Raw genomic sequence first — 56574 nt, forward strand, 5'->3', positions numbered from 1 at the left:
TGGCGCGCAACCTGCTGGGGACGCTGCGTAACCGGGAACTGGCGCAGGCCGCCAAGGACATTACCGCCGAAACCGGCCTGGCACATCGCCCCACGGCCGATGGCCAGCGTGTGGCAGGCATCTATCGCCGCAATGTCATGCTCGCCAGTGGGCGCTACGCGATGCTGGACGACGGCACGGGGTTCAGCCTGGTGCCGTGGAAGCCAGTGATTGAGCAGCGGCTGGGGCAACCGCTTGCCGCGACTGTGCGTGGTGGTGGGGTGGCTTGGGAGATTGGGCGACAGCGGGGGCCGTCAGTGGTATAGATCAGCGGTCATCCACCACAGCATAAGTGCATGGCTGATATGCATCTGTAGCTATATGTAGATGCCGCGCCAATCTTCACACTTCGTTCTGAGTTGAAGAACTCAGCTAACCCCTCTGCCATCACCTTCTGTCGCGGACATGAGAGTGGCCTGTTTATACCGAGGATGAAACCATGAGCATGATTTCTCGAACCCATGGGTGCCTGTGCCTGCCTGCCTTGGCACTGGGCGCGCTGATCGCATTGCCCGCGCTGGCGGCCGGTGACGAGGATGCGGTTGCCGCCAAACTGGAGGAGTTCCGCAGTGCGCAGATGGCAGCCAATGCCGGCACCCTGACTGAGCTGACGGCGCCGGAACTCAGCTACAGCCATTCCGATGCGCGCGTGGAGGACCGAGCAACCTTCGTGGCCAACACAACGTCGGGGAAAAAGCCTTTTCTGTCGCTGGAATACCGCGAGCCGACAATTCGCGTTGTTGGCAGCAACGCCATCGTGCGCTTTCATTGGATGGGTGAGCAGCAGGCAGTGGCCGATGGCAAGAAAACCGCCACCAATCTGCATATCCTGATGGTGTGGCAAAAGCAGGGCGGCGACTGGAGGCTGCTGGCAAGAAGCGCAACAAAGCCTTAATCAATCAAGCCAAGCGCGCGCCTATCCACGCTCCCGACGTGACGAGGCCGCGCACTTCCTTGCGCACGGTTTGCGTGATTTCAAAGAGTTCGGGTATGGCGGGCCGATTGCGCGCTATGGCCAGCGAGATCTTGCGGGTCACCACCGGCTCGACCAGCTGTGCCGAATGCAGCCGGCCTTGTGCCACGCGGTCGGCCACCGCCGCGAATGGCAGAAGCGTGGCTCCGCAGCCGTCCTCGACCAAGCGCATGGAGACGGTGTTCGACGCATCGCACTCCAGCGCCATGTTCAGCGTGGCGCCGGTCCGCTCCGCCAGCGATTCGGCCAGCACGCGCAAGCCATGCTCGGTGCTGGGCAAGATCATGGGAACCTCTCCCAGCTTGCCGACAGGAAACGTAGGGCCGATGTAGCTCCATGAAGCCGGAGTTACCAGCATCAGATCCTCCTCCAGTAGGACGTCCAGGCTCAGCCCGCTGTGTTGTTCGGGAGAATAGAGGAGCGCCATGTCCACCTCGCCCGAGGCCAGCCATCCCAAGATAGGGCCAGCCAGGCCCTCAACGAATCGCAGCTTGGTGGCGGGAAAGCGTTGCTTGAGCGCTGCGCCGATCAAACCGAATGCCGTGGTAGCGATGGTGGGCTGAGCGGCGATCACCAGCTTTGCAGGCCCTTTGGCCATGCAGGTGCGCACCGCGTCGCAGGCCTCTGAGATCGTTGCAGCCACTTGCTGCGCGTAGCCGAGCAAGGTATTGCCAGCTTCGGTCAGCACGACGCCTCGGCCACTGCGACTGAATAGGCGGGTTTTTAGCGCCGTCTCCAGGCGTGAGATTTGCCGGCTGACCGTGGATTGGTCTGAGCCCAACTCCAGGGCCGCACGAGAGAAGCTGCCTGCGTTGGCAACACAGGTAAAGCAAGCCAAATCATCAGAGTTCAAAGGCGGCATGGGCCTACTCTCGTGCGTGTGTGTCCATGCTCACTAGTCTAAGCCAGCGTGTACGCCGTCTTCACCGTGGTGAAGAACTCCTGCGCATACTTGCCCTGCTCGCGCGGGCCGTAGCTGCTGCCCTTGCGCCCGCCAAACGGCACGTGATAGTCCACGCCCGCCGTGGGCAGGTTCACCATCACCATGCCGGCCTGGCTGTGGCGCTTGAAGTGCGTGGCGTACTTGAGGCTGCTGGTGGCGATGCCGGCCGACAGGCCGAACTCGGTGTCGTTGGCCACGGCCAGCGCTTCCTCGTAGTCCTTGACGCGGATCACGCTGGCCACGGGGCCGAAGATTTCCTCGCGGTTGATACGCATGGAGGGCGCGGTGTCGGCAAACAGCGCCGGCGCCATGAAGAAGCCCTCATGGCCGCTGCCCGTGTGGCAGGCGATGCGGCTACCGCCCGTGAGCAGCTGCGCGCCTTCAGCCTTGCCAATCTCGACATAGCTCAAATCCTGCTCCAGCTGCGCCTGGCTCACCACCGGCCCCATGTCGGTGCCTGCAGCCAGCGCCGCGCCCACCTTGATGGCCTCCACGCGGGCCTTGAGCGCTGCGACGAAGGCCGGGTAGATCTTGTCGGTGACGATCATGCGGCTGGATGCCGTGCAGCGCTGGCCGGTGGAGTAAAAGCAGCTTTGCGCGGACAGCTCCACGGCCTGCTTGAGGTCGGCATCGTCGAGCACCACCTGCGGATTCTTGCCGCCCATCTCCAGCTGGACTTTCTTTCCATTGGCGACACAAGCCGCCGCAATGCCACGGCCCACGCCAACCGAGCCGGTAAAGCTAATCGCCGCCACGCCGGGGTGATCGACCAGCGCTTCGCCGATCACACGCCCACGACCCATGACCAGATTGAACACCCCGGCCGGAATGCCCGAGTGGTGAATGATGTCGGCCAGCGCCCAGGCGCTGCCCGGCACCAGATCGGCGGGTTTGATGACCACGCAGTTGCCAAAGGCCAGCGCGGGCGCAATCTTCCACGCGGGAATCGCAATCGGGAAGTTCCACGGCGTAATCAGGCCGACTACGCCAATCGGTTCGCGCGTGATCTCCACGCCGATGCCAGGCCGCACCGAAGGCACCATCTCGCCCGCAAGGCGCAGGCATTCACCGGCGAAGAACTTGAAGATCTGGCCGGCGCGCATGACTTCGCCAATCGCTTCGCCGCGCACCTTGCCTTCCTCGCGGGCCAGCAGCTCGCCCAGCTCTTCCTTACGGGTCAGGATTTCGGTGCCGATCTTGTCCAGCGCATCGGAACGGGCCTGGATGCCCGAGGCGCTCCAGGCGGGAAACGCAGCCACAGCGGCGGCCACAGCGGCATCCACGTCGGCTGCATCGCCCTGGGCGTACTCGCCGGCCACATCGGCCAAGTTGCTGGGGTTTAGGTTGGGCGCATAAGACTGGCCTGGTTTCCATTGGCCGTTGATCAGGTTGTGGTGCTTGGTGGTCATGGCTATCCAATCAGGAAGTTGAACGGGGGGTGGGACGCAGCAGGCTGCGGTCTATGTCATCCAAACGATTTACGCCCAGCAGCGCCATGTCACGGTCTACTTCAGTGCGCAGGATGCCGATGGCATGGCGCACGCCGGCACCGCCGGCCGTTGTCGCGGCGAAGTTGAACGAACGGCCGTTGAAAACGCATTGCGCGCCCAGGGCCATAGCTTTGAGCACGTCCGTGCCACGGCGAATGCCGCTGTCCATCATCACGGTGAGGTTCGGCGCCGCGTCCACGATCTCGGGGAGTACGTCCAGCGGAGACAGGGCGCCGTCGAGCTGGCGGCCGCCGTGGTTGCTGACGATGATGCCGTCGGCCCCGGCGTTCTGTGCGCGCAGCGCGTCTTCCTTGCGCATCACGCCCTTGACGATCAGCGGGCCTTTCCACTGGTTGCGCACCACCTTGAAATTTTCCCAGGACAAGTGGTCCCGTGCGACCATATCGCGCTGCACGTTGGCCGACAGGATTGGCGCCCCGCGCTCGGCGCGCCAGTTCTCGAAATGCGGCATGCCGTGCGAGAGCAGCGTGCGCCCGAAGGTGCCGAGCAGCCAGCGCGGATGGCTGATGCCGTCCCAAGCCAGCCGCACGCTGGGCTTCAGCGGCGTCGAAAAGCCGTTCTTGACATATCGCTCTGGATTTACCTGCACCGGCAAATCCACCGTGACCACCAGCGTCTTGAACCCTGCCGTGGCAATGCGGCGAATCAACTCGGCGATGCGCACGTCGTCGCCCGGTATGTAGGCCTGGAACCAGGTGTTCGGCGCGGCGGCAGCCACTTCCTCCATGCGAATCAGCGACGCGCCACTCATGATGGCGGGCACATTGCTTTCCTGTGCTGCGCGCGCCAGCACGATGTCGCCGCGATAGCACCACATGGCCGCCAGCCCGACCGGTGAGATGCCGAACGGCGAGGCATAGGACTGGCCGAACAGCGAGATCTCCTGCGAGCGCCGTTCCACGCCTTCCAGGATGCGGGGCGTGAATGCCCAGCGAGAGAAGGCCTCGCGGTTGAAACGCATCGACTGCTCGTCGTCTGCGCCATTGGCGATATAGCTGTAGAGCTGCCGGGGCAAGCGGGTTCGGGCGATGCGTTGGAAGTCGTCCAGGCAGTGGATGGTGTTTAGTTTGCTCATTTCTATAGCGTCTTGCGCCTGCTATGCAGGCCCTGCAGGCCAATATGCCGGAGATAGCGGATGCCGTCATGCTAGTGCTGCACGGTGGAAACCGCTGTGCATGTGGTGCATAGCTGGTATGCATCGCGCCCGGTGTGGTCGCCGAAGCCATATCCTACGCTTGTGGGTGTTTCCACAACAAACAGCCGATCCATCATGAGTGATTCAATGAATGCTCCGAGCCGCACGGCCGGGCGCGCCCTGGTTGCCTCCCTGCGCACGCATGGCGTCGAGCGTGTCTTCTGCGTTCCGGGCGAAAGCTATCTCGAAGTCCTCGATGCCTTGTACGACGAAAAAAGCATCGAGCTCATCGTCGCCAAGCACGAGGGCGCAGCGGCCAACATGGCCGAGGCCGACGGCAAGCTGACCGGGCGGCCCGGCATCTGCATGGTCACGCGCGGCCCCGGCGCCACACATGCCAGCATCGGGGTGCACATCGCGCAGCAGGATTCGACGCCAATGATTCTCTTCGTGGGCCAGATCGCCCGCGGGCACAAGGGCCGCGATGCGTTCCAGGAAGTGGACTACCAGCAGATGTTCGGCGGCATCGCCAAGCTGGTCATGGAAATCGACGATCCCGAGCGCATGCCCGAGCTGATGGCGAAGGCCTTCAATGCCGCCGTGGCCGGCCGGCCCGGCCCTGTGGTGGTGTCGCTGCCTGAGGACATGTTGACCGAGCAGACCACCGTGCCTGACTGCGCGCCGCTGACAATGCAGGCACCCGCCGTCAGCGAGGCTACTACGGAGGCAATCGCGCAAGCCCTGCGCGCGGCGCAGCGCCCGCTGGTCATCGTCGGCGGCAGTGACTGGTCCAACGAGGGTTGCGCCAGCCTGCGCGCATTTGTCGGGGCATGGAATCTGCCCGTGGCCTGCTCCTTTCGCCGCCAGGATGTGCTGGACAATACCAACGCCCAATACATAGGGCACCTGAGCCTGGGCATGAATCCCGCGCTCAAGCGCATGGTGGCCGAGGCCGATGTGATCCTGGCCATCGGCACGCGGCTGGGCGATATCGCCACCGACGCCTATACGCTGCTGAACGTGCCGCAGCCGAGGCAGCGGCTCATCCACTGCCACCGCGATGCGCGCGAACTCGGCCGGGTCTATCGGCCGAACATCCCCGTCCAGGCCGATGCCTCGGTGCTGCTGCAGGAACTGAACGCCGCCGAGGCGCCCCGGGCTCCGGCCTGGAGCGGCTGGGCGGCGCAGGGGCGGGCCGCATTCGTGGCGTTCACGTCGGCACGCCCCGAGAACCCCGAGATTCGTGGCGTGGACCTGACCCAGGTCATGCTGCACCTGACCGAGACGCTACCGGACAACGCTATCGTGACCAATGGTGCGGGCAACTACTCCGTCTGGTTGCACCGCTTCTACCAGTACCGCGCGCCGCGCACCGAACTGGCCACCACCTGCGGCTCCATGGGCTACGGTTTGCCGGCGGCCATTGCCGCAGCACTGCAACACAAGGACCGCCCCGTGGTGTGCGTGGCCGGCGATGGCTGCTTCATGATGTACCCGCAGGAGCTGGCGACTGCCGTGGAATACGGCGCCTCGCTCATCGTGCTGGTGGCCAACAATGGCATGTACGGAACCATCCGCATGCACCAGGAGCGTGACTATCCGGGCCGCGTATCCGGCACGTCGCTCAAGGGCCCCGACTATCCCGCCCTGGCCCGATCTTTCGGCGCGCATGCCGAGCGCGTCACCACGGCCCAGGACTTTCCCGCTGCATTCGCGCGGGCACGGGCCGCAGGCAGCGTCGCGCTCATCGAACTGGTGACCGACCCGCTGCAAATCACCCCCGACAAGCGCATGGCCTGACCCATGACAGCCATCACGTCCATCACATCACAAAGGAGACTGCAATGAAGTTCAACACCCGCACACTCACCCGCCGCTGTGCCATGGCCTGCCTGTTGGGCGCTGCCGTATCTGGCGCCTATGCGCAGACCTCCAATTGGCCCGACAGGCCGATCAAGATCATCGTGCCATTTGCGCCGGGCGGCGGCACGGATCAGGTCGCCCGTCTGGTGGCCGTCGAGATCTCTAAGGATCTAGGCCAGCCCGTCATCGTCGACAACAAGCCCGGCGCCGCTGGCAACCTGGGCGCCGACTTTGTTGCCAAGAGCGCACCTGACGGCTACACGCTGCTGTGGGGCACCGTGGGCACCCAAGCCATCAACCAGCTCGTGAGCAAGAAGCTGCCCTATGACGCGCAGAAGGACTTCAAGCCGGTTGCCATGGTGGCGACCTACCCGAATCTGCTGGTCGTGCCGATGTCCAGCCCCGCCAAGAGCGTGGCTGACCTGGTGGCGATGGGCAAGAGCAAAGACCTGACCTATGCGTCCTCAGGCGTGGGCACATCGTTGCACCTGTCCGGCGCCATGCTCGCCGTGCAATCCGGGCTGAACATGACGCACATCCCCTACAAGGGTAGCTCGCAAGCGATGACCGACGTGATCGGCGGTCAGGTGGACATGATCTTCGACAACATGCCGGTGGCCTACACCATGGCCAAGGGCAACAAGGTGCGGCCACTGGCGGTGACTGGCACTAAGCGCTTTCCGCTGTTGCCCGAGGTGCCCACCATGTTGGAGTTGGGCTACAAGAACTTCGTGACCGAGTCCTGGAACGGCCTGCTGGCCCCTGCGGGCACGCCGGATGCGGTTGTGCAAAAGCTTGATGCCGCCGTCAAGAAGACCGTCATGGCCAACAGCTTTGCGGACAAGTTGCTGCAGGCTGGCATCGAGCGCAGCTACAAGGACTCGGCTGAATTCGCCAAGTACATCCGGGCGGAGTACGTTCAGTGGCGCACCTTCATCCAAGTCAACCGTATCAGTGTGGACTAAACGACATGAACACGATTGCCACACGACTGGTTGAAGCGCTTGGCCAGGACCGCGTATTGACGAGTGCCGACGACGTTGCCCCCTGGCTGTCCGACTGGCGCGGCCTTTACCGGGGTCAGGCTCAGGCCGTGGTACGGCCGCGCACGGTGGACGAGGTATCGCGCTGCCTGGCGCTGTGCAACGAAACCGGCACGCCGGTCGTGCCGCGCGGTGGCAACACCGGGCTGTGCGGCGGCGCCGCCCCCGATGGCGAGGGGCGCAGCATCGTCCTGAGCTTGGACCGGATGAACGCCATTCGCTCGCTCGACACCGTAGGCAACACACTGGTTGCCGAGGCGGGCTGCATCCTCGGCAACCTGCGTCGAGCCGCGCAGGACGCGGGGCGGCTGCTGCCGCTGAGCCTGGGCGCTGAGGATTCGTGCCAGATCGGCGGCAACCTTGCCACCAATGCGGGTGGCGTCAACGTCGTGCGCTTCGGCATGGCGCGCGAACTGGTGCTTGGCATCGAGGCGGTGTTGCCGTCGGGTGAAGTCTTTCACGGCCTGCGCACGCTGCGCAAGGACAACACCGGCTACGACCTCAAGCAGATGTTCATCGGCGCGGAGGGCACGCTGGGCGTGATCACTGCTGCATCGCTGCGCCTGTTTGCGCGAGCCGACACGCGCTCGGTCGTGCTTGCAGGAGTGGAATCCTCCGTGCAGGCGTTGGCACTCTACGAACTGCTGTTCCAGCGCTGCGGGCCTAGGCTGCAGGCCTTCGAATTCTTCACGGGCGAATGCCTGGGGCTGGTGCTGGAGACGACCGAAGGCGTGCAAGACCCGTTCGAGCGACGCTATCCGGCCTATGTGCTGGTCGAGTTTGCCGACACCACCGACGAGGCCGGACTGGAAGCCCTGCTCGAATCCGTGATGGAGGCCGCGCTGGAGCAAGCGTTGTGCCTGGATGCCGTAGTGTCGGCATCTTTGGCGCAGCTCAATGGCCTGTGGCGGCTGCGCGAGGAAATCCCCGAGGCGCAGCGTGTCAACGGAGCGCATTTGAAGCATGACATCTCGCTACCGATCGAGAAGCTTCCAGAGTTCATGACAACGATGGAGACACGGCTGCAGTCTCTATGTCCTGGGGTAAGGCTGTTTGTCTTCGGGCATTTCGGCGATGGAAATCTGCACTACAACCTGTCGCGCCCGCTGGGTGCGGCGGAGGATTGGGCAAGCACCCAGGGCCATGATCTGACCGATGCGGTGCTGGAGCAGGTGATGCAGTTCGGCGGCAGCATCAGTGCGGAGCATGGCATCGGCCAGCTCAAGCGCCATGCCTTTCTCCAGTACAAGGCCCCGCTGGACCTGCAGCTGATGCGCGCCGTGAAGGCGGTGTTCGACCCTGCCGGAATTATGAACCCTGGAAAGTTGCTGTAAGGCACTTTGAGTACGAGAGAGGTTGAAATGAAGATTCTTGTAACGGTGAAGCGGGTGGTGGACTACAACGTCAAGGTGCGTGTGAAGTCCGACGGCAGCGGCGTGGACATCGCCAACGTCAAGATGAGCATGAACCCCTTCGACGAAATCGCCGTGGAAGAGGCCGTGCGCCTGAAGGAAAAAGGCGTGGTCACCGAAGTGATCGCCGTCTCCTGCGGCGTGGCCCAGTGCCAGGAAACGCTGCGCACTGCCATGGCCATCGGCGCCGACCGCGGCATCCTGGTCGAAACCACCGAAGAACTGCAGCCGCTGGCCGTGGCCAAGCTGCTCAAGGCCCTGATCGACAAAGAGCAGCCCGGCCTCGTCATCCTCGGCAAGCAGGCCATCGACGACGACTGCAACCAGACCGGCCAGATGCTGGCCGCGCTGGCCGACCTGCCGCAAGCCACCTTCGCCTCCAAGGTCGAAGTGGCGGGTGACAAGGTGGCCGTGACCCGCGAAGTGGACGGCGGCCTCGAAACCATCAACCTGAGCCTGCCCGCCGTGATCACCACCGACCTGCGCCTGAACGAGCCGCGCTACGTCACGCTGCCCAACATCATGAAGGCCAAGAAGAAGCAGCTCGACACCTTCAAGCCCGAAGATCTGGGCGTGGATGTGGCCCCCTGCATCAAGACCCTCAAGGTCTCCGAGCCGCCCAAGCGCGGCGCCGGCATCAAGGTGCCTGATGTGGCCACCCTGATCGACAAGCTCAAGAACGAAGCCAAGGTCATCTAAGGCCCCCGCACAACAAGAACACGAAGGACACGAACATGACCGCACTCGTTATTGCAGACCACGACAACGCCAGCATCAAAAGCGCCACCCTCAACGCCGTGACGGCCGCCAAGGCCTGCGGCGGTGACGTGCATGTGCTCGTCGCCGGCGAAGGCGCCGGCGGCGCCGCTACAGCCGCCGCGCAGATCGCCGGTGTTGCCAAAGTCATCCACGCCGATGGCGCGAGCCTGAAGAACGGCTTGGCCGAGAACGTCGCCGCCCAGGTGCTGACCATCGCTGGCAACTACAGCCACATCCTGTTCCCCGCCACCGCCGGCGGCAAGAACGTGGCGCCCCGCGTGGCCGCCAAGCTCGACGTCGCCCAGATCAGCGACATCACCAAGGTCGACGGCCCCGACACCTTCGAGCGCCCCATCTACGCCGGCAACGCCATCGCCACCGTGCAATCGGGCGACGCCACCAAGGTCATCACCGTGCGCGGCACCGGCTTCGACGCCGCAGCCGCCACCGGCGGCAGCGCTGCCGTCGAGACCGTTGCCGCCGCAGCCGATTCCGGCAAGAGCAGCTTCGTGGGCTCCGAGATCGTCAAGAGCGACCGTCCCGAACTGACGGCCGCCAAGATCATCGTCTCGGGCGGCCGCGCGCTGGGCAGCGAAGAGAAGTTCAAGGAAGTCATCACCCCGCTGGCCGACAAGCTGGGCGCCGCCATCGGTGCCAGCCGCGCCGCGGTGGACGCGGGCTACGCCCCCAACGACCTGCAGGTGGGCCAGACCGGCAAGATCGTGGCGCCGCAGCTGTACATCGCCTGCGGCATCTCGGGCGCCATCCAGCACCTGGCCGGCATGAAGGACTCCAAGGTGATCGTGGCGATCAACAAGGACCCCGAGGCACCGATCTTCTCGGTGGCCGACTACGGCCTGGAAGCCGACCTGTTCGAGGCAGTGCCGGAACTGATCAAGATGCTCTGAGTGCACTCAGGTATGGAGTTCAGGCATCTCCGCTACTTTCTCGCGGTTGCCGAAGAACTTCACTTCGCCAGAGCCGCCGCCCGGCTGCACATCGACCAATCGCCGCTGTCACGCTCCATCAAGGAGCTGGAGGATGAGCTGGGCTCGCAACTCTTCACCCGCACCACACGCAGTACCCAGTTGACCCGCGCCGGCAGGGTATTTCTGGAGCGGGTGCCGCGCATCTTCACGGCCTTGGAACAGGCGCGCGATGGGGTGAAGTCGGCCGCCAACGGCTTTCACGGGCAGTTGCGCATTGCCTTGTCCGACGGCATCACGCCGTCGCGGTTACCGGCATTGCTCGCGCGAAGCCGAGAGGAAGAGCCCGAGGTGGAAATCCGGCTCTTTGAAGTGCCCCTGGATCAGCAAATCAGGGGCTTGCATGACGATCAGTACGACGCCGGCTTCTCGATGGCCAATGAGGTCGGCGATGGCATTGCGGCCATTCCAGCCTGGGAGGACGAGCTGATGGTGGCCTTGTCTTCGCGCCACCCCTTGCTGGAGTACCGGCGCATTCCGCTGGAGATCGTGTTGCAGCACCGGCTGGTGTTGGGCGACCCTGCTTTTTGCCAGGGGCATACCCGTCAGGTAGATCGCATCCTGCAGAAGCGGGATGAGGAGTTGCAGATCCTCCAGCGCGTCGCCACCTTCGACGTGATGATGGCCCTGGTGTCCGCCGGGCTGGCGGTGGGTCTGGCAGGTGCCGCGCACATTGCATCCAGCCGCGAACCTGGGGTACTGGCCCGGCCACTGGCGGGCACGCCACCGATGCTGGCCACGTACCTGCTGCGCCGCGATGCGGAGCCGTCCCCGATGCTGGTCCGTTTCATCGAGCGGGTCGCCTCCATTGATTCGGGCAGTGGCGATACCGCTGCCGATGATTCATGAATTCACATAGGGAAAGGATGTTCGCCATGAACAAGATTGTGATCCCCTTCATTGCCATTGTGCTGACCGCCTGCGGCCCCGCGAAGCCCACGGAGACCGTTGATGAGCTGGTGGCGAACCCCGCGCGCATCAAAGAAATCCAGCGCCTGTGCAAGGAAGATCGCGCGAAGGTTGGCGACGAACTCTGCATGCGCGCCGCTGCAGCCGCTGAACGGCGCTTCTTCGGCGACAGGCCGGAGCAGAAGAAGACCCCGTAATCCATCCCGCCGTCGCGACGCAGCATCACCACGGCGGTTGAGTTCCCACTGTTACCTCCCTACGCCGCAGAGCGCTCGCGCCTGCGGCGTTTTTATTGTCTTCGCTGCAGCAATAAATATGGCTTTTTTTGTCTGAATCGCTGCCGCAACGGTCTTTGACCGGCCCGTACGCTCGCCTTGATCCTCATGACTGCGGCCCCCCTCGGTGCCGTCATGGGAGGCCAATCAATGCAAGGTACGAACGTGCTGTTCGGCCAGATCGCCGTCGTGTTCGGCATCGTGATCGCCGGCGTGTGGAGCGCCACGCAGTGGACTGCCGCCGCCCTGGGCTATCAGCTACGCTTGGGCTCGCCCTGGTTCGACTTCTTCGGCACGCCGGTCTATCACCCCTGGCGCTTGTTCGAGTGGTGGTTTTTCTTCGACGCCTACGCACCGCGTGTCTTCGACATCGGTGGTGCGATTGCCGGCGGCAGCGGCCTGGTGGCCGTGCTGGTCGCCATCGGCATGTCCATCTGGCGCTCGCGGCAATCGAAGCTGGTCACGACCTACGGTTCCGCGCGCTGGGCCAATGCGGAGGACATTCACAAGGCAGGCCTTGACCAGCCTGCGGGCGTGTTCCTCGGCCTGCATCGCCAGCAGTACCTGCGGCACGAAGGCCCGGAACACGTCCTGACCTTCGCGCCTACGCGCTCCGGCAAGGGCGTGGGCCTGGTGGTGCCTACGCTGCTTTCGTGGCCCGCATCCGCCGTTGTCCACGACATCAAAGGCGAGAATTGGAGCATCACCGCGGGCTGGCGGTCGCGCTTCTCGCACTGCCTGCTGTTCAACCCCACCGATGCGAACTCGGCGGCCTACAACCCGCTGCTGGAAGTCCGGCGCGGCGCGCATGAAGTGCGCGACGTGCAGAACATCGCGGACATCCTGGTCGATCCCGAAGGCGCGCTGGAGCGGCGCAACCACTGGGAAAAGACCAGCCACGCGCTGCTGGTTGGGGCCATCCTGCATGTGCTCTACGCGGGCGAGGACAAGACGCTGCGCGGCGTCGCCAATTTCCTCTCCGATCCGGCCTGCCCCTTCGAGCTGACCCTGCACCGGATGATGACCACGCCACATCTCGGCGATGGGCCGCATCCAGTCGTGGCCTCCGCTGCGCGCGAAGTGCTCAACAAGAGCGACAACGAACGCTCAGGCGTGTTGAGCACCGCCATGTCGTTCCTCGGCCTGTACCGCGATCCCACGGTGGCCGAAGTCACGTCGCGTTGCGACTGGCGCATCGCCGATCTGATCGCGGCCGAGCATCCGGTGTCGCTGTACCTCGTGGTGCCGCCTTCTGACATTTCTCGGACGAAGCCGCTCATCCGCCTGATCCTCAACCAGATCGGGCGACGCCTGACGGAATCGCTGGACGGCAGCGACGGTATTGCCCGCCGCCACAAGCTGCTGCTGATGCTCGACGAGTTCCCGGCACTCGGGCGGCTGGACTTCTTCGAGACGGCGCTGGCCTTTATGGCGGGCTACGGCATCCGCAGCTTCCTGATCGCGCAGAGCCTGAACCAGATCGACAAAGCCTACGGCCAGAACCATTCGATCCTGGACAACTGCCATGTGCGCGTGACCTTTGCGACTAACGACGAGCGCACCGCCAAGCGCATTTCCGAGACGCTGGGCACCGCCACCGAATTGCGCGCGCAGCGCAACTATGCGGGCCACCGGCTTGCGCCATGGTTGGGACACCTGATGGTGTCGCGCCAGGAGACGGCACGCCCGCTACTGACGCCCGGCGAAGTGATGCAACTCCCGCCGGACGAGGCCGTGGTGATGGTGTCCAGCGTGGCACCGATCAAGGCCAAGAAGCTACGCTACTACGCCGACAGCAATTTCAAGCGGCGCGTGCTCCCGCCTCCTACGCTCGCCGCCGGGCTCTACGCCGATGCGCCGCCAACGCGGCCCGACGACTGGAGCGGCCTGGCGATTCCCGCTGTTCCTGCGGCGCCGGCCACTGAAGCCGTCGAAGGCATCGGCAGTGCCGATGACGGCGGCCCGCGCCGTCAGCCCGAGCTTTCCGAAGTCACCGAGTACCACCTGGAACAGGAATTCGCAGCCACCGACCTCGCGCTGCTCGATGACGACGACACGCCGCTTCCCCTTCCGCGCCAGCTCGACCCGGCCCTGCAGCGCACAGCCCGGCTGGCATCCCTCGACCCCAACGACGGAATCGACCTATGACCCAACACCGCCTCAACTTGTTCATCCAGCCCGAGCACAGCAAACGGCTGGATGAACTGGCCGCCAAGAAAGGCGTATCGAAGTCCAGCATCGTCGCTGCTGCCTTGGCGTCCTGGCTGTCGCCGGATGCGGGCGACCAGCGCGAGGCGGCGATTGCCAAGCGGCTGGATCGCCTGTCGCGCCACGCCGAACGGCTGGAGCGTGACCAGAACATCCAGATCGAAACACTGGCGCTGTTCATCCGCTGCTTCCTCACGGTGAGCACGCCAGTGCCCGAAGCGCATCAGGACGCCGCGCGCGCCCAGGGCAAGGCGCGCTTTGAGCAGTTCGTCGAACAGCTCGGACGCCACCTGCTGCGTGGGCGCAGCCTGGTGCGGGACGTGGTGGAGGAACTGCATCCCGACCCCACGCGCATGGACGAAGCGCAGGAGCGTGCTGTATGAGCGCCGTTCCTGCCTTCACAGCTGTTTCGTTGGATCGCCGCATCCAGATGCTGCGCACGGCGATGGGGCCGCTGATCGCCGCCGCACTGGAAGACCCGGACGTGGTGGAAATCATGCTCAACCCGGATCGAGCCTTGTGGATCGATCGGCTTTCGTCGGGTCGCGCGCCGATGGGAGTGGAGCTGTCCGAGGCCGACGGCGAACGCATCATCCGCCTCGTGGCCGCCCACGTCGGCGCGGAGGTGCATCGCGGCCAGCCGCTGTTGACGGCGGAGCTGCCCGAAACGGGTGAGCGCTTCGAGGGCATCCTGCCGCCCGCTGCGCCGGGGCCGGCCTTCGCGCTGCGCAAGCGCGCCGTGGGCGTGATACCCCTGTCGCGCTACATCGAGGACGGAATGATGTCCGCCGAACAGGCGGGCTTGCTGGTGCGCGCTGTGCGCGAGCGCCAGAACATCCTGATCGCTGGCGGGACGAGTACCGGCAAGACCACCTTGGCGAATGCCTTGCTGGCCGAGATCGCCGCCACCGGCGACCGTGTACTGGTGCTCGAAGACACGGTGGAGCTGCAATGCGCGGCCCGCGACCACGTGCCGCTGCGCACGCGCGCGGGCGTGGTGTCGATGCAGGAACTGGTGCGTTCCTCCATGCGCCTGCGACCGGATCGCGTCGTCGTCGGCGAGGTACGCGGCGCAGAAGCGCTGGATCTCATCAAGGTATGGGGCACCGGCCATCCGGGCGGCATCGCCACGATCCATGCCGGCTCCACGCTGGGCGCGCTGCTGCGCCTGGAGCAACTGATTCTCGAAGTGGCGGTGAACCCACCCCGTGCGCTGATCGCGGAAGCGGTCAATGTGGTCATCCACATCGCCGGGCGCGGGCGCAAGCGCCGCATCGAGAGCATCGCCCGCGTCGTCGGTTTTGACGGCGCTGGGTATCACCTGGCGGACGCGCTGGAGGCTCCATTTTTTTCGGAGCTATCGCCAGCCGACCCCGTTTCTTCCCCGTCCCTCAACCCACTTGGAGAACATCCATGACGCACGTTCCCGCTTTCCGCTTTACTGTAAATCCGCTTTCTAACGCCAGCCACCTGCGCAGCCTGGGACGGCCTGCGGCGCAAGGTCTGATGCTCGCTGCGCTGATGTTGCTGTTCGCGGGCACTGCGCAGGCCGCTGGCTCCAGCATGCCCTGGGAAGGGCCGCTGCAGTCCATCCTCGAATCCATCCAGGGGCCGGTGGCCCGGATCGTGGCCGTCATCATCATCATTGCCACGGGCCTGGCGCTGGCCTTTGGCGATACCTCGGGCGGTTTCCGCAAGCTGATCCAGATCGTGTTCGGCCTGTCGATCGCGTTCGCGGCTTCGAGCTTCTTCCTATCGTTCTTCTCGTTCTCCGGCGGGGCCGTCGTATGAACGCCCCCGACGAATTCGTTGCGGGCTTCGAGGTTCCACTGCACCGCTCGCTGACCGAGCCGATCCTGATGGGCGGTGCGCCGCGCAGCGTAGCCATTGCCAATGGCACCTTGGCCGCCACCGTCGGACTGGGCCTGCAACTGTGGATTCCGGGCTTGGTGCTCTGGATCGTCGGCCACGCGCTGGCAGTCTGGGGCGCGCGCGTCGATCCGCAGTTCATGCAGGTCTTTGCGCGGCACATCAAGCACCGGCCGCTGCTGGACGTATAGGGGAATGCCATGCTGAACCTTGCCGAATACCGCCCGCGGCCCGCGCTGCTGGCCGACTGGCTACCCTGGGCAGGACTGGTGGCGCCGGGTGTCGTCTTGAATAAGGACGGCAGCTTCCAACGCACGGCCCGATTTCGCGGACCAGACCTCGACAGCGCGACGCAGGGCGAGCTGATTTCCACGTCGGCGCGCTTGAACAACGCGCTGCGCCGCCTGGGTTCTGGCTGGGCCTTGTTCATCGAGGCCGAGCGCAGGGCCGCTGCCGACTATCCGCACTCGGAGTTTCCCGAGCCGCTGTCGTGGCTGGTGGACGAGGAACGCCGGGCCGCCTTCGAGGACTCGGGCAACCACTTCGAGAGCAGCTACCACCTGACGCTGGTGTACCTGCCGCCGGAGGAAGCCCGCGCCCGCGCAGCTGGGATGCTGTACGAGAACCGTCCGACCGAAGGTGTGGACTGGCGTGAGCGTCTGACGGCCTTCGTGGCGGAGACGGATCGCATTTTCGACCTGCTCGACGGCGTGATGCCGGAGATTGCCTGGCTCGATGGCAGCCAGACGCTGACCTACCTACATTCGACCATCTCCACGCGGAGTTACCGCGTGGGTGTGCCGGAAGTGCCATTCCACCTCGATGCGCTGCTGGCCGATTCCGCGCTCATTGGCGGGCTTGCGCCGATGCTGGCCGACCAACACCTGCGCGTGGCGACAGTGCGGGGATTTCCCACCTCGACCTGGCCGGGGATTCTGGACGACCTCAACCGCCTCGGCTTTGCCTATCGCTGGAGTACGCGCTTTCTCTGCCTCGACAAAGCCGACGCGGAAAAGGAACTCGCCCGCCTGCGCCGCCAATGGTTCGCCAAGCGCAAGAACGTCATCGCCCTGCTGCGCGAAACCATCTTCCAGCAGGAAAGCCCGCTGGTGGACACGGACGCCAGCAACAAATCAGCCGATGCAGACGCCGCCTTGCAGGAACTGGGCAGCGACCAGGTGGCCTTCGGCTATGTCACCACCACGGTGACGGTGCTGGACACCGATCCGGCGAAGGCCGACGAGAAACTGCGCATGGTGGAGCGGGTCATCCAAGGGCGCGGCTTTGTCACCATTCCCGAAACGCTCAATGCCGTGGATGCGTGGCTGTCTTCAATCCCCGGCCACGCCTACGCCAATGTCCGCCAGCCCATCGTCTCGACGCTGAACCTGGCGCACCTGATGCCGGTGTCGGCGGTGTGGGCCGGGCCGGAGAAGAACGCGCACCTCGATGGCCCGCCGCTGATCGTCACCCGCACCGAGGGCGCGACGCCATTCCGGCTGGTCACTCACATCGGCGATGTGGGCCATACGCTGGTCGCCGGCCCCACGGGCATGGGCAAGTCCGTCTTGCTTGCTACCTTGGCTATGCAGTTCCGCCGTTATCGTGGCTCGCGCATCTTTGCCTTCGACATGGGGCGCTCGATGCGCGCCACCATTCTGGGCCTGGGCGGCGAGCACTACGACCTGGGCACGGACGGAGAAATTGCCTTCCAGCCGCTCGCTCGCATCGACCGCGACGGCTACCGCACCTGGGCGGCTGAATGGATCGAAGGGCGCTTGCGGCACGAAGGTGTCGCGGTCGGCCCCGACGATAAGGTTGCCATCTGGTCAGCGCTCGGCAGTCTTGCTGGTGCGCCCGTGGAGCAGCGCACGATGACCGGCCTGTCGGTGCTGCTGCAGTCGAACGCGCTGCGCCAAGCGCTCGCACCCTATGTACTCGGCGGCGCGCACGGCAAGCTGCTGGATGCAGATTCGGATCGCCTGGGCTCCGGTTCCGTGCAGTGCTTCGAGATGGAGGAGCTGATGCACAGCAAGGCCGCTGTCATGGCCGTGCTGCACAACCTCTTTGCGCGCTTCGATGAACGCTTTGACGGTGCTCCCACACTGCTGATCCTCGACGAGGCCTGGCTGTTTCTCGATGACCCGGTGTTTGCCGCGCGCATCCGCCAGTGGCTCAAGACGCTGCGCAAGAAGAACGTCAGCGTCATCTTCGCCACGCAGAGCCTGGCGGACATCAAGGATTCGAGCATCGCACCCGCAATCATCGAGAGTTGCGCGAGCCGCATTTTCCTGCCGAACCCGCAGGCGACCGAGCCGCAGATCAGGACGATCTACGAGGGCTTCGGCCTCAACAGCCGGCAGATCGACATCGTGGCGACCGCCCAGCCCAAGCGGGACTACTACTACCAGTCCCGGCTCGGCAATCGCCTGTTCGACCTCGACCTGGGGCCAGCGACGCTGGCTTTCGCGGGTGCGTCCACGCCGCAAGACCAGCGCGACATCGACTCGGTGCTGGCTTCTTCCGCTTCCACCCCGTTCGCAGCCGCCTGGCTGCGCCATCGCGGCCTGCATTGGGCCGCTGACTTGCTGTCCTCGTTCCCAACCCCGCAACCACAGGAGAACTCGCCATGAAAACCCGCATCCTCCCCACCGCCTTGGCCGCCGTGCTGTCGCTCTCGCTGCTGGCGCCCGCGCCCGCCATGGCCTGGCGCATCGTCTTCGACCCGTCCAACTTCGTGCAGAACACGCTCACGGCCATCCGCACGCTGGAGCAGATCCATAACCAGATCCGCCAGCTCCAGAACGAAGCGCAGATGCTCATCAACCAGGCGCGCAACCTGGCGAGCTTGCCGTTCAGCGTGGTGAACCGCCTGCGCAGCAACCTCGCACTGACGCAGCGGCTGATCGAGCAGGCCAAGGGGCTGGCCTACGACGTGGCGAACCTGGACAAGGAGTTCAAGCGCCTGTATCCCGAGCAGTATGCCGCCACCGTCAGCGGCGACCAGATGTACCGGGATGCCCAGGAGCGCTGGAAGAACACCCTGAACGGCCTACAGACCACCATGCAGATGCAGGCCCAGGCCTCGCAGAACTTGAGCGATGACGAGGGCGTGCTGGCCGATCTGGTCGGGCAGAGCCAGTCGGCCGTGGGGGCGCTTCAGGCGATGCAGGCCATGAACCAGCTGCTGGCCCTGCAGGCGAAGCAGTCGATTCAGACGCAGCGCCTGCAGATCACACAGGACCGGGCGGCTTCGCTGGAGCTGGCGCGGCAGGCAGCCGCCGCCGAGCGTGGGCGTGAAGTCACGCGGCGTTTCCTGGGCACTGGCACGCCGTATACGCCGCAGACCGTCCATTTCTACGGCAACTGACGAGGCTGGCCATGAATGACGTTGCGGTCATCGACCGTTTCCTCGATACCTTCTCGCGCTATATCGACTCGGGTTTCGGGCTCCTGCAGGGCGAGGTGGCGTTTCTGACAGCCACGCTGATCGTCATCGATATGACCTTGGCCGGGCTGTTCTGGGCGATGGGCCAGGCCTCTGGCCAGGGGGAGGACGTGATCGCCAAGCTGATGCGCAAGGTGCTGTACGTGGGTGCCTTCGCCTACATCATCGGCAACTTCAACACGCTCGCGGGAATCGTGTTCCGCTCCTTCGCCGGCCTGGGTCTGACGGCCAGCGGCTCCAGCTTGAGCATGGGCAACTTCTTGCAGCCGGGGCGGCTGGCCAAGACCGGCATCGACGCGGCAGCACCCATCCTGGAGCAGATCAAGCAGATGGCGGGCTTCCCGGAGGTGTTCGTCAACATCACTTCCATCGTGGTGCTGTTCCTGGCATGGGGCATTGTCATCCTGTGCTTCTTCGTGCTGGCGGTGCAGCTCTTCGTGACGCTGATCGAATTCAAGCTGACCACGCTGGCGGGTTTCGTGCTGGTGCCGTTCGCCCTCTGGAACAAGACGGCCTTTCTGGCAGAAAAGGTGCTGGGTAACGTGGTGTCCTCGGGCATCAAGGTGCTGGTGCTCGCGGTCATCGTGGGGATCGGCACCGGGCTGTTCGCCGAGTTCAGGATTCCCGCCGGGGCCGAGCCCTCCATCGACCAAGCGCTGGTCATCATGCTGGCTTCGCTGTCCATGCTGGCCTTGGGGATCTTCGGGCCGGGCATCGCGACGGGTCTGGTGTCCGGCGGGCCGCAGCTCGGCGCCGGTGCGATGGCCGGCGCCACGCTGGGTGCAGCGGGCGCTGCCATTGGCGTCGGCGCAGCTGCAGCCGGTGTCGGCGGTGCTGTGGCTGCTGGCGCGCGCATGGCTCCCGGTGCGGCCCGGCTCGCGGCCAGCGGTGCGCGTGGTGCCAAGGCAGCTTTTGACCAAGGCTCAACCGCCGCAGGCGGCGGCCTCAAGGGGGCCGCTGCTGGCGTGAGCAATGTGGCCAAGGCTAGCGCGCAAGCAGCGGGACAGAAGGTGGTCGATGGGGCGCGCTCGATGAAAGAGCGTGTCGCCGCCGCCTTCCGTCCCGATGACGCTGCATCGGCATCGAGCGCTGGCGGTGCAAGCGATGCCGCCGCCTCGGCCCCACCCACCGAACAGCCCGCCTGGGCCAAGCGCCTACATCGCAGGCAGCAGCTCACCCATGCCGCTACGACCACCGCCCACACGCTGCGCGGCGGCGACGCCGGCAGCTCTAGCCAGGGGCCGAGTTTGCGTGATTCCGATTCATAAGGAGAACTTCCATGCGATTCAAGCGACCGCTGGTGCGCTATGGCGACACGCCGCAGCCTGCCACACCCTATCAATCCGCTGCTCAGGTCTGGGACGAGCGCATCGGCTCAGCCCGTGTGCAGGCCAAGAACTGGCGTTTCATAGCCTTTGGCTGTCTCACCTTGGCGGTGTTGATGGCCGGCGGCCTGGTCTGGCGCTCAGCGCAGTCCATCGTCACGCCTTACGTTATCGAGGTAGACAGCGCGGGCCAGGTGCGCGCCGTGGGCGAGGCTGCCACGCCCTACAAACCCAGCGATGCCCAGGTGGCCTACCACTTGGGCCGCTTCATCGGCCTGGTGCGTGGCTTGTCCATCGACCCGATTGTGGTACGCCAGAACTGGCTGGATGCCTACGACTACACCACGGACAAGGGGGCCGTGGTGCTCAACGAGTACGCGCGGGTGAACGATCCGTTCTCGCGCATCGGCAAGGAGTCGGTGACGGTTCAGATCAGCAGCGTGACCCGGGCCAGCGATACCTCGTTCAACGTGCGCTGGACAGAGACGCGCTTCGTCAACGGTGCGCTGGATCGCACCGAGCGCTGGAACGCGGTGGTGTCCACCGTGCAGCAAACCCCGCGCACCGAGCAGCGCGTGCGCAAGAACCCGCTGGGTATCTACGTCAACGGCCTGTCATGGAGCCGTGAACTCGATTCTTCCGAAGGAACCAAGCCATGAATACGTCTTTCTGTAAATCCGCCTTGCTGGTGATGTTGCTGGCTTCGACCGTACTGCTCTCAGGCTGCGCCACGCAGGGCAAGCCGCCCCCGGCCATCTCGCTGGATGAGCCGGCGCAGGCCCAGCTGCTGCCCGAGGCGCCGAAGCCCGTGGAGTTGGTCACAGTACCTGAGCCGTTGGCACTTCCTGGCCAGATGAAGCCCTTGCCCGGCGCGGCGGACGCCAAGGCACCGCCGGAGCCCACCGACGAGAAGCTGCGCATCTCCCGCGCCAATGCCGAGGCGCGCATTGCGCCCACGCGCGAGGGCTATGTGAACGCCATCCAGGTCTGGCCCTTCACCGACGGCGCGCTGTACCAGGTCTATGCGGCCGTGGGGCACGTGACCGTGATTGCGCTCCAGCCGGGCGAGGAGCTGGTGACCGTGGCCGCTGGTGATACCGTGCGCTGGATCGTGGGCGACACGTCCAGCGGTACCGGTGCGGACTTGCGGGTCAATGTGATGGTCAAGCCGATCCGCTCGGGCCTCAAGACGAATCTGGTCATCACGACCAGCCGGCGTACCTACCTGCTGGAGCTGACCTCGACGGAAAAGACGTGGATGGCGTCGGTGTCCTGGGAGTACCCGAAAGACAGGATGCTGGCCCTGCAGCGGCAGGCGCAGGCAGCGAGTGCCGCTGCGCCAGTGGAGTCCGGGCTGTCGCTGGAGAAGATCCGGTTCCGCTACGCGGTCAGCGGCAGCAATCCACCGTGGAAGCCGCTGCGTGCCTTCGACGATGGCGAGAAGGTCTACATCCAGTTCCCGCCGGGCATCGCCCAGGGCGAGCTGCCGCCGCTGTTCGTGATCGGCGCGCAGGGGGATGGGCAGTTGGTCAACTACCGCTTCCGCTCGCCGTACTACATCGTGGACCGGCTGTTTGGCGCCGCCGAGCTGCGCCTGGGCGGAGCCAAGGGTGACGTGGTGCGGATCGAGCGCACGGACGGCGTGGCGCGGAGGAACTGACATGAGCCAGGACGACACTCCCGACCATGCCGCGCCACAGGCGGGCAAGGCCGCGCCCGAGGCGGTGGCGCTGCGCGCGCAGCCGCGCTCGGTCACGCGCCTGAACCGGCGCACGCTGGCCATCCTCGCCGGAGGCCTGTCGGTGGCCGTGCTCGGGGCCACCATCTGGTCATTGCAGCCGCACCGGCGCGGCGCGGGTCAGACCGAGCTTTACAACGTGGACCGCGTATCGAAGTCGGAGGGGTTGGACGGCTTGCCGTCCGACTATTCGAAGCTACCCAAGCTGGGGCCCCCGCTGCCGGGCGATCTCGGCCCGGCCATTGTGAAGTCGCAGCAGCCCGTGGTGCCCACCTATGCGCCACCAGGCCATGATCCCGAGGATGCCTTGCGCAAGGAGGCGGAAGCGGCGGCGGCTTCGTCGGTGTTCTTCCGTTCGGGCAAGCCGGGACAGGCCGCCGGCGCTGTCGCGCAGGCGGTGCCCGGCGCACCTGACATGGCCAGCGCCTTGGCGGGATTCGATCCGCTGGCGGCTGGCCCGGCCTCGACGGCGGCCCAGTCCACCGATCCGACTACAGCGCAGAACCGGCAAGACCAGAAAGAGGCTTTCCTGAAAGGCGGTTCCACGGAAACCCACAATTCCGGCAAACTCCAGATGCCGGCCTCGCCATACCAGGTCATGGCGGGCACTGTGATCGCGGCAGCGCTGGTCACCGGTATCAAGTCCGACCTGCCGGGTGACGTGATCGCCACGGTGACGGAGCCGGTCTATGACACGGCTACGGGCAAGTTCCTGCTGATCCCGCAGGGCTCGCGCATCCTTGGCCGCTACAACAGCCAGGTGAGCTACGGGCAGAGCCGGGTTCAGATGGTGTGGAACCGGATCATCCTGCCGGATACGTCTTCGCTGACTTTGGACAACCTCGTGGGTACCGATCCGGCCGGCTATGCCGGCGTGGAGGACGAAATTGACCGGCACTGGGGCCGCATCCTGGCCGGCGCGGCGCTGACCACGCTGCTGGGCGTGGGGGCAGAGCTGGTCGCACCGGAGAACAGGCAGGACGGCAACCGGATCATCATCGCGGGGCGCGATGGCTTGCAGGACAGCGTGAACCAGGTGGGGCAGGAGCTGACCCGGCGCAACATGAATGTCCAGCCGACGCTAACGGCGCGGCCGGGATTGCCAGTCCGCGTGCTCGTTGCCCGCGATCTTGCGCTTCGCCCGTATCAGCCTATGTTCTTCAGCCGGGGAACTTCACGATGAGCACGACCAAGAAGCTGCGGCTGGGGCCGCTGCCCAAATTTGAGTCCACGAAACTGACCTTCGCATGCCCGACCAGCCTCAAGGCTGACCTTGACCGCTACGCCGCGCTGCATGCGCAGACCTATGGGGAGGCGGTGGATGCGGTGGCGCTGATTCCGCACATGCTGCAGGCGTTCATGGAAAGGGATCGAGGCTTTCGGCGGGGAGGGTAGAACTAGCAGCCGTGCACTGCGCCTCTAGGGAAGGTCTGCAATCGAGCCGCGCATGCACGGACTTTACTTTGCTTCTAGTGGTAAACCGTTTGGCCTGATACGCCGACCAGCTGATCGTAGGACTGTCAATCCCAGCTTTGTGCGGTGGTTGGAAGCGCTGCTGAATTGATCAAGGCCCTGGCGGCGCGGCTGCTGTTGTCTTAGAAGCGGTCTTGCGTGCAGCTGTCTTTCTCGCTGGCTTCACCGGCGTCAGGAATGCCTCGGTACTGAGAATAAGCTCCCGCCCATATGCCTTAGAAGCGTCCCACACAGCGTTGCGACTTACCGCCAGAAGCATGTAGGCAGCATGGGCTACAGCAACGACCAAGACTACCGTTGTCTTGTTTCCCATCGGTGTCTCGATAGCCCACGACATGCGCCATAGGATGAGCGCACAGAGCGCAACGATGATGAGATTGAGGCATAGTGCCAGCACCTTGACCCCGAGCAGGTTCCGACGAAAACCGTATGTGACATTTTCGCTGAACAAAATAGAAAATTTCTTCGTGTCGCGAGTGTTCTGGCGAAGCCAGTTGCCGCACTGACCATAGAAGGCGTCTGCTGCGCCTTGATCCGCGTTCTCTTCTTGGGCAGTGGGTGCGGCGATGCCCAGCTTTCCTGCGAGAAATTCTCGATATCGATCTTTGGAGCCGGCATCGAGGGTCGCGTCGTTCCTGCGGAACATGGTGATCGAAGGCATGCCTCCATGCCTGGCGTAGAGTTTGCCTTCGATCGCCCGGCCACGGGAGCGTGAGAAGTCCGCGATGGCGAACAGGAGCACCAATATCCCGAGCGTTGCTATCAGATTTGAAAGCCCGAACGACTTCCATGAAATCAGAAGCGCCAGCGCGGCGAGGGCGGGGGCCGCCGCGATGATCGCTGGGAACAACCTAGCACGCAAAGAGTAGGCATCGAACAGCTTGAACACGTCCATTACAGACCTTCCACCTCGTTGGCAAACGCTTCTGCCGTAGCCGCTACCGTGTTGGGGTGGCCTGGACCGTTGGAGTACGAAATCCACTTCGTACGGGTGCAGTAAACGGGGAAGCCTCTGCGCATAAAAGCGTTCTTTACTTGCCCGCGCGGGTAGTCATCCTTATTGGAGCCGACCGAGCAGAACGCTGTACCAATCTCAGTTCCTTGTGGCTGTTTGGGGCCAAGCCACGCGTCCAAGACGGTGGGTGTGACGTTGTGCCTGCTTCCATGGTGGGGCACTTGCACGAACTTGGGTCTGGCCAATCCGAGCTGGGCATGATATTCGGCCGCTTCTGCTAGCCCGATAGGCCCAACGTCAGCAGTAAGCAGAACGCCTTTGCCGTTGAGTACGCCGTACTGCACCACGCAGCTTTCATTCGAGGCCGATGTCACAGTGTTTTCGGCAAGCGTTTCAACATCCCATTTTTCTTCGAGCCACTTCTTCGCAGCTTCGACCATTGAGCGGAAGAACCCTGGGCGTTGATCTTGCGCAGCTTCGGTTGTGTACCTCGTAGGCGTCTTTCCAAAATCGGGAATCGAATTGATGTACCGTTCCCTCGTGGGAGCGAGTACGGTGAGCTCCCCGATCTTCGTGCCTTGAAAGACCTCGTGGATGACGGTGCCCTTCTCGTTGGCAAGTTGCTCAAGTTCTACCAGATAGGGATGCCGCTCTTTGATATCGTCGATCAGGCCTTGTAGCGTGAAGTTGCCGTGGAAGTGTTCAAGAATTTGTGATGCGTAAAGCCACGGCCTGTTCATCCACAGGTGCTTGACTTCCATTTTTTCCATCACGCCGACAAGCCCGGTCGCGTGATCGTCATCAGCGTGCGACAGCACCATGTGGCTGATGTGGTAGCCGGGGTAGAACTTGTTGATGTGATTGACGATGGTTTCGGCGGTGTCGGTACGACCGCCATCGACAACATGAAGGTAGTAGCCAGGGTTCTCGTCGCCATACCGAATGACGATTGCGTCTCCGGATCCTTCGCCCACTGGCAAGAAATCGACCTCAAAGTTCATCTCTGCTCCTCGATATCTGCAAAATTATTCTCTCTGGCCTGCCGCTCTTCCTCGCGTCGCAGGCACGGACTTCTTAGAGTCAGCCCGAGCGTGGCCGATCTGGCGAACGTCCACGCGCTGCACATCACTTCACCTCACCTTGCAAGATTTGCAGATCTTGTTCCCCCACGATGAGCTGAACGGCTGGCAGGCCATCGTCGGCCATGCCTAGGGCCAGGTGAACGAGTTGCACGAGGTCGTCTCGGCTGGGCGAGGCGGAATGTCCCTGTGGATGGCTGTGCCATTCACCGATGTAGCCGACGACGCCAGCGGTGCGACGGGAGGCCTCTGCGACCGCCTCCGCCAAGCCAGCAACGCCGCGCTCGAAGGAGCCGGGGCTGGACTTGCTGTCGGGGGGAGGCGGCAGGCCTGCGACCACGACGACGGCGCTGATGTTGAAGTCGTAGTATCCGAGCAGCACACCGCCGGTCTCGTTCGGAAAGCCCTTCGTGCGCATGTCCCGAAGCTGCTGTTCCACACCCACGTCAATGAACAGGGCGAACTCACCAAGCTGCATGCGGCGCTCGGTGGCCACGGACACATCGTGGACCTCCACCGCACCGCGAATCGGATCACGCTGCCATATGCGGATCATCGCGCCGTTTTGAGCAACGGCCGCTGGGATCTGCTCGGCCAGAGTGCTGGCCTGCCCCATGATCCGCGAGTAGGGCAGAACCATCGAAATGTCCCGGCAACTTGCGCCGCTCCAGAACGAACCAACATTGCCTGCGAGGTGATTGCTTCCCCAATCCTCCTGGATTAGGGCACGGTAGTATTGTGCTTCGAGGGTGCGCAAGCGATTGAGCCGTTGCGAGTCCTCTGCGAGCAGCACCGCAGCGTTGCCGGTCGGCGTGACGAAGGCAGAAAAGTGCCTGGCGAAGTGGTCGATCGCGCTGACGGATCGAGGGTATTCCAGGGTCGTTGAGGCATTGACCACCAGCGTCGCACCTGACAGTGCATCGGCAACTGCCCCCGGGCTGAAGTCGCTGGCATCCGCGTCCAGCGGGGTGACCTCGGTGGCCCCATCCATGGCCGCCGCGTGCAAGTCCGCCACGACGGAGGCCTTGGGACACCCGATGTGCTGCGAATAGGCCGTGTGCCGCGACAGGTTGTGAGGCTTGATGTGGTCCTTGTCGATGACGGACCAGCGCCCCCAGCCCGCGCGCCCCCACAGGTTGAGCATCGCGCTGCCGAGCGAGCCCGCACCGATCAGCACGCCGGCGGGGCCTTCGTCGGCGATGCCTGATTGCTTCCTCGCCGCAACAGCATCGTTCCTGCGCAACACGGCCATCGGCAGCAGGGACTGCGCACGCCAGTCGGTAGCCGGCTGCTCACCCATCAGTCCGGCTGCGCTGAAGTACTTCTTTTCATGGAAGAACAACGCGCCGGTGGCAACGCCGAGCTCCAGCCCACCCGTCAGCAGCACAAACGCGCGATGTGTCATGCCGACGGGTTTTTCGCCTTCGGCGCGGCAGAGGGGGATGTGGAGCAAGACGACTGTGGATTTGTCGTCGGCAGATGCCGCGACTCCGTTGTTGCCCACGCGCGCCTGCAGGGTTGCTCGCAAGGTGGGCAGCAGCTCGATGCCACGCCTGGAGAGAATGTCGGCCAATTGCCCCAAGGTCGCGGGATCGCGCTCCACAAACCCATGCACGATCGGCGGCAGCACCAACTCGATGGGAGCCGTCGTGCCGATCTTGACAGCGGCATCCTTGGGGACGGCTTCAAGGAAACATGTGAAGCCTCCACCGGGGCGCTCGGGGCCTCGCGCGATGACAAAGCAGTGCTCGGCACTCTTGCGTAGCGCCGGCAGATTCCATGGCAGGACCAACTCGTATTTGGTCGCGAAGAACAGGTGCTCGACCGGCTGGTCTGCCGGGTGCAGTTCGCGCCGCGCACTTTTTTCGAGCCACCATTGGATTCGGCGCAGAAAACTCTGCGGCGTCCAGGTACGCATCACGGCTGCTACAGGCTCGAAGTACAGGCAGAGGCTGGCGGCAGCACCCGGGACGCCCTGATTCTGGTGCATCAGGACCGGAAAGTCCTTGCGCAGCGCCAGCACCTCGACGAGCCGCTTCGGATCATCCGATACGCACAGCGCCAGACGTTCCCGGTATTGGATGCCGACGCTGTTCTTTGGAGGAACGCCGTCGCACTCCACATCGACGATGATGAACTCGAGCTTCGGCGTTTCATCCTTGCCGTACCGCAAGAGCTGCACGATCGTGAAATCGCGCTGTCGAGCGGCGGCATCATAAAGCAGCCGGGCGCGCGGAATCGTCAGTGCCGCCGCATCCGCGATCTCGATGACATTGGCCAGTTTGTGATACTCGCTGGCCATCAACCTGCCCGCGGAGGTGAAGACAGGATGACGGCCGGAGCGCCGATGGACGTCGAGCGAATCCAGCTGACGCCGCCGCTCGTGATTTCGAACGTGATGGGCTCCGGCTTGTTGGCGTTCGGCTCCTCCATCGTGACGAGGAATTTGCGGCCGCCCACTTCCTCTAGGTACCGCTCATAGGTTTTGCGGGCTTGAATGTGGGGCGGTTGCGTTTGGGCGTAGGAGTCTTTGATGTCGGGGATGGGTTTGCTGCAACTGACGATGTACGCATCCGGCTTGCCCATGCGCAGAAGGTCTTTGATCAGCGGCTTGGGTTCGGTTTCCTTCTCACCCTTTTCGTCGCTCAGCGCGAGGTAGCTGCAGTGGTGCGGAATGTTGTACAGATCCCATGCCAGCCTGTCCTCGTTCTTGTGGTAACGCGTCGTCTTGACGATTTCCTCCATGCTCTCCCAGGTGGCATCGCCGACTTCGAGATAGTCGTAGTGAGCACCATCGGCGCGAAAGCGCACATTGAAAACCAGGGATGCTTCATTGCGGATGATGTCGCCTTCGTCGCAGTGCTTAATGAAGGGCGAGTGGCAGAAGAACTCCACCTTGTCCGCTTCCAGCGAAAAGCCGGGGACGATCTGGCCAGCATCGATGAACAGGTGATCGCGAGCCGAGGCAGACTCGCCGCGTTCTTTCAGGAGCGGTTCGAGCCAGTCGGCCAGTGCCTGCGGTTTCGAGAACACCAGAATGTCCTTGCCTTCCAACAGGCGGTGCCGCGCCTCTTGTCGGAGCAGGACGAACTCTTCCATCTGGTGGTCGTTGTCGGCAGTCTCCAGCAGCATGGCAGCGGGAACCCACAGCTCACGAATCTTGATACGGCCTTCGCCGTGGTACTTCTTGGCGTGCTGCAGTTCGAAGAATTCGGTGCTGCCCTGAATGTGGTCAAGGTCTGCGTGGGTGAAGGCGACCACGTCAAAGTAGTCGCGGCCAGCTTTTTTCAGGTCAGCCTTCAGGGTCGCCTTGAGATCAATCTCCGAGGTACTCGGGTCTTCGGCCTTATTGCGGTGGCAGAAGTCGAACAGAACACGCCGGCTGCCGGACAAGATGATTTGCGTCGTGTCGCCGTTCCCGACGGGATAGAAGATGACTTTGTGTTTTTCTGTCACGATTAATCCTGCCTAAAAAAGTGGCTGATCTTGTGAATTAGCACTCGACCACCGAGAGTGCTAACAGGCACTATATGCAGTGTGTCTAAATTGATCAACACGCTACATCTAGTTATTGTAACAACTTTACTGTGTAAAACAACAGGTACCTAGATGGGGGTTTTTTAAGCACACTCCCGGCAATGCTTTTCAGTTGTGGGAGCGAGCTGTGACTGGCTCAGGGCATGAGCCTGCAGCTATCACTTGGGGCAGGGTGGCAGGATCAAGCGCAGCCTGCGGAGGGGTTGGGGTCAGGGCATGACGTGGTGCAGGGCCGAACTGAGCTTGAGCCTGCATGGGTTCTGGGCTGCCCAGAAAAAAACCCGCCATTGCTGGCGGGCTTTTTCGGTAGAGCCTTGTTCAGGCGTCCGGTGCTTCGATCATCACCGGATAGTGTCGATCCTTGCGCGGCACTCTGGCAGCAGCTTCAAGGCGTGCTTCCATGACGGCATTCACAACTGGAATGCCCTTGAGCGAAAACTTGAAGACACGGCCAGCCGGCGCCGCTTTTGCAGGCGCTGCAATCGGTTTGCGTTGTGCGTGTGTCTTGCTCATGGATGGCTCCCCTCGGAGACTTTTCTACCAACATAGGGTATCAGCTTTTGCCAGGACACGCTGTGCGGGCTCAGATCGAAGGCCATTCGGCGCTGTGTGCCGCGCTCTGCCCACCAAGTTTCATCCAGGGCGATGACCTCTTGCACGGTGGTGCAGTGGGCTAGGTGTGGGGCGTCTGCGGTTTCATTCGGCAGCAGTGGGGCATCGAAGCCGAACTTGGGCCAGACCTTGGCGCCGATGTAGCGGGTATTCCGGCCTTGGCCGTCCGCAGCGACCAGGGTGATGCGGCCCATCCCGGCCAAGTGCGCTGTGATGGCGCACAGCGCAAAGGCGAGGGTGCCGAGGTGCGGCGGTGTTTGGTGCTCACTCAGGTAGTAGTGATCGATGTGCATGTCCTCGATGTAGAGGTCGATGGCATCGCCTTCCCGCTGGAACACGCCGAAGCGGTTCTTGTGCCGGCTTTCGATCAACCGGTGATTGATGATGGTGAAGTACAGCCCTGGCGGCGCGTCATCCAGGGAGGTTGATTTTTCGGCCTGCTGGTGGACGCGGCTGCCGTCGAAGATCGAGAACAGGTGTGCGAACTCCACCGTGGAGAAGGTGCAGAACGGCAGCTCGAAGCAGTCTGCCGGCACCAGATCTACGCCGTCCAGCCGAACCCCGGTGCCCGTCAGATAGGTGCGGACGATGGTACTGGCCAGCAGTTGTTGGTGCAACGTCGCCAGCTGGGAGAGGTAGAAGTCAGAGGGAGAGAGCGGCACGAAGATTGTTCAGGGGTATGTGGCAGAGAGTGCCACATGCGTGCGGCATTGGACACTCGCTCCAACGTGCTCAGGCGTAGGTGCGTAGGCTGCCGGGGCGTGGTGCCGGGAGTCTTGGCGAACTGGACAAACAAAAGCGCGCTTGTGGGTTTTTTTGTTGCAAATCTACTACGCACTACGCAGTGGATCGGTGGTTTTGGCGTCTGAATGGCGGCTGTCTTTGTAAGTTGTTGATTTTACTTGTATTAATTCGATCTTGTAGCCGTCAGGGTCCGTCACAAAAGCTATCACCGTGCTGCCACCTTTGACGGGGCCTGCTTCACGGGTCACATTGCCGCCAGCAGCCTTGATCTTCTCGCAGGCGGCATAGGCATCGGGCACGCCCAGAGCAATATGACCGTAAGCCGTACCCATGTCGTAGCTCTCGGTGCCCCAGTTGTAGGTCAACTCAATCTCCGCCTGACCTGGGTTTCCGCCTTCGAAGCCGAGAAAGGCCAACGAGTACTTGTACTCGGTGTTTTCGGACGTGCGCAGCAATTGCATGCCGATGACGTTGGTATAGAAATCAATAGAGCGCTGGAGATTGCCAACGCGCAGCATCGTGTGGAGGAATCGCATGGTCACCATTTTGCCAGCAGGTTAGGAGCTGTATGTGAATAGGGGCAGATACAGAGCTCTGATTCCCGCATGGTTAGACGAGAGCCTGCCGCCAATGACTTCATGAGACACCTTCATAAGGCTAAGCTTGAGCTGCCCTTCCTTTGGAAACTTGATGAAAGCTCGCGCGTGAGTTTGAGCATCTTTCCACCACTGGCGGATTGCAGGGACTGCCGGGTATTCAACCAGGCAGCCCACCTTCATGGCCTTGGTGATGGATGAGCAGATCTCGCGGCCGAGACGCGTTTTGGGGCACGATGTGTTCCAGACAGGACGGTCGAAAGGCAGCACCAATTGCTGCGCCATTGCCTCTGCATACTTCCTGAAATTTGCTGCGATTGCCATGATGTGCCGCCTTTCTGGTGTACCGGGCCCCTAGATTCAGGTCCGGGTCGTCAACTGTCTGCTGCCCGTTTAACTGTCCCTTGCTTGCACTGTGCCCCCGAGTTCTTCGCCGTGCCTTTAGCGGTATCAGGATGGCGTTTCGGAGTGGGGAAGCTTTATGAATACCCCCGGAGAAAGGACAAGGCCGCTGGCCGCTCCTGATTTAGCGTGGCCGAAGAGGCGAAGACTCCGGGGAATGGTGCTGGGCGCGATGTGTCACGGGCAGCTGACGGCGTGCGGCGAGCACATAGAGCACCGAAGAGTGCTCTTTTTTTTGGGAGTCGTGCGGGAGCACCCCTGTCCTATGATTCGGAAAAGAGGAGGGGAGTGGTTATGGCTCGTTATATGGCCGATGAGAAGGAAAGCACATTCTTTGTTGACGTGCTCAAGATAGCGCTAGGCGTCTTCATTGGTGGACTTCTGGCAGCACTGGCCTACACCAAATACATGGCATGGGAGGTCGAATATTCACTTCGGCAGGCGACTGCCGAGATGCAGAAGCAAGCGAAGCAGCGAACGGAGTTGTCACGAAAGCAAGCTGAAGAAGAGCGTCAGCGTCGTGAGGCCGCTGCAAGTGAGAGAGCCGCAAGAGAGGGACAGCGAGCTGCTGATGCGGCCCAAAGGCAGCAGCATGAGGCAGATATGCGGGCGGCATGGAAGCAGATCTACAGGCCATCGCCTGCATGTCAGGCAGATCAGATGACGCTGACATGCGCCAATGCCCATGCTGCTGCGCATAAGAGGTTCATGGAAATCTATGGCGAGATGCCGCCGCGCTTTTAGCCAACGCGGAATATCGGCGCATTGGCAGCGTGGCTCTCGGTCTCGGATAGCTCGTCCTCTAGCTGCTGGATTTGCTCCATGAGGCGTTTGTTCTGGCGCTTTAGGCTTTCGGCCAGTGCTGCGTGTGCCGCAGCGTGATTGAATGCCAATGCGTCGGCTGTCATGCGGCCCCAGGTGGACTCCCAAAAAAGGGCACAAGTATCACTGAACGTGGGGCTTGCCCTTGGGCGCGGTATTTTCGAAGCGTTGAGGTGCTGATTCCAAGGTGGCGGGCGATCTCGATGTCGCCATGGATGTCGTTTAGCAGCGTGTGTAGATGGGGGAGATTGGCTTGAGATGGTGCACGAAACATCAAATGACGTTCGGGCAATCGTTATAGGACTTGTAGCGAAACAGGGTTGCGCAAGAGGCGACTCATGATCGCTCGCAAAATCAATTTAACATAATATACATCGTGTCTAGTAGACAAGCTCTAAAAATAGGAGCGCTAGAGCTCCAGTTTTCAACGCTTTCAGTAGACCCATGGGACTACGTTTTTACCTCTTCCTCTTAACCAATTCCGCGAGAGTTACAAATAGCTCCCGTTGACGCACGGTACGGACTCTAAGGACTTCGCTGCCAACTGTCAAACATTTTTGTTTGACCTGTCATGTTTCGGCGGCTCAGGCATTGAGTCGATTGCTACAAACTCGCAAGCACCAGGCCCTCCACGAGCGGCCAATGGGTCGCCGCACTTCTTGCACGGACTCAAGTCGATCTCGTCCAGCTCGTCACCCACGGAGTCAATGTCGCCACAACCCATCGGACAGCAATGCGGGTCCAGACCGTGGCTGCAGCATCCGTCATCCTGCAGCATCCGCTCTGTCTGTGCACGTTGCTCTGCCGTGGAGTATCCGTGCTCAGTGGCGATCTCGATGGCACGAGGCCGCAGGAGCTCGGGGACCTGCTGCAGCGCCAGGTCAATGCTGGCTCCGACGCGCAGCTCGTAGGTCTCGTAGACCTGGCCACAGCCTCGATTGGCAGCATCCGACAAGGCTGCGCACTTCGCTGCCCAGTCGTTTTCCGAGAAGACTTGCGCCTCGCGATCTGGTGCCACTTCGAGCGCTACGACACTTGGAGACGTAGTAGTAGTTCTTTGTATAGAAGACCCTTGTATATAGAGTGCAGGAAACGGCAAATCCAGTTTGCAGGTTTCGGCAGACGTTTTGGGCTCAAGGTTGCAGGTTTCGGCAACCAACTTGGGCTCCAGTTTGCAGGTTTCGGCAAGCGGTTTCGGGGCCTGCTTGATGACTTGGCCAAGCCATTGGCCATCGACGTAATCGAGTAGCCCCTCCAGGACGGCCTGCCTCTCGTCATCGGTCATGGGGCGACCTGGGCATTGCGTGGGCAAGGCCCCGCCAGATCCGCCGCAGTTCCTGCACTGGGTACGATCGTGGCCGATGCTGTGGAGCGAAAAAACAGCGGCCCGTGGCGCGGGCTGGTCGGAGTCCATCATGGTGCGATCGATGTGCTCAAGCTCGGCAATGACGGCTGGGCAGACCGGCATCAATCCATTGCCTGGTGGCCAGCGCTGCAGCCACATGACCTGATCCGGGTATTTGAGGCCGAGCTTGGCGTGGCGCCAGGTCAAGCTGCCCTCGGCAAAAGCACTGAGCACGTTCCATCGGTGCCGCAGCCGAAACCAGAAGCTACGCGATTTCCATAGCTCTAGGCGCTTGTCTGGCGCGGTGTTGTCGCCAATCTCGTAATCAGTTGAGCAGGTGGATTTCATATCAAACCATCTTCAATGCGGGATTGCTGGGGGGGATGGGCTGCACCCACCGGCCTGGGCTGGTGAGGACAACACAGGACAGGTGGGCCACGACCGTGCCGCGGCTGTGGATCTCATAGCGAACGATGTTTGTGCGGTTCGCGGCTGGCAGGTGCCAGCCACACTTGATGACCTCCCGCTGGGTCTTGGTGCTGAGCTCGTCGACAGTGAGATCCTCGTGGCCGTCCTCACGGTCGCCATGGCGTGCGTACTCCTTGAAAATCTTGGGCGAAACCAGGGCCATGCCCTCCTCCACGAAGTGAATCGCCGCGCCGGTCTCATTGAACTTGAGCTCGCGATTGACCAGACCCATTTGCACCCACTGCATGAAAGCCAATGCCAAGGGGCTTGGCTCGGGTGGCGGCTTGTCGGGGTTTGCGTCGATGTCGGGCAGCGGCTGAAGCAGAAGAACCGGCCCCGGTGTTGCTGCTGCCGCCGGCGGCGGACTTGCAGTGACGGTGCGTCCCTTGAGTACGGGCAGGTCATCGAGCTCGTCCAGATCAGCGGCCATGCGCTTGAACTCGGCACTCACGCTTTGAGAGCGCGGCACTTGGTCATGGCGTAGCACGGGAGCGGGATTCTTAGGTGCGCTTGGTGCTGGTGGCGGCGCAGCTGCTGCAGGTTTGACAGAAGGCGGCCTTGCGGCCGCAGTTGCGGCAGCTTGGGGCGGCTGGTGCAAGGTGGCGGGCTGAGGAGGCGCAGCTGGTGGCGGCACCGCTGCGGCATCCTGGAATGGTTGCTCCAAGGGCGCTGCGCCCTTCTCTGCCGGCTGTGGGTTCTTGGCCGGCTTGTTCTTTTTGCCAGGTCTGTCCGATGCTGTTGCAGATTCGGATGGATCGAGGAAGTAGCTGCCCTCGCTGTCGCCCAGCAAATACGCGGCTTCGCCGTTGTCGAGGCTGTCGTAGTCCAGCTTCAATGGGGTGGGCACGCCGGATCTCGATGCTGCCCCAGCTTCAGACTCGTCGTAGGCTGTATCAGCTTGGGTCTGCTGCACTGGCGCCGTAGGCGCCCTAACTGCCATGACTGCCGCAGTTTGGGATGGCGTTTCTGGTGCAGGTGCCTTGGCTGCTGCCGCAGTGGTTGCCGCAGGCCTGGGCTTTGCCGCAGCATTCGGCGGCTTGGTGAAAGTGGGCTCCCGCATGATGGCGGCATGCTTTTTAGCTTCTGCCGCATCCTGGGGCCGTTGCTTCGCAGGCTTTGCCGCAACCTGGGATGGTTGGGCTGAGGATGCCGCAGCTGCTGGTGCATTGGCATCGATTGCTGCCGCAGATTCCGATGCACTGAGAGTTGCAGCAGCTTGATGTTCGTCTTGCCCTGCTCCATCCTTGCGACGGTCGCGGATCTCCAGCCGCCCGCGCATGGCGGCCGGGTACTTGCTCTCGTGGTTGAACAGCTTGGCCAGAGGGAACTTGAGCATGGCAAAGTCATGCATGTAGGCCCCCTGCTCTGACCCATCCTCGGCGTAACCGTGCACTGTGACATGCCAGACGGCCTGGCCGCTGGCCGGGTTCAGCTCGATCGCGCCGTAGTCCTGCCAGGTGTCGAACAGCCGGTCGTTCTTTGCGTTGCCAGGCACGCTTTCGTCGGGCTCGTTTGCTTGGATGTGCTCTCGCACGGTATCAGCGAGGCGCTTGGCCACGAACCAGATCGCCCCCTCGAACACCCAACCTGCCGCACCATTCCGGTTCAGCGGGAGTTGTGTGCCAGCTTGGAGCATGGTCCTCATGGATTGCATCAGCAGCTCGATGAGAGGCACGGCCTTGGCCGTCGCGAAGCGGGCCTTGGAGCCTTTTTGCAAGGCACGCTGCGTGGATAGTTGGTCGGCCCGCTTGACGATCGTGGCGACGAGACTGTCCTTGTCCTGGCCGGTGAGGTATTGCTCCAGGGCATCCAAGGCTGTGGGCGTGTGCGCCAGGAATCGCAGCGCACTTTCTGGCGCAATGCGTGGTAGCAGCAGCTGGGCCAGCTTGGCATGGGCGCTGTAGTCGCGCTGCCCCTTGGGCGCGAAGTCCACCAGGTACTCGGCAGTGCGTTGGCCAGCGATCTGCGACAGGCTTCCGCCTGCAGGTGCCCAACGTATAGGATCGTTCTCTCCTACCGGACGCCACGCGATGCGTAGGTCGGTCATGGGCTTGGCGATGTCGTGCAGCAAAGCGCAGAAGAACACCACATAGGTCCATTGATCGCGCTGGGCGTCAACGATCTCGATCTGGCTTCCGCCTGGCAGCAGATGGGCATTGCGCCAGGTCATGGCCGCGAGCAGCATCTCGATGGTGTGCGACAGCAGGCCGCCTGCGTGGGCGTGGTGGTGCGCTTCGGAGGCCGGCATGAGCTGCACGAACTCGGCGTACCGCCGAATCGCCGGCAGCAGGTCCCGCTCCCAAATGGCCTGCGACTGATGCGACTGGCTCCAGATCTGGGTGATAGCTCGTTCTGCGCGGACCGTGGCCAGCAGCTGCTGGGCATTGAGCACGCGCAACCATCCGGGCTCACTGCCCGCGATGTGGATCTCGTCTGGCTTGAGTGGCAGATGTTGAGCGCCCGTCGATACTGGCGCGTCGGGCAGCGGCAGCGGGCCTGCAGGCGCAGACTGCACGGGCGTGGCCTTGCTCCAGGGCACCATGGCAAGCAACTTTGAAGCAATACTCTTCACGCGCACTCCTCTTGAAGCAGGATTCGAGCGAAGTGCTGGGCACGCGCTGACTTGCCATCGGTGGGAGTCCAGATAGAAAGCTCCTCCCCAGGCTGGCCCAGCGCGAGGAAGTCCATGAAACTCTGCTGCAGCGGGTCCCATTTGATGCGTGAGGCGATACCGTCGCGGCCCCAGTCACCGCATGTTTGCACGAACGGCTGCGCCACGACTCGCATGACGAAGCTGTGCCAGTTCTTCTCTTGCTGAGGTTTGGGCACATGCGGCATTTTGGGATGGTCAGCAACCAGCTGCAGCAGGATTGAGCGCACGCTCAAGATTGGATCAAGCTCCTCTTCCAGATGCTGCTCCAGCCCCTCGAATCTTCCCATCCAGCGCATGAGCGGATTGGTTTTGCTGGCAAGGCCCAGCAGTTGCAAGCTGTCTGCGATAGCGAATATCGAGCAGCCACGATCGAGCGGATCTCTGCCTAGAAATGGTGGATCACTGTTGGCTCTCTGCTGGATGTGCTGACTATGTAGGTGCGGTGCGCGGGCGAGGTCGTCCATGGGGCGCAACCGTACCTAGTGCGCCCTCAGCTGTCAGCGCGAAACCCTGCGGTGATGACCGGAGGCTTTTCGCTTGATTACCTGGTGGAAATCTGCTAGTAAAATAACAATTTGCTACAAAATAAGGTTAGATCCGGGTGCCTATGATCCGCCAGATATTCAGTTCTTTTTTCAAGGCAAATACGCGTCCATTGCCGACACCAGGGAGACAACTCCTTACTTGTGGTGCGATCTTGCTGACATTTTTTCTCGTCGATTATTTGTTTTTGTCAACACACAGCCTTAGCGACGCAGAAAAGGGCTTTCTAACGCGACTCGGAACGTTGCTTACCGTCGTGGCTGGTGTGGTGGCTGGTATGGCAGTCTTTTGGGACCAGAACGCGAAAGAGATTGTTGAAGAGTCTGCTGAGCAGACATTCAAGGCTTCGGGGAATCTACGCGCTCTCGATAATTCTGTAGCCAAGCTCCAGCCGACACATAGTGTACAAATCGGGACGTACGCGAGCGAATTGCAAGCCGCAGCCGATGAGAAGGCACGTGCTCAGGCTTATAACAGCAAAGATCGAAAGCGTTGGATGGGATACTTCGCCCTCGTCCTCCTTGTGGTGGGCGGTATCCTTCTGATCGCAGGAGCTGTGCCGACGAGAAATCCAGCAACGCCGGACGGAGCTGTCGGAACGTGTTGCCTTAAAGAAACGAAGTAGGTTGGGTGCGAGTAAAGGAAATAGTCAATGGTTGAATCTCAGAAGCTCAGGCAGGATCTCACAGTTAAGGGTGAGTCAGTTGAGAGGATCTACGGAAACTACCAAGCTTGGAGGTACATCGTTAACCGTAGGTACCAACGGAAACTAGTTTGGACTCTCGAAGAGAAGCGGCGCTTTATCGACTCCATCATTAATGGGTATCCGGTGCCTATCGTTTTGCTGGCAGAGCAAAAGCTTGCGAGCGGTCTGAGCAAGTTTGAGATCATTGACGGCATGCAGCGTCTCAATGCCGTCTTTGGTTTTATTGAGAATGAGTACTCTGTAAACGGTAGTTTCTTCGATCTGAATACTATGGCGGAGACGAAGGCCTTGCTTGATGCTGGCACGCTTCACCAGCGTGAGCCTGTCTTGGCGAGAGATGTCTGCGTTCAGATCGCTGCGTACACGGTGCCTTTGTCGATCTACGAGTTTGCTGGCGATGCCGATGTAGACGAAGTGTTCCGCCGTATTAACTCAGGCGGACGAAAGCTGTCTCGGCAGGAACTGCGAATCGCGGGTTCAACGGGCCATTTCGCTCAGGCGGTTCGCCGCATCGCAGCTAAAGTTCGCGGCGACGCCTCCGGCTCCGATGAACTCCCTCTAAATGAAATGAAGAAGATCTCGATCACTAACCGAGAGCTTCCTTATGGCATTGATGTTGACGAGGTTTTCTGGATCAAACAGGGCGTGCTTACCAAGGAGCAGGTACGTGAATCTCGCGATGAAGAAATCATCGCCGATGTCCTCGCATATATGCTAATGGACCCGAAGCCGCCCTCTCGTAGCGAGGTGTTGGACGATTTCTTCGGCTATAGCGATGGTAAAGGCTCGACTCAGCGGCACGAGCAGATCGAACTTGCCACGCAGAAGGTAACGACCGAAGTAATTACCGCCGATTTCCAGCGAGTATTGGATCAACTGAAGATTACGTTGAACCGCTCCGGTCGCACGCTCGGGTACTTGCTTTTCGGCGAGAAGCCGCCTAGCGCACCTCGATACTTCCAGGTTGTCTTCCTCGCTTTACACAAGCTAATGGTGCTGGAAAACAAAGAAGTCGTTGACCAAGACCAACTCATTAGGCTTCTCGATGGCGGCGGAGACAAGATTCAGGTGCCCGAGGGTGGGCGTTGGGGTGCTGAGGATCGATCACAACTAGTGAATGGTGCGGCAGGCATTTATGGCGCAGCCTTCGGGCCAAGTAAGGCGTATGACCCGGCCCAGGTTCGATGGATTACTCAGATGGAGAATATCCTGACGCAGTCATATACCGAGCAAGCTGCATACGACTTTAAACAGGGGTTTCTTCGTCTCGACGGAAAACATACCTTTGATGAGGATAGCTTCGATAAGGTATTGAAGACATTGGCTGGAATTGCCAATATCGGAAAAGGCGTTCGCGGTTACGTCCTGGTGGGCGTAGCAGATACTGAAGCAGATGCGAGGCGCGTTGGGCAGTTGTACGGTGTTGATGCAAGGCCATTCGAACGGTTCTTCATCACCGGCGTAGAGCATGAAGCCACAGCTTTAGGGCGATCTCTTGATGAGTTGTTCATGGAGTTGACTACGCGCATCAAGAGTTCAGCCCTATCGGAGCCGTTGAAAGACTACGTGGCTAGACACGTGAAGTCGGTGCGCTACTACGACAAAACTGTCTTCGTATTCGAGGCCCAGGCTCAGGCCGAGCCTTCGAACTTCAAAGGTGCTTTCTTCGTGCGACATGGCAACAAGTTGGCAGAGGTTCCAACTGAACAATTCGGTGAGTTGTTCAAGCGGTTCATTGCTGGTCAGTAAATGGTTCTAATTGTTTTTCGCTGGTTTGGAAGTAAGAGCCACAGACTTTCACGCGTTGGTCTCGAACGGCATGCCAACGTCGGGCTCAGTCCGCCGGCGTTTGAAGGATATGCGGTGACGCAATGAAGCTAAACAAAGCTTGGTGGGAGCATCTTGCGCCGAAGTCTATGATTGGACGGCGGCGTGAGGTTGAGCAGTTGCTTGAAGACTTCATTCGGACCTCCGACTACGCACGGGAATGGGCGCGGGTGGCTGCGAATCCCCATGGCGTGTTTAGGCTCCAGCCAGGCCAACTGATACCCGCGGTGCGCATGATTTTCATGGGCGACCGTCCGGGGTTCATCTCTCCGTTCCGGAAGCTCATGGATGGGCACAGAACGGTGGATCGCATGCCAGAGTACGGTCTTGGCGCCCTGGGCGGAGGCGAGTTAGCTATCCAACCTACGATTTCGGTGGAAGTCGTTACTGATCCTGCGTACTTGGCTGCCGCCATGCGCGGAGTTACGCAGATTAACGAAAGCACCATCCGGAGCCCTAGCCTTGTATTTTCGGTGCCCGCGCACTTCCTGCTATCGCCCAAGCACTACCCCGAACGCGCATACGTCCTCTACCAGCACATCTTCGGCGCTGGTGCGTCGTACCCTGACGACGGGTACTTCTATGTGGGTGTGTCCACCCGCAGCTGGCAAAAGCGCTGGTCCGAGCACCGTCGCGCTATTGAGATGGGCAGTCCATTGCTTTTCCATCGCCGATTTCGAGAAGAGCAAAAGGGCGGACGCCTCACGTACGTGCACCACAGGGTGATGGCTATCACCGACGATCTAGAGGAACTCTACGAGTCGGAGGAGTTTCTAGTTGAAGGACATTGGGATGACGAACGCCGGCTCAACATGGTGCCGGGCGGAAAGAGCGGCCTGCGGTACCTGCGTGAGAACGGATTGCTTTCGAGGGGCGTCGTTCCTCTGCCCGATGACCGCGACAAGATTCTGCACAAGTGGCTGAATGACCATCCGCGCTTGGGATTACCGGCCCCATGGGTCGCCGAAAAGTGGAAGGACAACGACTGGGCGATAGCGCAGATTTGCGGGCGGGACGGGCGCTTATCCGTGGTCCAAGTCAAGGCAATACGCGAGCTTGCAAACAACCACACGCCCGAGGAAATTTACGTGCGCATCGGCGCGAAAGACGTGGATCAAGTGAAACGAGTCTTGGATGGGAAAACCTACGCACGAATAGCCTGATTTCCCAACTAGAGAATCAAGCCACCACGGTTCGCGCTGGTGGCTTTTCAACGCCTGAAAAGATCAAGTCAATTAGTAAGCACGTTTGGGCCAAAGCCATTTGGAATAAAAGGCCCCTACTCACCCCGCTGTGTAGGGGCCTTTCTAATCCCCCGTACAGCCCTTTCCCGGTACCAGTAAATCCTTTGCGCATACTCCGATTTTTGAGGAGTATGCGCGCCCTTTGGATAGGTCCTGTACCCAGTAAAGCCGTTTGTCCTGTACGCGAGTCGGCCCCTGCCGCTCGCTGTCCCTTATGCCCTTAAATTAACAACCATTTATTGTTATTTTTGTCAAGCGTAAACCGTTAGGCATGTAACGCACGGTTTCCGCTGGTGACAAAGCGGCAGCTCTAAGAACATTCGGCCCGGCGACTGACGCATTGCGTCGACACCCCCGGTCCACTGATCTTCTTCGCACACCTCCTCTTGGTTGTGGTCCGGGTTCTTTTTACGGAGTTCCTACGGTCCATGACCCGCATGCCCAGATTCTTTGCCAGCATGGCTTTGCTGGCCATGGCTTCAGCCCAGGCCACCCCTCAGCTTGTTGATGGCAACAAGCGCCTGCAGTTGGGTCGCTATACGACTGCCGAAGCCCTGCCACAGCCGCATCTGAATGAGCCGCTGGCCCTGGTGGCCCAGCTCACATTCCCGCGCGAACAGGTGACGACCGTTGGCGAAGCCATCGAGTACACGCTGCTTCGTACGGGCTATGCCCTGGTGGATTCCCAATCACTGACTTCCGATGCGCGGCGCTTTCTCGGTCTGCCGCTGCCCGAAGCTCAGCGCACGCTAGGCCCGTTTTCTGTTCAAGACGTTCTGAATGTGCTGGTGGGCACAGCATGGCGCTGGCACACCGACCAAATCACTCGCCGTGTGTGGTTCACCCTCGCCAACGCACCCAAGCCTCGCCGCCTGGAGCCCATCGTCAGCCCTAGCACTACGCCTCAGCCGAAGGCGTCCGCCAAGGAGTGAGCATGTCGGAACAAAGCACTGTCGATGCAGACGTACAAGTGACTGAGCCAAGCGTGCCGCCGCCGCCGCCTCCCGATGTGGCAGATTTGTCGCCTGCGGTTTCTGTGGCCCCCGAGGTCACTGGTGTTGATGATTCAGCTGTCGATCATTCTTGGTTGAGCGAGCTTGAGACTGCCGCTCCTCTCAGTGCTGCCACTGCAACTGCGTCGGCAGCTGCTGCGCCTGTTGAGGTCAAAAACCGGCCCGGATTCTTCGCCCGCGCTTTTGGTCGCGCACCAGCTGCAGCAAAGCCACGCAAGGCCGAGGTGCCTGTGAGTGTTGAATCCAGCGAAATCCCATCGCGACGCAAGTCGACGAACCCATGGGTGCTGCGCACAGTCGGCATTGCGGGTGTCGTGGGGATGTTGGCAGTGGGGTACCTTCAATACGGGTCGAAACGTCTACCAGCACTGGATCTGCTTGGCTCATCGCTTCCCGAGGCCGGCCTGGTGGCGCCGCAGCCTGCTTTCGATGCTTCCGAGTTCGATCCGCGCCTGGCTGACACCTCCCCGCTGCCCCTTGCGCCGTTGGCTGATGCGGCTGCGGCACCTATCGGCGGAGCACCAGCTGGCGACGCGGACCCAATCCCCGTGGGCATGCAGCCAGAATTCGATCCAGAGGCGGTTATGCGGCAGTCTGCAGCTGATGCAGGCGTTGCCAGCCTGGGGGACGCGGGCGCTGTGCCGCAAGCCGTGGCCAACTTGGCCCTGCAGCGAAATGAGGCCGCTGCAGCAGCACCGGCTGGTAGTCCACCTATTACTGCCGCACCAGCGCCGACTATGGCGGTGGCCCCCACGGCAGTGGCGACTGCAACACCAGTCGGCGTCGACCCCCAGATGCTTGATCGCATGAAGCGCATGGAAGACATGATGTTGCTGATGTCCCAGCAACTGGCCGCCATGCAGCAGGCCAACGCACTTGCTGGCAAGACCTCTGCGGCACCGGCTCCTGCTCCTGCGGTAGCCCCTGCAGTGGCTCCGGCAGCCGCACAGGCCGCCCCCATCGAGCAGCCGTCGCCGCGCCCAGCGCCCAAGCGCGTGATGGTGAAGGCGAAGCCGGCGACTCCACGCCAGGCTGCAAAGGTCGTCGCAGCGAAGCCTGCGGCAGCCCCTACGGGTGCCCAGCTCGTGTCCGTCGATATGTGGAACGGCGAGCCGTCGGTCGTGGTCGCGTCGGGCGTGCCCGGAGATCGCAGCGTGCGTGTCTTGCGCCCAGGTGATGTGGTCAACGGCTTGTCCCTCAAGTCGGCGGACCCTGTGTCGCGGACTGCCACGTTCGTGGCTCCCGGCAGCCAGGGCCTGACGCTCTCCGTGAGCAATGGAGGCTGATTGATGAAAAAAACTGCCTTTATTGCCACCGTGGTCGCATTGCAGCTGAGCACGGGCGCCCTTGCGCAGCTGCGCACTGGCCGCACTGCAGAAGCTAGCTCGTTGCCCAGCACGACTCAACAGGGCCGCTCGCAACTGGACGAGACAGCGCGTGCTGTGCAACAGATGTGGGGTCTGACTGCCGATGAGATGCAGCGCGCCAAGGTGCTGTCGCTGGGACCTCGTGCCAATTTCTCAGTCAAGGAGCTCTCGCCCCTTGAGGTCCTGGGCATTCATGCTCGCAACGATGCAGAGCGCCGCCAGTATGCCGAGCGCATGGCGCGGATCTTCCACCAGGATGTGGAGCGAAGCATCTTGTGGGACCGTGAAATGCAGGCGGCCATGGCCCGCCTGTATCCCAATGAGCCGATGGTGAACTATGACGGCCTGCCACGCGTGCAGTCGTCTGTAGGTGCAGCCGACATGCTGAACGTGCCACGCACGCAGATCATCGAGCGCGCATCGCCAGCTCCCGCCAACCGCGGAAAACGCTGATATGCACTGCAGGTTCGCCATCCTCGCCCTTGGATTCGCTTGCAGCGCGCCGGCCCTGGCCGGCGTGGAGCTGGAGATGATCCACGACAGCGGCAAGTCGGTGCCGTTGGCGCCCTATGTGGCCCAGATCGTGGGCGGCACAGATGAGGCGAATGTGCTCGACGGGCTGCGTTTCCCATTTCGCAGCCAATTGCGCGGAGGTGTGCTCAAGCAAGACGGCGCGCAGGTCTTCAATGGCCAATGGCTGACTCAGCCCATGTTCGTGATCGGCGCGGACGACGCGTCTTTGCGCTGGGTAGCCTTCAATCACAAGAAGCTGATACAGCTCAATGCTGTCGGCATTGTGGTGCAGGCAGCAACGCCAGCCGCATTCAAGCTGCTGCAGCAAGTGGCCAACCCCTTGCAATTGGCTCCTGATACAGGGGCATTCCTTGCAGAAACATTGATCGCCAAGGGTGCGCCAGTTTTTCCCGTGCTGGTGCACAGCAATGGCCGCGCCTACCAGATCCTGCCCCAGCGCACGTTTGGAGTGGCTCCATGAGCGAACTCGGCCTGGTGCATATCGGATTGGAAGGCACGGTGAAAGCATGTGCCAATGCTCGGCTGTTGCGCGTTAGGCTGGTTCAGCTTGGAACGCCTTTTGCGGCTGCGCAGTCCCAAAATGTTCCAAGCCATCACGGCATGTTCCAGCTGGAGGGCATGCAGTGAGTGACGGGACCATGGAAGGCGTGCTGAGGCCGCCAGTCGAAGCATTGAGCGCAGCCACAGCTTTTGGGATTGCTGGCGTAGCTGCAGCCGCGCCATGGGCGCTGATGATGCCCCACTCGCTGGGCGCAGTCTCGGGCGCAATCGCTGCCGGCTTCGGTTGCGTGCGTGCGCGCCAGGCCTTCCAGGTCTATAGCTATCAACGCGGGCTGAAGTTCACCAAGATGACGCGCTTGGCCCCTCACAAGCTTCCTGTCAATCTCAAGGAGCATCTCTACCTGGGCGAAGGCTTTGAGTGGACGCAGTTGCACACCCAGCGCTTGCTGGACGCGCGTGAGACAGATGTTCAGCGCTTCGTGAAGGCCTCGCCAACCGAGCTCAAGCTCGCAGCGACCGGCGAAAAGATGCGCAAGTGGGCGCAGGCCAAGACCGACAGCCTGCTGGCCAGGGTACTGGAGCGTGCGCTTGATGTCGGCGGTACCGCCAACCCCTTCGCCACGGGCGTGGACCTGGGCGGCAACCCTGTGCTTCATGGCGTGGGAGTGCAGAACGAAAAGCCGGTGGTGTTGCGCCAAGGCTCGCGCTCTGGCCACTTGCTGGTGATGGGCACGACTCGCGTGGGCAAGACGCGCCTATTGGAACTTCTGTGCTCTCAGGACATTCATGCCGGTCATGTGGTGATCGTCATCGACCCCAAGGGCGACGCGGAGCTGATGCTTCGCATGCATGCTGAGGCACGACGCGCTGGTCGCCTGGATCAGTTCTATATGTTCCATCTGGGCTACCCGGAGATTTCTGCACGCTACAACGGGATTGGCAATTTCGCGCGTATCACCGAAGTCGCTGGCCGTGCCACGAATGCCCTGCCCTCCTCGGGCAACTCGGCAGCCTTTAAGGAGTTCAGCTGGCGGTTCACCAACATCGTGGCTCAAGCCCAGGTGGCACTCGGTCGCATTCCGACCTACGAGACGCTGCTCAAGGACGTGACTGGCATTGACCCGCTGTTCATGGACTACGCGGGCATGACGTTTCGCAAGCTCGCGATTGACCATCCCCAGCGCTTCGGCAGCTATCAGGACCGCCTGGTGGAACTGGAGCGCGCTATCGTGGCAAAGAAGGCTCCGGTTCCAAGAAGCCTGCAGGATCGTTCGCCCGACCAGGTGGCGATGTATCTGCTCATCAAGGAAGCACGACTGGACGACAAGGTACTTGTCGGCCTGGCGGCCGCATTCAGCTACGAGCGTTCGTTCTATGAAAAGATCATTGCCAGCCTGGGGCCATTCCTCGAAAAGCTCACCTCTGGCGCAGTTGGCAAGCTCATCAGCCCGGACTACTTCGACCCGAACGACAAGCGGCCGATCTTCGACTGGATGACTGTGTTCCGCCAGGGCGGCATCGTGTATGCCGGCCTGGATGCCTTGTCTGACTCCGTGGTTTCGTCTGCCGTGGGCAACTCCATGCTGTCCGATCTGGTCTCGACCGGCGGCAAGCTCTACAAGACAGGCCTCGACCCACACGGTGACGGGAAGCTGCAGCTGCCGACTGTGTGTTGCCATTTCGATGAGGTCAATGAGATTGCAGGTCCCGAGTTCGTGCCCATGGTCAACAAACTGGGCGGATCTGGCTTTCGCATCACTGCATACACCCAGTCGATGTTCGACATCGAGGCGAAGGTTGGTGACAAGGCCAAGGCTGGCCAGATCCTCGACAACTTCAACCACCTTTGCATGCTGCGGGTGCGCAGCAAGGCGACCGCGAGCCTGCTGACGGACCAGGTGCCACAGGTCAACGTGACGGTGCTCACGCCAGTATCGGGAGTGTCGGACACGGCTGCCCAGGGCAATGGCGTCGATTTCACCAGCCAGAACAACGACATAGCGAACAAGTCGAAGGCACCGCTGATCGAGCCTTCTGACGTCCTCTCATTGCCACAGGGTCAAGCGTTTGCGCTGCTGGAAGGCAATCGCTGCCACAAGATTCGTATTCCTCTGGCTGATACCAAGGACGACCCGTTCATTCCCGCTTCGCTCAAGGCGGTTGCAGAGGACATGAAGCGCCGCTATCGCACGAGTGAGACATGGGCCGCAGAAACCGACTGGCTCAGTACGCAGCCCTTGGGCGCTGGTGCAGGTGGGTTGATCGACACGGATCTCGCCTCTGCCTTTGATGACGATGTGCCTGGCTACGCCATGGCAGGCGCAACTTCGTCAGCCGTGGCCGGCAACGTGATGGGACAGCACTCATGACGGCTCCGAACTCGCCCCCCCAAAAAGCCAAGCACACACGGCCCTGTGGGCGTGGCCGTGTTGGTTGGCTTTGGGCTATTCAGCGTGACAGTGTCCTCGTGGCTCATCGGTCTGGTAATTGAAATCGGCGGTGGCTATTTCTTCTGGCGTGGCCAGGGCATCCGCCATGCACAGGAGATGGTGCAGCAGGATCTGCGCTATATCGCAGCCGCGCCACGCAGTCTGCTAGTGCCAGACACCGTGGACTTTTCGCTGCGCATTGTGAAGTGGGTTCGTATGCCCTACGAGCGTCTTGGTGCGCTGCGCTGGTATCAGCGCAACTTGGCCGCCCAGCAGGCGGGTACAGATGCGGCTCTGCCCAGCTTTCTGGGTCAAAGCGTGCAGCCCCAACTCAAAGGGCTGGCCAAGGCCGGCTCGTCGTTCATCCACATGCTCAGTGAATGGGTGGTCATCAGCATGTTTGTCCTGCAGGACGTTCTGCTGCGCCTCTGCACTGCTGTTTTCGCGCTCCCCGCATTTGCGCTCGCCTGCCTGATGGGAGTGATCGACGGCTTGGTGCGCAGGGATCGGCGCCGTTGGCAAGGCGGCCGCGAGTCCTCGTTCGTCTACCACCACGCCAAGCGCTATGTGGGCTGGGCGCTTACAGGTGGCTTTGGCTTGTACCTGTCCTGGCCATTCGGTGGCTTCAACCCGGCCTACATGGTTCTGGTGTTCACCGTGCTTGTGGCATTCACCCTATCGACAACAGTAGGCGCGTTCAAGAAATACGCATGACATTGATTTTGAAGGAGATATTGATGAAACGCTCACGACATTCGTTCTTTGCCCTCTTGGTGATTGGAGTGCTCTCCACCACTGCGATGGCCTGGGCAGATGTTGCCGACGACGAGCTGGAACGCGAGCGCCTGGCGCGCATCGCTGGCGAGATCGAACAGGTGCAGCTGATGGTTGCTGACGCGGAAAAAGCCGCGCCGACCGGTCAGCGCGTGAAGTTCCGCTACGACTGGCTGCAGCGCGACCTGGAGCTGCTGCGCCTCGGCGTAACGAACCATGTGGATGCACCTCGCCAACCTCGCCCAGTCGCGCCATTGCGTGGGGACTATCGGCAATAACCAAAAGAAAAACAAACCATGCAATCAGAAATGGCGACTGCATTTATGCAAGGTGCCGGATTCAATCCTCAAAGCTTGAAGTACCTGCTTTTTGTCGTGGTTTTTGCGATGGTTTTTTCTATTGGCGCATGGCTCGGCACGCTGGTATTGAAGGCTTATGGAGACGGAGAGCTGAATGCACCGGAAGCCATGCGTGCATGTATTGGAATTGCCATCACCGTTCTATTAGTGGTCGGTGTGCTCGGATCAATAATTTTGTAAATCAAAGAAATTAATCAACCGGAGAAATCATGAAAAAACATTTGAAGAAAATTAATTCTGGAATCGCCTCTATTGCACTGGCTCCGGTTGTGCTGCTCGCAACCTGCCCTGCTTTTAGCGCTCTGCCAACAATTCAAGCTCCTGCAGGTGGAAGTATCGGCGGTGGGACTACACAAGAGGGCGATGTTCTCGGGCAAATGGGAGCGTATTTTAAACTCGGAATGACCATTCTGGGATTGGTTCTGGCCGCTATCGCGTTTCTATTCGTTGTAACTGCCTCTTTGCAGCGCTACCGTGACTACACCGCTGGCAAGATTCAATTGGGCGACCTTAAGGAGTTTGTTATTGTGAGCGTGATTATTATTAGTTTTGTGATCTTGATGGTCAACTACGCGGCACAAGCACTGTCCTAACATGGCAGCGAATGACTCTCGCCACCAAGGGAAGGCGCCTGTCATGGCGCCCTTGACAGATCGCGTGAATTCCGAGCCGCCGATTATCAATGGTATGGCGACGAGCGAAGCTGGGTATATTGGGGGTGTGTCGTTCGCTGTGAGCGCTTTTATTGGTGGGACGATAGCCCTTATTACCGGGTTTTGGGTCGCTCTTCCAATTTTGTGCGTTATCGTACCTTTCGCAGTCCTCTGGTATTCATCACTCTATCTGCAAGAAGTCAAGAGAAATCGGCCTGAAGGCTTCTATCTCCATTCGATGCATTTTTATCTTGTGTCACATAAATTGGCAAAGCCTAAATTCCTGGTCCATGACGGCCGGATGCAGTTGGGTTGCAGCTATCGCATGAATTCCATCCAGGCCAAATCTAAATCATCGGAAGATAAATAATGAGCAGCGGTGATTATCTGGACGCCTTGGCGTCGGAGCGCAGCCATACCAAAAAACTGACAAACATTATTTTTGCAGTCGTTTTTTTCGGTGTGGCTGGGATGTGGTTCGCGTCGCGCGTTCCTAAAAATATCGACTTGCACGTCGCACCCGATATTAAGGCGGGTGACACGATACGGGTGATTGATGGGCAGTCGCCAGTGCCGTCTACAAATGCCTACGGCTTTGCGTACTACATCTGGCAGCAGATTAATCGCTGGCAAAGCGACGGCTCTCAAGACTATGGCAAGCAGATTTATGCGATGCAGTTTTATCTGACTCCGCGTTGCCAGGCGCAACTGCAAACCGACATGCAACAGCGTCACGCCAAAGGCGAGCTGCGCCGCCGTACCCGCCAGATCAGCGAGATTCCCGGCTTTCCGTACAGCGAAAACCGTGTGATCCGTGAAGGCTCGGATGCTTGGACGGTGCTGCTGGACATGCAGGTTCAGGAGACCTTCGCAGGGCAGCCGGTCAAGGACGTATTCATTCGGTACCCGCTACGCGTGGTGCGCTTCGATGTGGACCGTGAGCGCAACCCATGGCGTCTAGGCTTGGATTGCTTCGGCAGTAGCCAGCCCGCGCGCCTCAATCCTGCGGAGCTCAAGCCTGGCGCGCCGGTTCAAGCGGACCTGAAAGCACCGCGTCTGCCCGGAACTATTGCCCCTTCGAGCCTGCCTCGTGACACCTCTGTCGATTGATCCACATGATCCAACGTCGTTCTCTTTCGATCTGCCTCCTGGTCGGCCTGCAGCTTCTGCACGGCAGCGTCGCTGCTCAGCAGGTCGAATCGCTTGCGGGCAGTACCGAGACGCCCGAGTTCAATGAGCCTATTGATCTGGGCCAGACGGGTACAGCAGCTGCAACACCAGCTGCTGGAGCCAATGCAGGACGCACCCCAGCTGGCGGGCGTATGGTGGCAGGTGTTAGCGTGCCCGCACCGCTGGCGAATACAGCCGTAGGTTCCGCCAGGCGCGCAGCTGCCGAAGCGTCTCTACGCCGCGTTGGTCCAGCTCCTTTGACTTCTGGCCCCGCCGAGCGTGCTGTGTTTGCGCGTGAGCCAGTCCGGGTGAATCTGACGGTCGGCCAGGAGCGCCTAGTGACCCTGCCAGCCGATGCGTTGCTGCGCATGCCCAGTGACATGGATAGCGTGGCGCGTATCGAGACGATCGCCGGCACGATCTATGTGACTGCGCTCGTGCCATTCACGGCGATCCGAATCATTGCCGAGCTGGTGGATAGCGGCCAGCAGATTCCGATGGATCTGATTGCGGTAGCCGCTCCAGACGCCAAAGACCCCAAGGGCAAGGTCGTGTCCACGCAGTCCGCTAAAGGCGAGCTGCAGGTTTCTGTGATCGAGCCCGCGACTGTGCCGAACCCCACTGGTGGAGCTGCTTTGTCTGGTGGCCAGTCTCAACAGCAAGAGAGCGTTGCTGCGGACATGGTGCAGCTCACTCGACATGCTGCCCGGCAGCTCTACGCACCTCGACGCTTGGCTGGTGGTACGCCAGGTGTGAGCCAGGTTGGCGTAGGAACCGAACCCGTGCCGACACTGTTCCGTGGCGCTGCCGTGGACGCTGCGCCCGTAGGCCAGTGGAAGTCGGGAAACCTGTATGTGACTGCGGTGCGCGTCACCAACCGCTCGCGCTTTGCCCTGGAGCTGCCCTTGGAGAGCTTGCGCGGGCGCTGGCTCTCGGCCACGGCCCAGCATGGCCGGATCGGTGCTGCCGGTACAGACACCGACACCACGGCGGTCTACCTGGTGTGCGATCGCACTTTCGAGTCTTGTCTGTGAGGCCCCCATGGCAGTGAAAAGCAACAAACTCACCCCTGTTCTTGTCATCGTGGCCTTCGTCATCGTCGGTGCGGTCATCGTGATGCGCCAGAACAATGCACCGACCGCTGCACCCATGGCCGCAGCCCCCCTGCCCAAAACGGCAGGCGCAGATGAGGACACCCCCAGCGAGACGCTGGCCACAGTGGTCGCAGCCAACAAGGATCTGCGAGCAGATATTCAGGAAGTGCTCCGTGCTAACCAGGATTTCAGCAAGCGCCTGGAGCGCTTGGAGAAAGGTGCACCTGCAGGTGCCACGCCGGCTGGGGCGGTCGGTGGCAGCACTAATGACACAGATCCAGCCCCATTGGATGTCTTTAAGCCCATTGGCGACGCGATCGACTCTGTTACAGGGGTTGGCTCAGGTGGTAGTGGCGGAGGCCATCGACCCGCCGGTGGTTCCCAGGATCTAGGCTTAGCTGGCGGCAGCACTTCCTACAAGGTGGTTCCGCCCATGGGCTACACCACCGAAACAACTCAGCATCAGGGGAAGATGGTTACGCGCTATGTGCGCGTAGCGCCGGACGGCACGCAATCCATGCCCAGTGCGGTCAGCGCGGCCCAGGCCGCACAAGCTGCTCAGGCCACTCAGGCAGCCTCGAAGCCCCAACCCGTAGCTTATTTCACGCTGCCGGAGAACTCCACGCTGGCGGGCGTCACCGCGATGACCAGTTTGATCGGCCGTGTGCCGGTCAATGGCCGTGTGACGGACCCCATGCAATTCAAAGCCATGGTCGGGCGCGACAACTTGGCCACCAACGGCTGGGAGTTGCCCGAAGACCTCGCCGGGATGATCGTTACCGGCGTGGCCGTAGGCGATATGGCGCTTTCGTGCACCGAGGGAAAGATCCGCAGCATGACTTTCGTGTTCAAAGATGGTGCGATCCATACGGTTTCGGCGCGTCGTGCGCCGCAGACCCAGGCAGGTGCCGGCGTCACAGCCATCGCTACCAATGGTTCCACAGACCTTGGATTCATCAGTGATCTGTACGGCAACCCCTGTATTCAAGGCAAGTTCGTGACCAATGCGCCTGCTTACCTGACCGACATCATTGGTGCCAAGGGCTTGGGCGTGGCCGCCGAGGCCTTGGCGCAGGCCCAGACCACCACCATGGCCAGCAGCAATGGCACCACCTCCTCGATCACCGGAAATGCCGGCAGTTTTGCACTGGGCCGCATGGGTTCTGGAGCCACCGATGAGCTGGTGCGCTGGCTGACTGAGCGCCTCAAGAGCTCGTTTGACGCGGTGGTCACGCCCGCTGGCCAGCAGCTGGTCGTGCATCTGGACCGCCAGATCGAAATCGACAAGCCCGCCAACCCAAGAAAGATCGTGCACCGCACGCAGTCCCCCAATGTCCTGTCTGGAGCCCGCTATGGCCTCGAATAATCCCCTTCTTCTTGCCATCGTGCTTCCCGCGCTACTGGCTGGTTGCACGGCTATTGGGTCGCGCGAGTCTCCGCTGAAAGAGGCTACGGCTGGCAGTCCGACCCTGGTGGATGTGTATCGGGGCAAGTTTCAGCCCCCGCAGTCAGCGGCTTCCTCTCGTGAGACGGCGCGGGACCGCCTGGAGCGTGCGTCGACTGCGCGCCCGATCGCGCGCGGCGACGAAATGACACAGCGTTACTGGTCGGCCCTGGAGCCTATGCAACAGCGCTTTGCACGCGTACCCAACCCGGATCTGGTCATGGTGGTCTATCCCCACCTGGCCAAGGGCCGCTACCCCGTGCCTGGCTATGTCACGGTTTTCCCAATGTATGAGTCAACGGAGTACGCCATGCCCGGTGAGGTGGCCGAAGAGCTGCAACAAGGCCGCGCCGCATTCTCACGCGGCCGCACTGCTCGGGAGGCCGGCCAATGAGCGGATTGCTGGAAATGCTGGGCCTGTCTGGTGGTACCAAAAGCAAGCACAAGCGCCGGCTCATGACGGCCGCCGACCGCAAGCAGATGGCCGCCCGTCCGCCCTCCTTCACCGAGCTGCTGCCTTGGATCAAGTTTTCACCCAAAGACCGCAACTTTGTGATGCGCGACGGCAAGACCTTGGGCGCGCTGTTCGAGCTGGGCGCTGTCGCTACGGAGGCGCAGCCGCTGGAGTACCTGCAGGAGCACTGCCGCAAGATTCAAGAGGCCATTCAGGCGATTCCCGAGGTCGACTCTTCGCCTTGGGTGGTGCAGTTCTTCCTGAGCGATGACCGAAACATCGACGGGCTTAACCAATACCTTCACGACTACATCCTGTCCCAGCACAAGGACGCCAAGCGCGCGCAGGCCATCATCGACTCGGAATACACGCAGTCCGTGCTGAAGGAGTTTCGCAGTCACCTGTCGCAGGTTTCCCGAGAGCAGGGGCTGTTTACCGACACCTTGGTGACGGGCCAGACCTGGCGTGGCCAGCAGCGGCGGGTTCGCTGCTGCATCTATCGCCAGTTTGATGACTTGGTCAATGAGCGCCGCATGGCCGAGCAGCAGATGGAGGCTGTGGCCACCACCTTGCTGGCCACGCTGAACGAAGCCGGCGTGACGGCGCGGCGTGCCAACGGCAAGGACTTCTACGAGTGGATGCTTCCATTCTTCAACCGTAATGTGCCCTGGGCCAGCACGGGCGCCGAGCTGTTCCGCGGCGCGCCCTATCCGGGTGATGTGGCTCCAGAGGGCATCTATGACTGGGACTTTTCCGAGTCGCTAAACCTGTCTGAGCCCTCGTGCAACCAGGAACAAGGCTGCTTCGAATTCGATGGCCAGCCGGTGAAGTTCCTCACGCTGCAGAACCTTCGTGCTCACCCTAGCATAGGGCACTTCTCCGCAGAAAGCCGGATCGGGAACGAAGCCTATGCGCGGTTTGACCGGCTGCCGCCTGGCTCGATGCTGTCCGTGACGGTGACGATTGCTGCCCAATACCAGGTCGAGCGCCACGTCGAGGACATCAAAAAGGCCTCCCGTGCTCAAAACGCCGTGGCGCAGGAGACCCATAGAGAGTCGGAGCAAGTGCTCCAGCACATGGCCACCGGGGACAAGCTGTATCCGATGTTCATGGGGCTGTACCTGAGCGGCAAGACTCATGCGGATCTGGATGCGGCTGTCTCCGAGGTCAATGCCCAGCTGACGCCGACCGGGATGCGTTTCATCGAATCCCGAGAGGACCTTGTGGCGCATGACGCATTCCTGCGTGCATTGCCATTCGCATTTGATCCCACGTTCGACCTGCGAAGCATGCGACGGTCGCGCCTGACGTTTGCGAGCCTGATCGCCGCCATTTTGCCGGTCTACGGGCGCTCACGCGGAACGGCCAACCCCGGCTTTTGGTTCTGGAACCGGGGCGGCGAGCCGTTGTGGATCGATCCACTCAACAAGATCGACCGCAAGAAGAACGCCCATATGGTGGTGTTCGGCCCCACAGGAGCGGGCAAGTCGGCGACGTTGAATTACCTGTCCATGCTGGTCATGGCCATCCACCGCCCACGCCTGGTGATCGCGGATGCAGGCAAGTCTTTCGATCTGATGGTCAAGGACATGGCCACCAAAGGCTTGAGCGTGTATCGCGTCAACTTGAGCGGCGATACAGACGTATCACTGCCTCCATTCGTGTACGCCAGCGAGCTGCTGCAGGACAAGGAGATCATGGAGTCCTTCAAGGCAGCGGAGGAATACTTCGGCGCTGGAGCGGGTATCCCCTCCGAAGAGGATGCTGAGCTCGTAGGTGCCGAGCGACTGATGGAGTCGGTCAATGAAGTGATGGAGCCTGATGACGCCAACGACGACTCGGACGAAGAAAAGCGCGACTACCTAGGCGAGATGCTCATCTCGGCCATCATGATGATTACGGGTGGTGAAGACGCCGAGCTCAAACGCATGACGCGCGCCGACCGCTATCTGGTCACCAGGGCCATTATTCGAGCCGCAGTGCGCGTATCCAACGAAGGCAAGCCCCATCCTCTGACACAAGACGTCGCCCTGGAGCTGACGGCCATGGTCAAGGACGCATCTCTGTCGGAGCACCGCCGCGCGCGCGCCGAAGAGATGGGCCATTCGATGATGACCTTCACGACAGGCCTGCGCGGCAAGCTCTTCAACCGCCTGGGCCAGGACTGGCCCGATGCCGATGTAACCCTGGTGGAAATGGGCACACTGACCAAAGACGGCTATGAGGATGCGCTTGCTGTGGCCTACACCAGCCTGCTGGACTCGGTGCAGTCGCGCGCCGAGGCCGCTCAGCATGAGGATCGCCCCCTCATCATGCTGACCGATGAAGGGCACTTGATTACCACCAACGAGCTGCTTGGCCCGAAGGTGGCCAAGGGCACCAAGATGTGGCGAAAGCTCAATGCCTGGTTCTGGCTGGCCACGCAAAACCTGAAGGACTTCCCTGGCAGCATGTCCCGCGTGCTGTCCATGTGCGAGTTCTGGATGTTGCTGACCATGGACAAAAACGAGATCGAGGAGATCGCGCGCTTTCGATCGCTCACACCTGAGCAACGCCACATGATGGAGTCTGCCGTCAAGGAGCCGGCGAAGTACACCGAAGGTGTGCTCATCAGCGCGAACAATCAGTGGCTGTTCCGAAACGTGCCACCGGCGTTGCCAATCGCGCTGGCAATGACCGAGGGCCACGAGAAGGCCGAGCGCCGCCGTCTCATGGACGAGCATGGTTGCACCGAGGTTCAAGCGGCCTACCGCGTGGCGGCACGCCTGCAGGAGGCGCGCGCATGATGCGGTCCTCCCTCACTGCCCTGGTGCTGCTTCTTTGCGCTCATGGCGCGCTGGCCCAAGGCTCTATCGGCCCTTCGGTGACAACCGTGGAGGTCTTCGCCAATTCGGCCACGGTGGTACGGCCGCCGTTTCGCCAGCCTGGCTACGTGCTCAAGGTCTATCGCGTGGACGCCATGGCTCAGCTTGAGCAGCAGCTCAATGCAGGGCTGCCCAAGAACGAAGCCGACGCCATGGCCTATATGCGTCAGCACGAGGCCGAGATCCGTCGCCGCTACAAGGACCAGATCACCAATGCGGCCTCCGGCATGACGCTGGCCGTCCAGTACCGATTGGACCGGCTCCCGGCCATCGTCATCAATCGCGCCAAGGTCATTTATGGAGTTGCGGATGTGGACCGCGCCATCGAACTGTTCGCCGCGGCTCAGCAGAGGCCTTCCCGATGAAAAAACGAGCTTCCCTAAATCTCAGGCTGCGCCGTCTCGTCGCGGCCGTCAGTACGGCCTCGATGTGCGCTGTGCTCACACCGGCCACCACCATGGCAGGAACCACCACCC

At 61.7% G+C, this 56574-nt stretch carries 58 protein-coding genes (2 of these 58 only partly in view); 43 read left to right on the forward strand and 15 right to left on the reverse strand.

Annotated features, from left to right (window positions below):
- Window positions 1-305, forward strand: partial view of a relaxase/mobilization nuclease and DUF3363 domain-containing protein gene (locus O987_RS13645; protein ID WP_043372885.1) — the 3' end only. It extends 1675 nt beyond the left edge of the window; only the last 305 of its 1980 coding nucleotides appear in the window; the start codon falls outside the window, past its left edge; the stop codon is at window positions 303-305.
- 173 nt (window positions 306-478) lie between these two features.
- Window positions 479-934: a nuclear transport factor 2 family protein gene (locus tag O987_RS13650; protein ID WP_043372888.1), complete on the forward strand. Its 456-nt coding sequence runs from the start codon at window positions 479-481 to the stop codon at window positions 932-934.
- 4 nt (window positions 935-938) lie between these two features.
- Here the strand turns inward: O987_RS13650 and O987_RS13655 are convergent, their stop codons facing one another.
- The 3 genes from O987_RS13655 to O987_RS13665 are packed head-to-tail and all read right to left on the reverse strand — an operon-like array spanning window position 939 to window position 4541.
- The gene (locus O987_RS13655) at window positions 939-1874 is read right to left on the reverse strand and encodes a LysR family transcriptional regulator (RefSeq protein ID WP_043372891.1); all 936 of its coding nucleotides are present in this window, start codon (window positions 1872-1874) and stop codon (window positions 939-941) included.
- 38 nt (window positions 1875-1912) lie between these two features.
- On the reverse strand, window positions 1913-3364 hold the full coding sequence (locus O987_RS13660; RefSeq protein ID WP_043372893.1) for an aldehyde dehydrogenase family protein: 1452 nt from the start codon (window positions 3362-3364) through the stop codon (window positions 1913-1915).
- Between the two features lie 10 nt (window positions 3365-3374).
- Window positions 3375-4541 (reverse strand): alpha-hydroxy acid oxidase, encoded by a 1167-nt coding sequence (locus tag O987_RS13665; protein WP_043372895.1) that lies wholly within the window; start codon window positions 4539-4541, stop codon window positions 3375-3377.
- 195 nt (window positions 4542-4736) lie between these two features.
- Between O987_RS13665 and O987_RS13670 the strand changes: the two genes are divergently transcribed.
- The 19 genes from O987_RS13670 (at window position 4737) to O987_RS13760 (ending at window position 23831) form a co-directional block, all read left to right on the forward strand.
- Window positions 4737-6401 (forward strand): thiamine pyrophosphate-binding protein, encoded by a 1665-nt coding sequence (locus O987_RS13670; protein ID WP_043372897.1) that lies wholly within the window; start codon window positions 4737-4739, stop codon window positions 6399-6401.
- Window positions 6402-6445: 44 nt separating this feature from the next.
- A complete protein-coding gene (locus O987_RS13675; RefSeq protein ID WP_043372900.1) occupies window positions 6446-7429 on the forward strand; it encodes a Bug family tripartite tricarboxylate transporter substrate binding protein in 984 nt (327 codons plus the stop codon).
- Window positions 7430-7434: 5 nt separating this feature from the next.
- Entirely contained in the window at window positions 7435-8841 is a 1407-nt protein-coding gene (locus tag O987_RS13680; RefSeq protein WP_043372903.1) for an FAD-binding oxidoreductase, read from the forward strand.
- Between the two features lie 27 nt (window positions 8842-8868).
- Window positions 8869-9618, forward strand: a complete 750-nt coding sequence (locus O987_RS13685; protein ID WP_043372906.1) for an electron transfer flavoprotein subunit beta/FixA family protein — start codon at window positions 8869-8871, stop codon at window positions 9616-9618.
- A gap of 35 nt (window positions 9619-9653) precedes the next feature.
- Window positions 9654-10586 (forward strand): electron transfer flavoprotein subunit alpha/FixB family protein, encoded by a 933-nt coding sequence (locus O987_RS13690; RefSeq protein ID WP_043372909.1) that lies wholly within the window; start codon window positions 9654-9656, stop codon window positions 10584-10586.
- Between the two features lie 12 nt (window positions 10587-10598).
- Entirely contained in the window at window positions 10599-11513 is a 915-nt protein-coding gene (locus tag O987_RS13695; protein ID WP_043372912.1) for a LysR family transcriptional regulator, read from the forward strand.
- A gap of 26 nt (window positions 11514-11539) precedes the next feature.
- Entirely contained in the window at window positions 11540-11770 is a 231-nt protein-coding gene (locus tag O987_RS13700) for an EexN family lipoprotein (protein WP_043376474.1), read from the forward strand.
- A gap of 228 nt (window positions 11771-11998) precedes the next feature.
- Window positions 11999-13996 carry a conjugal transfer protein TraG gene (locus O987_RS13705; protein WP_043376477.1) on the forward strand — a complete coding sequence of 666 codons (1998 nt, stop codon included), beginning with the start codon at window positions 11999-12001 and terminating at the stop codon, window positions 13994-13996.
- Window positions 13993-14439 (forward strand): CopG family transcriptional regulator, encoded by a 447-nt coding sequence (locus O987_RS13710; protein ID WP_043372915.1) that lies wholly within the window; start codon window positions 13993-13995, stop codon window positions 14437-14439. The genes O987_RS13705 and O987_RS13710 overlap by 4 nt, the downstream gene beginning before the upstream one ends.
- On the forward strand, window positions 14436-15473 hold the full coding sequence (trbB, locus tag O987_RS13715) for a P-type conjugative transfer ATPase TrbB (protein WP_043372918.1): 1038 nt from the start codon (window positions 14436-14438) through the stop codon (window positions 15471-15473). Before O987_RS13710 ends, trbB begins: the two co-directional genes overlap by 4 nt.
- On the forward strand, window positions 15470-15847 hold the full coding sequence (locus O987_RS13720) for a TrbC/VirB2 family protein (RefSeq protein ID WP_043372920.1): 378 nt from the start codon (window positions 15470-15472) through the stop codon (window positions 15845-15847). Before trbB ends, O987_RS13720 begins: the two co-directional genes overlap by 4 nt.
- Window positions 15844-16116: a VirB3 family type IV secretion system protein gene (locus tag O987_RS13725; protein WP_043372923.1), complete on the forward strand. Its 273-nt coding sequence runs from the start codon at window positions 15844-15846 to the stop codon at window positions 16114-16116. Before O987_RS13720 ends, O987_RS13725 begins: the two co-directional genes overlap by 4 nt.
- 9 nt (window positions 16117-16125) lie before the next feature.
- Window positions 16126-18558, forward strand: coding sequence for a conjugal transfer protein TrbE (gene trbE / locus O987_RS13730; protein ID WP_043372926.1), 2433 nt, complete (start codon window positions 16126-16128; stop codon window positions 18556-18558).
- Entirely contained in the window at window positions 18555-19295 is a 741-nt protein-coding gene (trbJ, locus tag O987_RS13735) for a P-type conjugative transfer protein TrbJ (RefSeq protein WP_043372927.1), read from the forward strand. The genes trbE and trbJ overlap by 4 nt, the downstream gene beginning before the upstream one ends.
- Before the next feature lie 11 nt (window positions 19296-19306).
- Complete coding sequence (trbL, locus tag O987_RS13740; RefSeq protein ID WP_043372930.1) at window positions 19307-20641, forward strand: P-type conjugative transfer protein TrbL; 1335 nt, start codon at window positions 19307-19309, stop codon at window positions 20639-20641.
- A gap of 11 nt (window positions 20642-20652) precedes the next feature.
- Window positions 20653-21357 carry a conjugal transfer protein TrbF gene (gene trbF, locus O987_RS13745; RefSeq protein ID WP_043372933.1) on the forward strand — a complete coding sequence of 235 codons (705 nt, stop codon included), beginning with the start codon at window positions 20653-20655 and terminating at the stop codon, window positions 21355-21357.
- Window positions 21354-22358, forward strand: coding sequence for a P-type conjugative transfer protein TrbG (gene trbG, locus O987_RS13750; protein WP_043372936.1), 1005 nt, complete (start codon window positions 21354-21356; stop codon window positions 22356-22358). Before trbF ends, trbG begins: the two co-directional genes overlap by 4 nt.
- A 1-nt stretch (window position 22359) precedes the next feature.
- Window positions 22360-23619 carry a TrbI/VirB10 family protein gene (locus O987_RS13755; protein ID WP_043372938.1) on the forward strand — a complete coding sequence of 420 codons (1260 nt, stop codon included), beginning with the start codon at window positions 22360-22362 and terminating at the stop codon, window positions 23617-23619.
- Window positions 23616-23831, forward strand: coding sequence for a DUF2274 domain-containing protein (locus tag O987_RS13760; RefSeq protein ID WP_043372941.1), 216 nt, complete (start codon window positions 23616-23618; stop codon window positions 23829-23831). The genes O987_RS13755 and O987_RS13760 overlap by 4 nt, the downstream gene beginning before the upstream one ends.
- Window positions 23832-24000: 169 nt before the next feature.
- Here O987_RS13760 and O987_RS13765 read toward each other — a convergent pair whose 3' ends face one another.
- From O987_RS13765 to O987_RS13800, 8 genes are all read right to left on the reverse strand, one after another.
- Window positions 24001-24804: a hypothetical protein gene (locus tag O987_RS13765; protein ID WP_200879555.1), complete on the reverse strand. Its 804-nt coding sequence runs from the start codon at window positions 24802-24804 to the stop codon at window positions 24001-24003.
- The gene (locus tag O987_RS13770; RefSeq protein ID WP_051962182.1) at window positions 24804-25865 is read right to left on the reverse strand and encodes a ComEC/Rec2 family competence protein; all 1062 of its coding nucleotides are present in this window, start codon (window positions 25863-25865) and stop codon (window positions 24804-24806) included. Before O987_RS13770 ends, O987_RS13765 begins: the two co-directional genes overlap by 1 nt.
- A gap of 124 nt (window positions 25866-25989) precedes the next feature.
- Window positions 25990-28245: a ThiF family adenylyltransferase gene (locus O987_RS13775; RefSeq protein WP_043372944.1), complete on the reverse strand. Its 2256-nt coding sequence runs from the start codon at window positions 28243-28245 to the stop codon at window positions 25990-25992.
- Window positions 28245-29399: a hypothetical protein gene (locus tag O987_RS13780; protein WP_043372947.1), complete on the reverse strand. Its 1155-nt coding sequence runs from the start codon at window positions 29397-29399 to the stop codon at window positions 28245-28247. The genes O987_RS13775 and O987_RS13780 overlap by 1 nt, the downstream gene beginning before the upstream one ends.
- Window positions 29400-29798: 399 nt before the next feature.
- Window positions 29799-29993 carry a hypothetical protein gene (locus tag O987_RS13785; RefSeq protein ID WP_043372949.1) on the reverse strand — a complete coding sequence of 65 codons (195 nt, stop codon included), beginning with the start codon at window positions 29991-29993 and terminating at the stop codon, window positions 29799-29801.
- Window positions 29990-30754, reverse strand: coding sequence for a hypothetical protein (locus O987_RS13790; RefSeq protein ID WP_043372952.1), 765 nt, complete (start codon window positions 30752-30754; stop codon window positions 29990-29992). The genes O987_RS13785 and O987_RS13790 overlap by 4 nt, the downstream gene beginning before the upstream one ends.
- A gap of 168 nt (window positions 30755-30922) precedes the next feature.
- Complete coding sequence (gene gloA / locus O987_RS13795) at window positions 30923-31372, reverse strand: lactoylglutathione lyase (RefSeq protein ID WP_043376484.1); 450 nt, start codon at window positions 31370-31372, stop codon at window positions 30923-30925.
- Window positions 31373-31393: 21 nt separating this feature from the next.
- Window positions 31394-31756, reverse strand: coding sequence for a hypothetical protein (locus O987_RS13800; RefSeq protein ID WP_043372955.1), 363 nt, complete (start codon window positions 31754-31756; stop codon window positions 31394-31396).
- A gap of 372 nt (window positions 31757-32128) precedes the next feature.
- Between O987_RS13800 and O987_RS13805 the strand changes: the two genes are divergently transcribed.
- Entirely contained in the window at window positions 32129-32578 is a 450-nt protein-coding gene (locus tag O987_RS13805; RefSeq protein WP_043372958.1) for a hypothetical protein, read from the forward strand.
- Here O987_RS13805 and O987_RS29475 read toward each other — a convergent pair.
- The 4 genes from O987_RS29475 to O987_RS13825 all read right to left on the reverse strand — a co-directional run bounded on the left by O987_RS29475 (window position 32575) and on the right by O987_RS13825 (window position 37586).
- Window positions 32575-32742 carry a hypothetical protein gene (locus O987_RS29475; RefSeq protein WP_235214136.1) on the reverse strand — a complete coding sequence of 56 codons (168 nt, stop codon included), beginning with the start codon at window positions 32740-32742 and terminating at the stop codon, window positions 32575-32577. The genes O987_RS13805 and O987_RS29475 overlap by 4 nt on opposite strands.
- A 461-nt stretch (window positions 32743-33203) precedes the next feature.
- Window positions 33204-34349: a hypothetical protein gene (locus O987_RS13815; RefSeq protein WP_019042365.1), complete on the reverse strand. Its 1146-nt coding sequence runs from the start codon at window positions 34347-34349 to the stop codon at window positions 33204-33206.
- A gap of 1 nt (window position 34350) precedes the next feature.
- Window positions 34351-37041, reverse strand: a complete 2691-nt coding sequence (gene mobH / locus O987_RS13820; RefSeq protein WP_029158359.1) for a MobH family relaxase — start codon at window positions 37039-37041, stop codon at window positions 34351-34353.
- A complete protein-coding gene (locus tag O987_RS13825; protein ID WP_019042364.1) occupies window positions 37038-37586 on the reverse strand; it encodes a hypothetical protein in 549 nt (182 codons plus the stop codon). The genes mobH and O987_RS13825 overlap by 4 nt, the downstream gene beginning before the upstream one ends.
- A gap of 143 nt (window positions 37587-37729) precedes the next feature.
- On the opposite strand from O987_RS13825, the gene O987_RS13830 reads away from it, so the two are divergent.
- The 21 genes from O987_RS13830 to O987_RS13925 all read left to right on the forward strand — a co-directional run.
- Window positions 37730-38290 carry a hypothetical protein gene (locus tag O987_RS13830; protein WP_043372962.1) on the forward strand — a complete coding sequence of 187 codons (561 nt, stop codon included), beginning with the start codon at window positions 37730-37732 and terminating at the stop codon, window positions 38288-38290.
- Between the two features lie 27 nt (window positions 38291-38317).
- Complete coding sequence (locus O987_RS13835; RefSeq protein ID WP_019042362.1) at window positions 38318-40120, forward strand: DUF262 domain-containing protein; 1803 nt, start codon at window positions 38318-38320, stop codon at window positions 40118-40120.
- 122 nt (window positions 40121-40242) lie between these two features.
- Window positions 40243-41361 carry a hypothetical protein gene (locus O987_RS13840; protein ID WP_043372965.1) on the forward strand — a complete coding sequence of 373 codons (1119 nt, stop codon included), beginning with the start codon at window positions 40243-40245 and terminating at the stop codon, window positions 41359-41361.
- A 509-nt stretch (window positions 41362-41870) separates the two neighbouring features.
- The gene (locus O987_RS13845; RefSeq protein ID WP_019042360.1) at window positions 41871-42374 is read left to right on the forward strand and encodes a hypothetical protein; all 504 of its coding nucleotides are present in this window, start codon (window positions 41871-41873) and stop codon (window positions 42372-42374) included.
- 401 nt (window positions 42375-42775) lie between these two features.
- On the forward strand, window positions 42776-43741 hold the full coding sequence (locus O987_RS13850) for a hypothetical protein (protein ID WP_235214400.1): 966 nt from the start codon (window positions 42776-42778) through the stop codon (window positions 43739-43741).
- Between the two features lie 3 nt (window positions 43742-43744).
- The gene (locus O987_RS13855) at window positions 43745-44275 is read left to right on the forward strand and encodes a hypothetical protein (RefSeq protein ID WP_019042358.1); all 531 of its coding nucleotides are present in this window, start codon (window positions 43745-43747) and stop codon (window positions 44273-44275) included.
- A 1-nt stretch (window position 44276) separates the two neighbouring features.
- Window positions 44277-44816 (forward strand): PFL_4695 family integrating conjugative element protein, encoded by a 540-nt coding sequence (locus tag O987_RS13860; protein ID WP_034396552.1) that lies wholly within the window; start codon window positions 44277-44279, stop codon window positions 44814-44816.
- Window positions 44813-44983 (forward strand): hypothetical protein, encoded by a 171-nt coding sequence (locus O987_RS29230; RefSeq protein ID WP_019042356.1) that lies wholly within the window; start codon window positions 44813-44815, stop codon window positions 44981-44983. Before O987_RS13860 ends, O987_RS29230 begins: the two co-directional genes overlap by 4 nt.
- Window positions 44984-44994: 11 nt before the next feature.
- Window positions 44995-47226, forward strand: a complete 2232-nt coding sequence (gene traD, locus O987_RS13865; RefSeq protein ID WP_019042355.1) for a type IV conjugative transfer system coupling protein TraD — start codon at window positions 44995-44997, stop codon at window positions 47224-47226.
- Window positions 47227-47271: 45 nt separating this feature from the next.
- Complete coding sequence (locus O987_RS13870; RefSeq protein WP_019042354.1) at window positions 47272-48000, forward strand: TIGR03747 family integrating conjugative element membrane protein; 729 nt, start codon at window positions 47272-47274, stop codon at window positions 47998-48000.
- A 23-nt stretch (window positions 48001-48023) separates the two neighbouring features.
- Window positions 48024-48338, forward strand: coding sequence for an RAQPRD family integrative conjugative element protein (locus O987_RS13875; protein WP_019042353.1), 315 nt, complete (start codon window positions 48024-48026; stop codon window positions 48336-48338).
- Between the two features lie 18 nt (window positions 48339-48356).
- Window positions 48357-48599, forward strand: coding sequence for a DUF3262 family protein (locus O987_RS13880; RefSeq protein ID WP_029158356.1), 243 nt, complete (start codon window positions 48357-48359; stop codon window positions 48597-48599).
- A gap of 29 nt (window positions 48600-48628) precedes the next feature.
- On the forward strand, window positions 48629-49012 hold the full coding sequence (locus O987_RS13885; protein WP_019042351.1) for a TIGR03745 family integrating conjugative element membrane protein: 384 nt from the start codon (window positions 48629-48631) through the stop codon (window positions 49010-49012).
- 1 nt (window position 49013) lies between these two features.
- Window positions 49014-49442 carry a TIGR03750 family conjugal transfer protein gene (locus O987_RS13890; protein ID WP_019042350.1) on the forward strand — a complete coding sequence of 143 codons (429 nt, stop codon included), beginning with the start codon at window positions 49014-49016 and terminating at the stop codon, window positions 49440-49442.
- Entirely contained in the window at window positions 49442-50182 is a 741-nt protein-coding gene (locus O987_RS13895; RefSeq protein ID WP_019042349.1) for a PFL_4703 family integrating conjugative element protein, read from the forward strand. The genes O987_RS13890 and O987_RS13895 overlap by 1 nt, the downstream gene beginning before the upstream one ends.
- Before the next feature lie 5 nt (window positions 50183-50187).
- Window positions 50188-51276, forward strand: coding sequence for a TIGR03749 family integrating conjugative element protein (locus O987_RS13900; protein WP_029158355.1), 1089 nt, complete (start codon window positions 50188-50190; stop codon window positions 51274-51276).
- Between the two features lie 7 nt (window positions 51277-51283).
- Entirely contained in the window at window positions 51284-52702 is a 1419-nt protein-coding gene (locus O987_RS13905) for a TIGR03752 family integrating conjugative element protein (RefSeq protein WP_019042347.1), read from the forward strand.
- A complete protein-coding gene (locus tag O987_RS13910) occupies window positions 52689-53174 on the forward strand; it encodes a TIGR03751 family conjugal transfer lipoprotein (protein WP_019042346.1) in 486 nt (161 codons plus the stop codon). The genes O987_RS13905 and O987_RS13910 overlap by 14 nt, the downstream gene beginning before the upstream one ends.
- Window positions 53171-56020, forward strand: coding sequence for a conjugative transfer ATPase (locus O987_RS13915; RefSeq protein ID WP_019042345.1), 2850 nt, complete (start codon window positions 53171-53173; stop codon window positions 56018-56020). The genes O987_RS13910 and O987_RS13915 overlap by 4 nt, the downstream gene beginning before the upstream one ends.
- The gene (locus tag O987_RS13920) at window positions 56017-56463 is read left to right on the forward strand and encodes a TIGR03757 family integrating conjugative element protein (protein ID WP_019042344.1); all 447 of its coding nucleotides are present in this window, start codon (window positions 56017-56019) and stop codon (window positions 56461-56463) included. The genes O987_RS13915 and O987_RS13920 overlap by 4 nt, the downstream gene beginning before the upstream one ends.
- Before the next feature lie 62 nt (window positions 56464-56525).
- Window positions 56526-56574: the start of a TraU family protein gene (locus O987_RS13925; protein WP_019042343.1), read on the forward strand. Its footprint extends 1181 nt past the window's final position; only the first 49 of its 1230 coding nucleotides appear in the window; its start codon is at window positions 56526-56528; its stop codon lies off the right edge, out of view.

This window comes from Comamonas testosteroni TK102, assembly GCF_000739375.1.
In the GTDB taxonomy this organism is placed as follows: domain Bacteria; phylum Pseudomonadota; class Gammaproteobacteria; order Burkholderiales; family Burkholderiaceae_C; genus Comamonas; species Comamonas brasiliensis.

Coding starts and splice junctions, on each gene's coding strand:
- O987_RS13850 (WP_235214400.1), top strand. CDS start 42,776: ATGTTGGCAGTGGGGTACCTTCAATACGGGTCGAAACGTCTACCAGCA.
- O987_RS13785 (WP_043372949.1), bottom strand. CDS start 29,993: ATGAGCAAGACACACGCACAACGCAAACCGATTGCAGCGCCTGCAAAA.
- trbG (WP_043372936.1), top strand. CDS start 21,354: ATGAATACGTCTTTCTGTAAATCCGCCTTGCTGGTGATGTTGCTGGCT.
- O987_RS13665 (WP_043372895.1), bottom strand. CDS start 4,541: ATGAGCAAACTAAACACCATCCACTGCCTGGACGACTTCCAACGCATC.
- O987_RS13905 (WP_019042347.1), top strand. CDS start 51,284: ATGGCAGTGAAAAGCAACAAACTCACCCCTGTTCTTGTCATCGTGGCC.
- trbL (WP_043372930.1), top strand. CDS start 19,307: ATGAATGACGTTGCGGTCATCGACCGTTTCCTCGATACCTTCTCGCGC.
- O987_RS13880 (WP_029158356.1), top strand. CDS start 48,357: ATGCAATCAGAAATGGCGACTGCATTTATGCAAGGTGCCGGATTCAAT.
- O987_RS13680 (WP_043372903.1), top strand. CDS start 7,435: ATGAACACGATTGCCACACGACTGGTTGAAGCGCTTGGCCAGGACCGC.
- O987_RS29230 (WP_019042356.1), top strand. CDS start 44,813: ATGAGCGAACTCGGCCTGGTGCATATCGGATTGGAAGGCACGGTGAAA.
- O987_RS13685 (WP_043372906.1), top strand. CDS start 8,869: ATGAAGATTCTTGTAACGGTGAAGCGGGTGGTGGACTACAACGTCAAG.
- O987_RS13765 (WP_200879555.1), bottom strand. CDS start 24,804: ATGGACGTGTTCAAGCTGTTCGATGCCTACTCTTTGCGTGCTAGGTTG.
- traD (WP_019042355.1), top strand. CDS start 44,995: ATGGAAGGCGTGCTGAGGCCGCCAGTCGAAGCATTGAGCGCAGCCACA.
- O987_RS13890 (WP_019042350.1), top strand. CDS start 49,014: ATGGCAGCGAATGACTCTCGCCACCAAGGGAAGGCGCCTGTCATGGCG.
- O987_RS13725 (WP_043372923.1), top strand. CDS start 15,844: ATGAACGCCCCCGACGAATTCGTTGCGGGCTTCGAGGTTCCACTGCAC.
- O987_RS13915 (WP_019042345.1), top strand. CDS start 53,171: ATGAGCGGATTGCTGGAAATGCTGGGCCTGTCTGGTGGTACCAAAAGC.
- O987_RS13800 (WP_043372955.1), bottom strand. CDS start 31,756: ATGGCAATCGCAGCAAATTTCAGGAAGTATGCAGAGGCAATGGCGCAG.
- O987_RS13770 (WP_051962182.1), bottom strand. CDS start 25,865: ATGAACTTTGAGGTCGATTTCTTGCCAGTGGGCGAAGGATCCGGAGAC.
- gloA (WP_043376484.1), bottom strand. CDS start 31,372: ATGCGATTCCTCCACACGATGCTGCGCGTTGGCAATCTCCAGCGCTCT.
- O987_RS13895 (WP_019042349.1), top strand. CDS start 49,442: ATGAGCAGCGGTGATTATCTGGACGCCTTGGCGTCGGAGCGCAGCCAT.
- O987_RS13830 (WP_043372962.1), top strand. CDS start 37,730: ATGATCCGCCAGATATTCAGTTCTTTTTTCAAGGCAAATACGCGTCCA.
- O987_RS13920 (WP_019042344.1), top strand. CDS start 56,017: ATGATGCGGTCCTCCCTCACTGCCCTGGTGCTGCTTCTTTGCGCTCAT.
- O987_RS13855 (WP_019042358.1), top strand. CDS start 43,745: ATGAAAAAAACTGCCTTTATTGCCACCGTGGTCGCATTGCAGCTGAGC.
- O987_RS13835 (WP_019042362.1), top strand. CDS start 38,318: ATGGTTGAATCTCAGAAGCTCAGGCAGGATCTCACAGTTAAGGGTGAG.
- O987_RS13860 (WP_034396552.1), top strand. CDS start 44,277: ATGCACTGCAGGTTCGCCATCCTCGCCCTTGGATTCGCTTGCAGCGCG.
- O987_RS13805 (WP_043372958.1), top strand. CDS start 32,129: ATGGCTCGTTATATGGCCGATGAGAAGGAAAGCACATTCTTTGTTGAC.
- O987_RS13875 (WP_019042353.1), top strand. CDS start 48,024: ATGAAACGCTCACGACATTCGTTCTTTGCCCTCTTGGTGATTGGAGTG.
- O987_RS13690 (WP_043372909.1), top strand. CDS start 9,654: ATGACCGCACTCGTTATTGCAGACCACGACAACGCCAGCATCAAAAGC.
- O987_RS13910 (WP_019042346.1), top strand. CDS start 52,689: ATGGCCTCGAATAATCCCCTTCTTCTTGCCATCGTGCTTCCCGCGCTA.
- trbB (WP_043372918.1), top strand. CDS start 14,436: ATGAGCGCCGTTCCTGCCTTCACAGCTGTTTCGTTGGATCGCCGCATC.
- O987_RS13660 (WP_043372893.1), bottom strand. CDS start 3,364: ATGACCACCAAGCACCACAACCTGATCAACGGCCAATGGAAACCAGGC.
- O987_RS29475 (WP_235214136.1), bottom strand. CDS start 32,742: ATGACAGCCGACGCATTGGCATTCAATCACGCTGCGGCACACGCAGCA.
- O987_RS13655 (WP_043372891.1), bottom strand. CDS start 1,874: ATGCCGCCTTTGAACTCTGATGATTTGGCTTGCTTTACCTGTGTTGCC.
- trbF (WP_043372933.1), top strand. CDS start 20,653: ATGCGATTCAAGCGACCGCTGGTGCGCTATGGCGACACGCCGCAGCCT.
- O987_RS13845 (WP_019042360.1), top strand. CDS start 41,871: ATGACCCGCATGCCCAGATTCTTTGCCAGCATGGCTTTGCTGGCCATG.
- O987_RS13885 (WP_019042351.1), top strand. CDS start 48,629: ATGAAAAAACATTTGAAGAAAATTAATTCTGGAATCGCCTCTATTGCA.
- O987_RS13670 (WP_043372897.1), top strand. CDS start 4,737: ATGAGTGATTCAATGAATGCTCCGAGCCGCACGGCCGGGCGCGCCCTG.
- O987_RS13675 (WP_043372900.1), top strand. CDS start 6,446: ATGAAGTTCAACACCCGCACACTCACCCGCCGCTGTGCCATGGCCTGC.
- O987_RS13710 (WP_043372915.1), top strand. CDS start 13,993: ATGACCCAACACCGCCTCAACTTGTTCATCCAGCCCGAGCACAGCAAA.
- O987_RS13825 (WP_019042364.1), bottom strand. CDS start 37,586: ATGGACGACCTCGCCCGCGCACCGCACCTACATAGTCAGCACATCCAG.
- O987_RS13900 (WP_029158355.1), top strand. CDS start 50,188: ATGATCCAACGTCGTTCTCTTTCGATCTGCCTCCTGGTCGGCCTGCAG.
- O987_RS13775 (WP_043372944.1), bottom strand. CDS start 28,245: ATGGCCAGCGAGTATCACAAACTGGCCAATGTCATCGAGATCGCGGAT.
- O987_RS13695 (WP_043372912.1), top strand. CDS start 10,599: ATGGAGTTCAGGCATCTCCGCTACTTTCTCGCGGTTGCCGAAGAACTT.
- O987_RS13720 (WP_043372920.1), top strand. CDS start 15,470: ATGACGCACGTTCCCGCTTTCCGCTTTACTGTAAATCCGCTTTCTAAC.
- trbJ (WP_043372927.1), top strand. CDS start 18,555: ATGAAAACCCGCATCCTCCCCACCGCCTTGGCCGCCGTGCTGTCGCTC.
- O987_RS13815 (WP_019042365.1), bottom strand. CDS start 34,349: ATGAAATCCACCTGCTCAACTGATTACGAGATTGGCGACAACACCGCG.
- trbE (WP_043372926.1), top strand. CDS start 16,126: ATGCTGAACCTTGCCGAATACCGCCCGCGGCCCGCGCTGCTGGCCGAC.
- O987_RS13700 (WP_043376474.1), top strand. CDS start 11,540: ATGAACAAGATTGTGATCCCCTTCATTGCCATTGTGCTGACCGCCTGC.
- O987_RS13755 (WP_043372938.1), top strand. CDS start 22,360: ATGAGCCAGGACGACACTCCCGACCATGCCGCGCCACAGGCGGGCAAG.
- O987_RS13840 (WP_043372965.1), top strand. CDS start 40,243: ATGAAGCTAAACAAAGCTTGGTGGGAGCATCTTGCGCCGAAGTCTATG.
- O987_RS13705 (WP_043376477.1), top strand. CDS start 11,999: ATGCAAGGTACGAACGTGCTGTTCGGCCAGATCGCCGTCGTGTTCGGC.
- O987_RS13650 (WP_043372888.1), top strand. CDS start 479: ATGAGCATGATTTCTCGAACCCATGGGTGCCTGTGCCTGCCTGCCTTG.
- O987_RS13760 (WP_043372941.1), top strand. CDS start 23,616: ATGAGCACGACCAAGAAGCTGCGGCTGGGGCCGCTGCCCAAATTTGAG.